The sequence below is a fragment of the Ruegeria sp. AB9 genome (assembly GCF_056542585.1).
On record NZ_JBQGAA010000012.1, the window covers coordinates 1 to 57,671 of the forward strand.

53 protein-coding genes and 1 pseudogene (1 of these 54 running past the window's edge) are annotated in these 57,671 nt (G+C 56.7%); 24 read left to right on the top strand and 30 right to left on the bottom strand.

Annotated elements, in window-relative coordinates:
- The 6 genes and pseudogenes from ACR0K5_RS19065 to ACR0K5_RS19090 form a co-directional block, all read right to left on the bottom strand.
- Window positions 1-157, bottom strand: a pseudogene (locus ACR0K5_RS19065) (citryl-CoA lyase); the annotation flags it as partial.
- On the bottom strand, window positions 154-2,037 hold the full coding sequence (locus tag ACR0K5_RS19070; protein ID WP_480534102.1) for a bifunctional sugar phosphate isomerase/epimerase/4-hydroxyphenylpyruvate dioxygenase family protein: 1,884 nt from the start codon (window positions 2,035-2,037) through the stop codon (window positions 154-156). The gene ACR0K5_RS19070 and the pseudogene ACR0K5_RS19065, both read right to left, overlap by 4 nt.
- Window positions 2,037-3,332, bottom strand: coding sequence for a TRAP transporter large permease (locus ACR0K5_RS19075; protein WP_480534100.1), 1,296 nt, complete (start codon window positions 3,330-3,332; stop codon window positions 2,037-2,039). Before ACR0K5_RS19075 ends, ACR0K5_RS19070 begins: the two co-directional genes overlap by 1 nt.
- The gene (locus ACR0K5_RS19080; RefSeq protein ID WP_480534098.1) at window positions 3,329-3,889 is read right to left on the bottom strand and encodes a TRAP transporter small permease; all 561 of its coding nucleotides are present in this window, start codon (window positions 3,887-3,889) and stop codon (window positions 3,329-3,331) included. Before ACR0K5_RS19080 ends, ACR0K5_RS19075 begins: the two co-directional genes overlap by 4 nt.
- A gap of 31 nt (window positions 3,890-3,920) precedes the next feature.
- Window positions 3,921-4,931, bottom strand: coding sequence for a TRAP transporter substrate-binding protein DctP (gene dctP / locus ACR0K5_RS19085; protein WP_480534096.1), 1,011 nt, complete (start codon window positions 4,929-4,931; stop codon window positions 3,921-3,923).
- Between the two features lie 98 nt (window positions 4,932-5,029).
- Window positions 5,030-6,112 carry a Gfo/Idh/MocA family protein gene (locus ACR0K5_RS19090; RefSeq protein ID WP_480534094.1) on the bottom strand — a complete coding sequence of 361 codons (1,083 nt, stop codon included), beginning with the start codon at window positions 6,110-6,112 and terminating at the stop codon, window positions 5,030-5,032.
- Window positions 6,113-6,279: 167 nt separating this feature from the next.
- On the opposite strand from ACR0K5_RS19090, the gene ACR0K5_RS19095 reads away from it, so the two are divergent.
- The 5 genes from ACR0K5_RS19095 (at window position 6,280) to repC (ending at window position 12,307) form a co-directional block, all read left to right on the top strand.
- Window positions 6,280-6,933 (top strand): GntR family transcriptional regulator, encoded by a 654-nt coding sequence (locus ACR0K5_RS19095; RefSeq protein ID WP_480534127.1) that lies wholly within the window; start codon window positions 6,280-6,282, stop codon window positions 6,931-6,933.
- A 108-nt stretch (window positions 6,934-7,041) separates the two neighbouring features.
- A complete protein-coding gene (locus tag ACR0K5_RS19100) occupies window positions 7,042-7,725 on the top strand; it encodes an IS6 family transposase (protein ID WP_480534092.1) in 684 nt (227 codons plus the stop codon).
- A gap of 1,120 nt (window positions 7,726-8,845) precedes the next feature.
- A complete protein-coding gene (repA, locus tag ACR0K5_RS19105; RefSeq protein WP_480534090.1) occupies window positions 8,846-10,045 on the top strand; it encodes a plasmid partitioning protein RepA in 1,200 nt (399 codons plus the stop codon).
- Window positions 10,045-11,013 (top strand): plasmid partitioning protein RepB, encoded by a 969-nt coding sequence (gene repB, locus ACR0K5_RS19110; RefSeq protein WP_480534088.1) that lies wholly within the window; start codon window positions 10,045-10,047, stop codon window positions 11,011-11,013. The genes repA and repB overlap by 1 nt, the downstream gene beginning before the upstream one ends.
- A 238-nt stretch (window positions 11,014-11,251) precedes the next feature.
- Complete coding sequence (gene repC / locus ACR0K5_RS19115) at window positions 11,252-12,307, top strand: plasmid replication protein RepC (RefSeq protein ID WP_480534086.1); 1,056 nt, start codon at window positions 11,252-11,254, stop codon at window positions 12,305-12,307.
- 273 nt (window positions 12,308-12,580) lie between these two features.
- On the opposite strand, the gene ACR0K5_RS19120 is transcribed toward repC, so the two are convergent.
- Entirely contained in the window at window positions 12,581-13,783 is a 1,203-nt protein-coding gene (locus ACR0K5_RS19120; protein WP_480534125.1) for a Fic family protein, read from the bottom strand.
- A 471-nt stretch (window positions 13,784-14,254) separates the two neighbouring features.
- Between ACR0K5_RS19120 and ACR0K5_RS19125 the strand changes: the two genes are divergently transcribed.
- From ACR0K5_RS19125 to ACR0K5_RS19170, 10 genes are all read left to right on the top strand, one after another.
- Window positions 14,255-15,187: an ArdC family protein gene (locus ACR0K5_RS19125; protein ID WP_480534084.1), complete on the top strand. Its 933-nt coding sequence runs from the start codon at window positions 14,255-14,257 to the stop codon at window positions 15,185-15,187.
- A 70-nt stretch (window positions 15,188-15,257) separates the two neighbouring features.
- Entirely contained in the window at window positions 15,258-15,647 is a 390-nt protein-coding gene (locus tag ACR0K5_RS19130; protein ID WP_480534082.1) for a DUF3768 domain-containing protein, read from the top strand.
- A 156-nt stretch (window positions 15,648-15,803) separates the two neighbouring features.
- Window positions 15,804-17,777, top strand: coding sequence for a ParB/RepB/Spo0J family partition protein (locus ACR0K5_RS19135; RefSeq protein ID WP_480534080.1), 1,974 nt, complete (start codon window positions 15,804-15,806; stop codon window positions 17,775-17,777).
- A 75-nt stretch (window positions 17,778-17,852) separates the two neighbouring features.
- Window positions 17,853-18,446, top strand: coding sequence for a regulator (locus tag ACR0K5_RS19140; RefSeq protein ID WP_480534078.1), 594 nt, complete (start codon window positions 17,853-17,855; stop codon window positions 18,444-18,446).
- Entirely contained in the window at window positions 18,446-19,102 is a 657-nt protein-coding gene (locus tag ACR0K5_RS19145; RefSeq protein ID WP_480534076.1) for a DUF6927 domain-containing protein, read from the top strand. Before ACR0K5_RS19140 ends, ACR0K5_RS19145 begins: the two co-directional genes overlap by 1 nt.
- A gap of 105 nt (window positions 19,103-19,207) precedes the next feature.
- The gene (locus ACR0K5_RS19150; protein ID WP_480534074.1) at window positions 19,208-23,476 is read left to right on the top strand and encodes a strawberry notch-like NTP hydrolase domain-containing protein; all 4,269 of its coding nucleotides are present in this window, start codon (window positions 19,208-19,210) and stop codon (window positions 23,474-23,476) included.
- Between the two features lie 14 nt (window positions 23,477-23,490).
- On the top strand, window positions 23,491-23,796 hold the full coding sequence (locus ACR0K5_RS19155; protein WP_480534072.1) for a hypothetical protein: 306 nt from the start codon (window positions 23,491-23,493) through the stop codon (window positions 23,794-23,796).
- 122 nt (window positions 23,797-23,918) lie between these two features.
- The gene (locus ACR0K5_RS19160; protein ID WP_480534070.1) at window positions 23,919-24,647 is read left to right on the top strand and encodes a DUF736 family protein; all 729 of its coding nucleotides are present in this window, start codon (window positions 23,919-23,921) and stop codon (window positions 24,645-24,647) included.
- A gap of 298 nt (window positions 24,648-24,945) precedes the next feature.
- Entirely contained in the window at window positions 24,946-25,959 is a 1,014-nt protein-coding gene (locus ACR0K5_RS19165; RefSeq protein WP_480534068.1) for an AAA family ATPase, read from the top strand.
- Window positions 25,928-28,540: a S8 family serine peptidase gene (locus ACR0K5_RS19170; protein WP_480534066.1), complete on the top strand. Its 2,613-nt coding sequence runs from the start codon at window positions 25,928-25,930 to the stop codon at window positions 28,538-28,540. Before ACR0K5_RS19165 ends, ACR0K5_RS19170 begins: the two co-directional genes overlap by 32 nt.
- Before the next feature lie 111 nt (window positions 28,541-28,651).
- Here ACR0K5_RS19170 and ACR0K5_RS19175 read toward each other — a convergent pair whose 3' ends face one another.
- Window positions 28,652-28,927, bottom strand: a complete 276-nt coding sequence (locus tag ACR0K5_RS19175; protein WP_480631228.1) for a hypothetical protein — start codon at window positions 28,925-28,927, stop codon at window positions 28,652-28,654.
- A 262-nt stretch (window positions 28,928-29,189) separates the two neighbouring features.
- Here ACR0K5_RS19175 and ACR0K5_RS19180 point away from each other — a divergent pair, with 262 nt between their 5' ends.
- The 4 genes from ACR0K5_RS19180 (at window position 29,190) to ACR0K5_RS19195 (ending at window position 31,983) form a co-directional block, all read left to right on the top strand.
- Window positions 29,190-30,119 (top strand): DUF2493 domain-containing protein, encoded by a 930-nt coding sequence (locus ACR0K5_RS19180; protein WP_480534064.1) that lies wholly within the window; start codon window positions 29,190-29,192, stop codon window positions 30,117-30,119.
- Window positions 30,120-30,339: 220 nt separating this feature from the next.
- Window positions 30,340-30,828, top strand: coding sequence for a hypothetical protein (locus tag ACR0K5_RS19185; RefSeq protein ID WP_480631229.1), 489 nt, complete (start codon window positions 30,340-30,342; stop codon window positions 30,826-30,828).
- Window positions 30,825-31,415, top strand: a complete 591-nt coding sequence (locus tag ACR0K5_RS19190) for an SH3 domain-containing protein (RefSeq protein WP_480534060.1) — start codon at window positions 30,825-30,827, stop codon at window positions 31,413-31,415. The genes ACR0K5_RS19185 and ACR0K5_RS19190 overlap by 4 nt, the downstream gene beginning before the upstream one ends.
- A 361-nt stretch (window positions 31,416-31,776) precedes the next feature.
- Entirely contained in the window at window positions 31,777-31,983 is a 207-nt protein-coding gene (locus ACR0K5_RS19195; RefSeq protein ID WP_480534058.1) for a hypothetical protein, read from the top strand.
- Between the two features lie 386 nt (window positions 31,984-32,369).
- Here the strand turns inward: ACR0K5_RS19195 and ACR0K5_RS19200 are convergent, their stop codons facing one another.
- Complete coding sequence (locus ACR0K5_RS19200; protein ID WP_480534056.1) at window positions 32,370-32,768, bottom strand: hypothetical protein; 399 nt, start codon at window positions 32,766-32,768, stop codon at window positions 32,370-32,372.
- On the bottom strand, window positions 32,755-33,480 hold the full coding sequence (locus ACR0K5_RS19205; protein ID WP_480631230.1) for a division plane positioning ATPase MipZ: 726 nt from the start codon (window positions 33,478-33,480) through the stop codon (window positions 32,755-32,757). The genes ACR0K5_RS19200 and ACR0K5_RS19205 overlap by 14 nt, the downstream gene beginning before the upstream one ends.
- On the opposite strand from ACR0K5_RS19205, the gene ACR0K5_RS19210 reads away from it, so the two are divergent.
- The 4 genes from ACR0K5_RS19210 (at window position 33,473) to ACR0K5_RS19225 (ending at window position 38,207) form a co-directional block, all read left to right on the top strand.
- On the top strand, window positions 33,473-33,793 hold the full coding sequence (locus ACR0K5_RS19210) for a hypothetical protein (protein ID WP_480631231.1): 321 nt from the start codon (window positions 33,473-33,475) through the stop codon (window positions 33,791-33,793). The two genes, ACR0K5_RS19205 and ACR0K5_RS19210, sit on opposite strands and share 8 nt — an antisense overlap.
- A gap of 228 nt (window positions 33,794-34,021) precedes the next feature.
- The gene (locus ACR0K5_RS19215) at window positions 34,022-34,468 is read left to right on the top strand and encodes a MobC domain-containing protein (RefSeq protein WP_480534052.1); all 447 of its coding nucleotides are present in this window, start codon (window positions 34,022-34,024) and stop codon (window positions 34,466-34,468) included.
- Complete coding sequence (locus ACR0K5_RS19220; protein WP_480534050.1) at window positions 34,465-37,233, top strand: relaxase/mobilization nuclease domain-containing protein; 2,769 nt, start codon at window positions 34,465-34,467, stop codon at window positions 37,231-37,233. The genes ACR0K5_RS19215 and ACR0K5_RS19220 overlap by 4 nt, the downstream gene beginning before the upstream one ends.
- On the top strand, window positions 37,230-38,207 hold the full coding sequence (locus ACR0K5_RS19225) for an ATPase, T2SS/T4P/T4SS family (protein WP_480534048.1): 978 nt from the start codon (window positions 37,230-37,232) through the stop codon (window positions 38,205-38,207). Before ACR0K5_RS19220 ends, ACR0K5_RS19225 begins: the two co-directional genes overlap by 4 nt.
- Window positions 38,208-38,530: 323 nt before the next feature.
- On the opposite strand, the gene ACR0K5_RS19230 is transcribed toward ACR0K5_RS19225, so the two are convergent.
- The 18 genes from ACR0K5_RS19230 to ACR0K5_RS19315 form a co-directional block, all read right to left on the bottom strand.
- On the bottom strand, window positions 38,531-40,000 hold the full coding sequence (locus tag ACR0K5_RS19230; RefSeq protein WP_480534046.1) for an SMODS domain-containing nucleotidyltransferase: 1,470 nt from the start codon (window positions 39,998-40,000) through the stop codon (window positions 38,531-38,533).
- A 12-nt stretch (window positions 40,001-40,012) separates the two neighbouring features.
- The gene (locus ACR0K5_RS19235; RefSeq protein ID WP_480534044.1) at window positions 40,013-40,846 is read right to left on the bottom strand and encodes a hypothetical protein; all 834 of its coding nucleotides are present in this window, start codon (window positions 40,844-40,846) and stop codon (window positions 40,013-40,015) included.
- Window positions 40,847-41,423: 577 nt separating this feature from the next.
- Complete coding sequence (locus ACR0K5_RS19240; protein ID WP_480534042.1) at window positions 41,424-43,598, bottom strand: type IV secretory system conjugative DNA transfer family protein; 2,175 nt, start codon at window positions 43,596-43,598, stop codon at window positions 41,424-41,426.
- 99 nt (window positions 43,599-43,697) lie between these two features.
- Window positions 43,698-44,987 (bottom strand): TrbI/VirB10 family protein, encoded by a 1,290-nt coding sequence (locus ACR0K5_RS19245; RefSeq protein ID WP_480534040.1) that lies wholly within the window; start codon window positions 44,985-44,987, stop codon window positions 43,698-43,700.
- Window positions 44,987-45,811, bottom strand: coding sequence for a TrbG/VirB9 family P-type conjugative transfer protein (locus ACR0K5_RS19250; RefSeq protein ID WP_480534038.1), 825 nt, complete (start codon window positions 45,809-45,811; stop codon window positions 44,987-44,989). Before ACR0K5_RS19250 ends, ACR0K5_RS19245 begins: the two co-directional genes overlap by 1 nt.
- The gene (locus ACR0K5_RS19255; protein ID WP_480534036.1) at window positions 45,811-46,548 is read right to left on the bottom strand and encodes a VirB8 family type IV secretion system protein; all 738 of its coding nucleotides are present in this window, start codon (window positions 46,546-46,548) and stop codon (window positions 45,811-45,813) included. Before ACR0K5_RS19255 ends, ACR0K5_RS19250 begins: the two co-directional genes overlap by 1 nt.
- A 159-nt stretch (window positions 46,549-46,707) precedes the next feature.
- Window positions 46,708-47,787, bottom strand: coding sequence for a type IV secretion system protein (locus tag ACR0K5_RS19260; RefSeq protein WP_480534034.1), 1,080 nt, complete (start codon window positions 47,785-47,787; stop codon window positions 46,708-46,710).
- On the bottom strand, window positions 47,784-48,170 hold the full coding sequence (locus ACR0K5_RS19265; RefSeq protein ID WP_480534032.1) for a hypothetical protein: 387 nt from the start codon (window positions 48,168-48,170) through the stop codon (window positions 47,784-47,786). The genes ACR0K5_RS19260 and ACR0K5_RS19265 overlap by 4 nt, the downstream gene beginning before the upstream one ends.
- Window positions 48,170-48,928 carry a type IV secretion system protein gene (locus ACR0K5_RS19270; RefSeq protein ID WP_480534030.1) on the bottom strand — a complete coding sequence of 253 codons (759 nt, stop codon included), beginning with the start codon at window positions 48,926-48,928 and terminating at the stop codon, window positions 48,170-48,172. Before ACR0K5_RS19270 ends, ACR0K5_RS19265 begins: the two co-directional genes overlap by 1 nt.
- Window positions 48,929-48,952: 24 nt before the next feature.
- Window positions 48,953-49,132, bottom strand: coding sequence for a hypothetical protein (locus ACR0K5_RS19275; RefSeq protein WP_480534028.1), 180 nt, complete (start codon window positions 49,130-49,132; stop codon window positions 48,953-48,955).
- A complete protein-coding gene (locus ACR0K5_RS19280) occupies window positions 49,129-51,570 on the bottom strand; it encodes a VirB4 family type IV secretion/conjugal transfer ATPase (RefSeq protein ID WP_480534026.1) in 2,442 nt (813 codons plus the stop codon). Before ACR0K5_RS19280 ends, ACR0K5_RS19275 begins: the two co-directional genes overlap by 4 nt.
- A gap of 6 nt (window positions 51,571-51,576) precedes the next feature.
- Entirely contained in the window at window positions 51,577-51,867 is a 291-nt protein-coding gene (locus tag ACR0K5_RS19285) for a VirB3 family type IV secretion system protein (protein WP_480534024.1), read from the bottom strand.
- Window positions 51,867-52,169, bottom strand: a complete 303-nt coding sequence (locus tag ACR0K5_RS19290) for a TrbC/VirB2 family protein (RefSeq protein ID WP_480534022.1) — start codon at window positions 52,167-52,169, stop codon at window positions 51,867-51,869. The genes ACR0K5_RS19285 and ACR0K5_RS19290 overlap by 1 nt, the downstream gene beginning before the upstream one ends.
- A 26-nt stretch (window positions 52,170-52,195) precedes the next feature.
- Complete coding sequence (locus ACR0K5_RS19295) at window positions 52,196-52,834, bottom strand: lytic transglycosylase domain-containing protein (RefSeq protein ID WP_480631232.1); 639 nt, start codon at window positions 52,832-52,834, stop codon at window positions 52,196-52,198.
- Window positions 52,827-54,176, bottom strand: a complete 1,350-nt coding sequence (locus ACR0K5_RS19300) for a DUF1173 family protein (RefSeq protein ID WP_480534020.1) — start codon at window positions 54,174-54,176, stop codon at window positions 52,827-52,829. The genes ACR0K5_RS19295 and ACR0K5_RS19300 overlap by 8 nt, the downstream gene beginning before the upstream one ends.
- Complete coding sequence (locus ACR0K5_RS19305; RefSeq protein WP_480534018.1) at window positions 54,173-54,667, bottom strand: hypothetical protein; 495 nt, start codon at window positions 54,665-54,667, stop codon at window positions 54,173-54,175. The genes ACR0K5_RS19300 and ACR0K5_RS19305 overlap by 4 nt, the downstream gene beginning before the upstream one ends.
- 150 nt (window positions 54,668-54,817) lie before the next feature.
- A complete protein-coding gene (locus tag ACR0K5_RS19310; RefSeq protein WP_480534016.1) occupies window positions 54,818-55,231 on the bottom strand; it encodes a thermonuclease family protein in 414 nt (137 codons plus the stop codon).
- Between the two features lie 117 nt (window positions 55,232-55,348).
- Window positions 55,349-55,699, bottom strand: a complete 351-nt coding sequence (locus ACR0K5_RS19315) for a hypothetical protein (RefSeq protein ID WP_480534014.1) — start codon at window positions 55,697-55,699, stop codon at window positions 55,349-55,351.
- 178 nt (window positions 55,700-55,877) lie between these two features.
- Between ACR0K5_RS19315 and ACR0K5_RS19320 the strand changes: the two genes are divergently transcribed.
- Entirely contained in the window at window positions 55,878-56,639 is a 762-nt protein-coding gene (locus ACR0K5_RS19320; RefSeq protein WP_480534012.1) for a hypothetical protein, read from the top strand.
- A 45-nt stretch (window positions 56,640-56,684) separates the two neighbouring features.
- Here ACR0K5_RS19320 and ACR0K5_RS19325 read toward each other — a convergent pair whose 3' ends face one another.
- Both ACR0K5_RS19325 and ACR0K5_RS19330 read right to left on the bottom strand, forming a co-directional pair.
- A complete protein-coding gene (locus tag ACR0K5_RS19325; RefSeq protein ID WP_480534010.1) occupies window positions 56,685-57,668 on the bottom strand; it encodes an alpha/beta hydrolase in 984 nt (327 codons plus the stop codon).
- Window positions 57,661-57,671: the end of an RcgA family putative transporter gene (locus ACR0K5_RS19330; RefSeq protein ID WP_480534008.1), read on the bottom strand. Its footprint extends 1,624 nt past the window's final position; only the last 11 of its 1,635 coding nucleotides appear in the window; the start codon falls outside the window, past its right edge; it ends in the stop codon at window positions 57,661-57,663. The genes ACR0K5_RS19325 and ACR0K5_RS19330 overlap by 8 nt, the downstream gene beginning before the upstream one ends.

A 57,671-nucleotide genomic window follows, 5' to 3' on the forward strand; every position in this document is an offset into this window, starting at 1 on the left:
GCAGATCGCCCCGCACCATCAGCCAGATCATCTGCGGGAAAGATACGTTCCCGATCAGATCCTCAATGGGATGGCCACGAAACGCGATCTGTCCGGGTTTCATGTCGACGATGGAGGTACGCCACCAGTGGCGGATCGCATCCGTGTCTTCGTTCATAAAGCCTGTCTTTCCTGTAGATGGTGCATTTGCGCGGCGAGGCGAATGGGTGCGTTGCGCGCACCGTATCCTTGGTATCCGCCCTTCCGCTGGACGATTTCGAAAAAGAACCCGCGAAAAATCGGGGCACTGTAGATCTGAAAATACTCCGCGCCGCCGACACGGTCGTAAAGAATGTGCCCGGAGCGAAGCTGGTCGATCAGATCGGATTCCAGCGGGAAGGTTACAGCCAGATTATCATAGTAATTGCCCGGCATCTCCAACCGCTGGAACCCCGCAGCGCGCAAATGTGCAGAGGTCTCGAAAATATCGTCAGTCAGAAACGCGATATGCTGCACGCCCGCACCAATCTGGTCGGCCAGAAACGCTCCGGCGAAAGTGCGCCGTTCACCTGCCCCGTTGAGGTTGAGCCGAACTTCGCCTTCGGGACTGGCCAGCGCCTGGCTGAGGATGATACCCGAAGGGTCCGCCACATCGACAACTGGCGCCTTCTCCATCTCGAATGTTGAGGTGTAGTAGGTCAGCCAGCTTTGCATTTCCTGATAGCGCATGGTCTGGGCTATATGGTCGATCCGTCGCAGACCCGCAGGCGGGATCGCCTCGGTCTTGGGCACGGCATCGAACTCTATGTCCCAGACCCGGTGCAGATCGGATTTTTCGTCTATGAAGTGCACAACGCTTCCTCCGACCCCCTTGATCGCTGGAATGTCTAATTCACCGGTTCCGACCGGCTGCGAAAATTCGGGCGCGCCTAGACGGGTGGCGCGTTCGACTGTCTGGGCCGCATCACTGACGCGGAGGCCCATGTCGCAGACCGAGGGCCCGTGTTCGGCAAAGGCATCTGCAGCAAAGCCTGTTACCTCAGCGTTGATGACCAGATTGATCGCACCTTGACGCCACAACTCGACCGATTTCGAAACGTGCTGACGCTCCTTGCGAAAGCAAAGGCTGCCAAGCATATCGGTCAGTGTAGCGTGGGAACCGGCGTCGGTCGCGAATTCCACAAATTCGATCCCTTTGGGATAGACCGGAGGTGGCAGGTTGGGCAGAGGCGGTACTAGTGACGGCTCGCTTTGTGCAGCTCCGTCCAAGAGCGAAACCAGTGCCCGGAACCCATCGCGAGCATAGGTTTTGCGGCTGCCCTGTGCAGTATCGCTGACCCGGGCCAGCGACCAAGGCCCGTCATATCCCGACCGGGCGATCACCCGCACAAACCCATCTAGGTTCAGGCCGCCTTGCCCCGGCAACCGGCCGAAATGGCTTTTTAGGCGCGAAATGTCAAAATTCAGTATCGGCGCGTCGGATAGTTGAACATGAAATAACCGCTGCCCGGGAATATCGCGTAAACGTGCGGGCCGGGAACCGTCCGCCAGCGAGAAGAAAGAGTTGAGCGCCAGCCCCAGATGCGGAGAATCGACGGCTTCCACCAACCGCAAAGCCTCTGCCTCGCTTTTGACATGCTGCGCCCAAGGCAGCGCGAGCAACGCGGCTCGGCAGCCTGCCTGTCCGACCCTTTCGGCGAGCGCGGTAAGATCGGCGCAAGTTGCGCCTACATCACCGCTGGCAGACGGGTGTGTCGACGTGCCGACCAAAAGTGTCTTAGCACCTAGCGCGCTCATCAGGTCTAGCTTTTGATCCAGCCGAGCGAAGGCAAGTTCGCGGGCGGAGCCGATAAGCCCTTCGAAATCGTGAAATGGTTGGAAAACCTCGACAGCTAGACCGAGAGCTTTGGCCCGCCTGCCAATTTCGGTGACATTGGCGGCTGAACCGGTGAGGTCAGGCTCGTATAGCTCAATCCCACTAAAACCGGTCCTGGCGATCTCTTCAAGTTTTTGAAAGAGATCGCCAGGAACTGATGTCGTGGCGACGCAAAGCCGCATTAGCCCTGATACCCTAGGAGTCTCGGCAGCCAGAGGATAATGTCGGGCATTAGCATCATCGCAATTAGCGCTATAATCAGCACCGCCAAGAAGGCCCAGACCTCGGAAATGATCTCGCGCAGCGGAATATCTGTCACGGCATTGATCACGAATAGCAGGATGCCATAGGGTGGCGTGATCAATCCGATCATCGAGTTCACGACGACCAATACACCGAAGTGCACAAGGTCGATACCCAACGCTTCACAGGTAGGGATGAAGAGCGGAACGATCACGAGGATAATTGTGGTCGCATCCAGCACACACCCCAGAACCAGGATCAGGATATTCACGAGGACCAAGAACAGAAGCGGATGAACATCGGCCCCTTCCAGCAGGGCCGAGATCGACTGTGGAATCTGTTCCTGTATCACGATGAAATTCAGGATAAACGCGCCGCCAATAACAATTCCGACTGAGGCCGATGAACGCGCGCTTTCGACGAAGACTTGATACAGCTTGCCCAGCGAGATTGCTCGGTAGAACATCGCCGCCAACGATAACGCATAGAAAGCGGCCACGGCAGCGGCTTCCGTCGGGGTCGTGACCCCACCGTAAATCCCGTAAAGCAGGATCGCCGGCATCAGCAGAGCCGGAAACGCGTTGGCCGTTTTCGCTGGCAGTAATCTTAGCGGCACCGGCTCTTCCAGAGCGAAGTTGCGCTTTTTCGCCAGATAAGTGTTCATTGCCATCAGAACCGCACCCATGATCAGCCCCGGCAGGATCCCGGCCAGGAATAGAGAGCCGATCGACGCCTTGGAGACCAGCGCATAAAGAACCATCGGAATCGAAGGCGGAATGATTGGTCCAATTGTGGCAGAGGCTGCGGTGATCGCGGCGGCGTATCCGCGTGGATAGCGACCGTCCTTGGTCATCATTTCGATGATGATCTTGCCAATCCCCGCCGCATCAGCGACCGCCGACCCGGACATGCCGGAAAAGATTAGCGATGCAACCACGTTGACGTGCCCAAGACCGCCTTTGAACCGTCCGACGGCCGCCACGCAAAAGTTCAATAGGCGGTCGGTGATCGAGCCCGCATTCATGATGTTGGCGGCAACGATAAACAAAGGCACGGCAAGCAGGATCGTACTTTTGTAAAAGCCCTGCAGGATTTTTTCACCTGCCAGCGCGACGTCCAGTCCGGCGACAGCAAGATAGGCGACCGAGGCAAGCAGGATGGAGTAACCAATCGGCGTGCCTATTCCCGCAAGCAGGAACAGGGTTACCAGCAAAGAGAGAAGTTCGATGCTCATTTCTCTTTTCCTTCAGCGGAGTTACCTTCTTCCTCGTGCATCGCTTCAACCACGATTTCGAGTTCAGTCTTGGGCGGACCGTTTTTCGAAATGTCGAAGAACATCCAGGCATAGCGCGCGGCCACGGCCACGATGAAAACGGCATAGATCGAAAAGACATCTCGCATCGGGATCTTGTTGCCGGTAAACGGGTTTTTCACGGTTGTAGTCTTCCGGATCTTCATCCAGTCGATGTAGTCCCAGGTCGGCAACAGTGTATAAAGCATACCGATCACCATCGCGGCGGCCGTAATTAACGCGAAAATCGTTCGTGTGCGGCGGCTCACTGACAGATAGATGATGTCAAAGCGGACATGGTCTGCCTCGCGTACCGTGAAGGCGCAGGCAAAAAAGATCACCCAGACCCACAGAATTCCGATCAGTTCCAGCGTCCAGCCAGCCGGCGTGAAGAAATAGCGTAGAACGATCTGCAGAAGGAAAATTCCGAAGATTGCCGCCAGCATTCCGGCGGCAATCGCTTCTGTTATTCGGGAGAACCCCTTGATTAGCACTTTCATAACATCCTCCCTGTTTTAGTCGGTCTTTGGATCAGTTACCGAGGGCGTTGATCTGTTCCAGAGCACCTTCTGGCCAGGAAGCAGCAAATTCGCTTTCAAGGTACATAGACTGAACCTGGTCGCGGAAAGCGGCGAGATCAGGCTCATAGACGGCCAGACCCTGCTCTTCTAGAAAAGCGACCAGTTCCTCCTCTTTCTTGAGCTGGCCCTGACGACCTGATTCCGCGGCCGCATCTGCTGCTTCCTGAACCTTTGCCTGCTGCTCAGGCGTCATGCTGTCCCACACGCCTTTTCCGATCGCGATGTAGTTTAGGTCCACCAGATGTGAGGTCAGGACGATTTGTCCCGTGACTTCATAAAACTTGGCGTCCACAACGGTTGGAAGCGGGTTGTCCTGCCCATCGACGGCACCAGTCGAAAGCGCGGTGTAGACTTCGGAAAAGGACATCGGCGTGGGAGCGGCACCCAGGGCCTTGCCCAGGAATTGCCATGCGTCGGTGCCCGGCATACGCAGGTTCACTCCGGCCAGATCGGCAGGGGTATTTACAGTCAGTTCATCCTTGGTTTGGCGCAGATTCACTTGACGACGGCCCAAATACATGACCGATAACAGCTTGACGCCCAGATCGTTCTCGACGACTTCCTTGAACGGTTCCATCAGCGGGTCATTGAAGACCGCAACCTGGTGTGCGGCGTCCTGGTGGACGTAACCGGCGGTGAATATCGAGAACTCGGGGAAAAACTGAGCCAGTTCTTGCGCCGAGGTGATCGACATTTCAAGGTTACCGCGGCTGATCGCATCAAGTTCGGTACCCTGTGCAAAGATGGTGCCGTTGTAGCTTGGCTGATAGTCCACGAAATCCGCGACCATCGGGGCAAAGACCTCGGCCATGGCGACCGAGCGCTGGTCAGTCTCGGAACCGGATGTCGCCATCCGCAGGGTAATCTTGTCGTCGGCAAAGGCTGGCGCCACCCCACTTGCAGCAAGACCGACTGCAGTCAGAGTAGCAAGCGCCGTGCGCCGGGCGAATTTGGTGATCATGATTATCCTCCCTCTGATAAGTCCGTGGATATGGCCTTAAGTGTACCGCAGATTTTTTTACTTTAGCAAGATAAAATACAAAATACCCGATATTTTGATCAATCAATGATCTCCAGCGGCGAAGTCTCCGCCGTTTCGGCGCAATTTACAGCAACTTCAATGCCCGTTTCGGCCGAAGAAGCGATCGCCTCGACAACTTCAAGTGATCGCAGTCCCTGCAATCCTGACACCAACGGCTCCTCACGGCCGCGAATAACATCCGCGAAGTGGTTCATCTGAGTGACCAGTGGATCTTCGGATTCACATGTTAACGATGTTGCCGAAATCGGCGCCCACCAATCCGGTTCTGCCTCATGCCGCCATAACCTGAGGTCGGGTAATGACAATCCACCCCTGGACCCTCCGATCAGGTAACAGCTTTCGTTCGCAGCCGGATAGGCCGGATTTTCTCTGGACGTCAGCTCCCAGCTCCAGGGTGACACGATGCTGTCAGAAACCGAGATCGTCGCCACCGCGCCGCTTTCGAATGTCAAGATGGCTGAGGCGAGATCCTCGTTTTCGAACCCGCGCGCCGATGGAACCGAAATCGCCCGAACCAAGCTGACATCGCCACAAAAATGGCGCAGAAGATCAACATCGTGCACAAGGTTGACAGAAATCGGTCCGGCGCCTTTTTTCGTCCGCCACGGGGCTGTTTCGAAATAGTAGTCCGGCTTGTAGAACCAACAGGTCGCCTGCACCGCACGTATATCGCCGATTGCACCCGCAACAATTGCTGCTTTGGCAGCCTTGACCATACCGTTGTGACGCCGGTGATGCCCCACCAGTAATGGCAGACCCGCTTTAGCGGCGGCTTTTGTCAGAATGTCTGCTTCCGCGGCTGTCACGGCGATCGGCTTTTCGATCAGGACAGGAGAGCCGTTTGCATAGCAGTTCAGGGCCTGCTCAGTGTGCATAGGCGTCGGCGTTGCCAGAACAATACCGTCTGGTTTGGCGGCCGCGAAAAGTTCGTCCAGCGAGGCAAACACGTCTACTCCCAACTCCATCGCGGCTCGGCGGCATTTTTCGTCCGGATCAACGATGGCTGAAAGCCTCAGGCCCGGAGACCGCCGCAAGACCTCGGCATGTCGGCGGCCGATCAACCCAAAACCAACGACGGCGATGTTTGTGATGTCTGACATAAGCTGATTCTTTCGATTTCCGGGTTATGATCACAACCTTAACAATCTTCATGTGATGTTTTCAATATCATATGATGTTAATACGAATTGATGAATTTCGACACCGTTGCGAACTAACATACATATGTTATTCTGCATGATGAATTTGGAGAAATCTGGTGAAACACATGGCAAAACAGCCGTCTACCATAGGTGCCAGCACCTATCAGCGCATTAAGCGGGATATTATCTTCGGAGAGCTGAAACCCGGCTCCAAACTGAAGCTGGATGCATTGAAGATACGCTATTCAGCAAGTCTTTCGACACTGCGTGAAACCCTTAACCGACTTGCCAGCGACGGATTTGTCGAAGCGCCAGAGCAGCGGGGTTTCCTGGTTACGCCGGTTTCTCGGGAGGATCTGACCGAGATATCAGAGCTGCGTGTCTTGCTGGAATGCCACGCACTGGAACTGTCTATCAAGAACGGTGACACGGATTGGGAAGGGAACCTCGTCGCAGCGCATCATAAGCTACATTTGATGGAGCAGCGGCTTCTCAAAGGGGATGACTCCGAAAAAGAGACTTGGAAACGGTATGATTGGGAATTTCACCAAGCAATGATTGCAGCCTGCAATTCAAGGAACCTCCTGTCCGTACATTCGATAATTTATGACAAATACCTTCGGTATCAGATGCTTGTACTAACCTATCGGGGAGCGGAAGCGGTTGAAGAGCACAAGCTTATGTTTCAGGCGGCTCTAGACCGGGACCATGAACGCGCGGCGGAGATCCTAAAGGGGCATATTGAGAAGGGTCTTGAGCACACACTCGCAGCACTTTAACAGGATATGAATGTGTAGACGGATGTGTCGCAAACTATGAAGCCCAATTGACGAACATGCGTGATCTGACGTTTGTTCCCATCGAATAGTTTTCGAACAGGTTTCAACATGATCTCATTGACAGGCTGCCATTTCCCCAAGGATGCGGTTTTGTACGCTGTATATTTCTATTTGCGGTACACGGTTTCCTATCGTGACTTGGAAGAGATCATGGCCGAGCGCGGCGTGGATGTGGACCACGCCACTCTCAACAGGTGGGTTGTGAAGTACTCACCGATGATCGCAGCGAGAGCACAATCGAAAAAACGCCCAACTCTGAGTTATTGGCGCATGGACGAGACATATGTTCGTGTTCGCGGCAGGTGGATGTACCTCTATCGGGCTGTCGACAAAGCTGGGAACACCCTTGATTTCATGCTGTCTGAGCGGAGAAACCGACCAGCAGCATCCAGGTTCTTCGCCAAAGCCCTGTCTTCCAATGGAATTCCAAACAAGATCGTCATTGACAAAAGTGGGGCCAACGCGGCGGGCATTCGAGAAGTAAACAAAATCCTCAATCGGTTTGGCTGCCCAGCCAAGATCCAAACAGTGAGGTCCAAGTATTTGAATAACATTATTGAGCAGGACCATCGGTTCATAAAGCGTCGCGGCCGGCACATGTGCGGGTTCAAATCGTTCAGATCCGCCTCTGCCACTCTGGACGGCATCGAGGTCGCCAACATGATCCGCAAGCGGCAATTCCCCAGCACAAATGCATCTGGTTTTCGGCTATTCGCCGAGATCGCAGGATAAGTGTGTCCAGTACATATCTGACCCTGGCCGCTCCAAGAGCTTGCGACACATCCGCAACCATTCCCGGATATTTCTGTATTGCTGACTCCCTACCCTCCATACGCGCAAAACAGGACGCTTTTGCGCGCTACATCCGGCATTGCTACGAATTATTATTATACTTGATAAGTATCCCTTATCGCATCTGATTGATTTTGCACGGAAACTGGCCCAAAATAGCAGCCATTATCGGTTTTCTTAAACCACTGGATTCGCGACGGCTTTGGTCCAAAACCCGTAGACCCCTGCCCTGCTCCGACAACAAACCTTTGTCGATGCAGCCCCGTAATCTGCAATTTTGTAAACACGTACCGGCACACATTCCGTCTGCGTCTGCGCTGCAAGGACTAGCGCAGCACGAGGCCAACCAAGGAAAATGAAGAAAACAAGAAAGTGTCGTCCACAGGTTTGGGAAATTCGACAGTCCCTGCGCGTTATCTGCCCTGTCCCTCCCCTGCCCTCTCGGTCGAAGATCAGGAGGCGCTGACTGATCTCTATGTGCACGGCATACCGGTCAACGCGCCGCGCGGTTTGGCACCCGTTCACAAGGACGAATCTGTTACCACCCCTGTCGGAAATTTTTGGTTTGTAACTGACCGGCCTGGCTTCGCCGACAGGTAGGTGCCCTGCCCTATCGGTCTCGACAATAAATAGTCGCTTGTCCAGACTTGCCTGGTATTAGACACCGCTGGTACGAACGAAGCAAATTCACGATTAAAGAATGGCGATGGATCGATACGCCTCCGCACACCGAATCCCGTAGAACCCGGCAGATAGCGACGCCTCGATCATCAAAATACTTCAGTACTAGCTAGGGTTCACATCTCAGCCAAACAAAACTCCAAGATAGCGGACATACGCAATTCTTGGTATTATTTCGTTTTACTTCAATGATTTAAATCAAATCCCACATGTCAAACCCTATTGGTGCTGTGGATAACTTTTACACTACATTTAGATTTTTCTTGCCGGACACACATGTTCATGGCATTCCCTTACTGACGGCAAAAAGCGTCAGACACGCTGTATACCGTCAGAACAACCAAGAGCCTTAACAAAGGCCATGAGTAGGCGGCAGTACATGGATGAACGTAACGTTGGATACACGCAAGGTATAGGATCTTCTGACATCGGAGGATTTGCCGACAATCTGGCTGAATCCCTGGATCGCCAGATGAAGATTGCCTTCGAACCTGAGGAACGAAAGGCCCTACGACGCTTCAGTTCTACTGAAGTTGCGGGTCTTCTGCGCGTTAGCACTTCAAACCTACGCAACCGGCATAAAGACGGCAGCTTCCCTGAAGTGCACACTGACAATCGAGGTCACAGGTTCTACTCGGCTCAAGAAGTTGATGAATTGCGTGACATCTTGGTACGCACAGGAAAGAACGCTGAAGCCTATCGCCCTGGGCGACGCGAGGGCGACCGCCTTCAAGTCATCTCGGTCGTAAATTTCAAAGGCGGTTCCTCAAAAACGACAGCGACAATCCATCTTGCGCAAAGGTATGCTTTACGCGGCTACCGAGTGTTGGTCTTAGATCTCGATCCGCAAGCAAGTTTGACGACGTTCTTTGGCTTCCGACCTGAACTCGAGTTCGCAGAAGGCGGCACAATCTATGATGCCCTGAGATATGAGGAGCAAGTCCCTCTATCGTCTGTTATTCAAAAGACATATTTCCACAAGCTCGACATGGTCCCAGCCGGGTTGATGCTCTCCGAGTACGAGACCGAAACAGCAAACGCCCTCACACGGAGGACGCAGCCCATTTTTGCGGAGCGGCTCGCGCGTGCTTTGGAAGAGGTCGAAACAGAGTACGACGTCGTCCTGATCGATTGCCCGCCACAACTGGGTTTTCTAACCCTGACCGCTTTGGCAGCCTCTACGGGGCTCTTGGTAACGGTTGTACCCGGTATGTTAGACATCGCTTCCATGAGCCAGTTTCTTAAGCTTGCTTCAGAAACAGTGAAAGCCGTTGAAGAAGCCATTGGTCGGCGCGTTACCTGGGATTTCGTTAAGTTCCTGATCACGAGGTACGAACCTTCCGACGGTCCACAGACACAAATGGCGGGCTACTTAAGATCAATTCTGGCCGGCCAGGTCATGACAGAGCCGATGTTGAAATCGACAGCGATCTCGGACGCAGGTATGACCCAACAAACCGTTTACGAAGTTGACCCAAGCCAGTTCATCAGAAAAACAATTGATCGCGCCCTGACAAGCGTAAACGGAGTCGCTGATGAGTTGGAGCAGACGATCCAAATGGCTTGGGGGCGCCGCTGATGGCACGGAAGATCTTCAATCAGGCTCCAAAGGACGAGAAAGCAAGCGCGTCCCCCTCCCCCGTCCAGCCAAAAGCGGCAAAGCTGCCTGGGTCTGTTGGCGGATTGCGCGACTCTTTGCGCGAGATTACGGCAAACTCGATCCGGGATATTGACCCCGCTCAGATCGACATGGATGGTCTGCGTGATCGGCTAGTGCTGGAAGACGCCAGCATCGATGAATTGGCACAGAGCATTCGCAAACATGGCCAGCAAGTGCCGGTTATGGTGCGCCCATCGGCTGAGCCGGACAGGTATCGTATCATTTATGGCCGTCGTAGGCTTGCCGCAATCCGCAAGGTCGGTGGAACGGTCAAGGCAATCGTTCGGACTTTGGATGACGACGCCTCGTTGATCGCGCAGGGCCAAGAGAACAATCTCAGAATTGATCCATCTTTCATTGAGAAATCATTGTTTATCAAAGAGATGCAAGAATCTGGGTATAAGCCCGGCGTCATTCAGGATGCTCTGGGCTTAACCCGGCAAGGCGTATCCAACCACCGGGTAGTAATAGAACAACTGCCTGATGGGTTAGTTCATCTCATCGGGCCAGCCCATGGGATCGGGCGTCGGCAGTGGGGTGATCTAGCTGCATTATCGGAGAAAATAGATTTGGTGGACATCGCCAAGAAGGTAATCGCCGCCCTGCCCGACGACACTCCGAGCCCCGAGAAATTCCAGGCGGTCTACACCGCTTGCTCGAGCAAAGCCCGTGGAGAAAAAAGGCCAATCAGTCGCGGTCAGACATCGGTGATCAAAGATACGAACGGCGGTTCTTTGGGCACTCTAACGGTCGATGACAAAACTATCGCCATCAAGGTCCTCAAAAAGGACAACCCTGAATTCGGCCAGTGGCTCGAAGAGCGCGCAGACGTCACACTTTTGCAACTCTTCGAGCAATGGCGGAATGAAAGCGGCTCGGGATCCTAACCCCAGCCAAAAGGCAAAACACGAGCAGAGGAGAAAAGCGAAGACCGAAAAGAAAAGAGCCCCCCAAAGTTTCCCCTGGAGAGCCCTCATCATCTGATTAGCACCTATGATGTAGCAATCTCCAGCAAACCGGTCAAGAGTCACCGATTCGGTGGACCAACTTTTATTGCCTTTTCCCTTAAGAAGTCCGGGGAAGAGACGGGGAAGGTGTGGGCCAAATGGTCATCGTTAACAAACCATGGCATTCACAAAACTATCGATCGGAAGCGCTGAACTCGATGCGCAATCCAATTCAACATCATCATCTGAAACCGACGTCTGGACCATTTTCAGAGCTCTGAGAGACGCGCGCAGCGTGTTCGGTCTACGGCCCGGCCACATGCAAACACTCCAAGCGATGCTGAGTTTTTTGAAGCCAGGTCATGGCGAAACGGTCTTTGCATCCAATACCTCTATCTGCCAGCGAGTTGGCGGAATTGACGAGCGGACGCTACGTAGGCATATCACCCGCTTCATTGAACTTGGTTTCATCAGGCGTAATGACAGCTCGAACTGCAAACGCTACCGTGTTCGCTCGTCCGACGGTGAATGCGTCAGCTTTGGTTTGTCTCTTACCCCCCTACTGCAACGCGCAAGCGAACTCATCGCCATCGCCCAGGAGATGGAGCACATCCGGCGGGATCAAGTTTTTATCCGAAAACTGATCCTGACAAAACTCGCCCATTTGGAAGAAATCGATCCTACAAATTCGTTTATCCAAGACACACGCAGGGCTCTGAGAAGGAAGCTGAGCCTCACCGAATATCGTGCCCTGCTCGCAGACACGGATGCGGAATGTCAGTGCTTGTCCACTCCTGATGACTCGCCTGAAACGATGAAACTGCCCGCCAATGACGGACAAACTGTCCGGCACCAATCTAAGTCTGAAAAAGAAAAAAAAGATTTAGAAAGCAAATCCCCCAATACGAATCTCAGCCCTGAAAAACTGATATCAGTCTGCGATCAAGCCGTATCGTTCTCCACTGACCAGCTTAAAAACTGGTCTGACATTGAGAACCATGCTCGAACGCTCGCCCCAATGATGGGCATTCACCCAGAGACATTCGAAAAAGCAAAGAATACAGTCGGGACCCAGAAAGCTTCCTGCGCAATCTTCTTCATGCTCCAGCTCGGCCAACGCATCAGAGATTTTGGAGCCTACTTTCACAGTATAACTCTGGGTCAGCGACAGAGCCAGTTTGATCCAGCAGCCTTGGTCGAACGTCTCTCAGCTACCAGTAAGCGGACTGCCTGATGTCCACCGCGGTGGACACTTGGTGGGAAGCGAAAGATATCGGGACAACGAGGGCTAAAAATCTTCAAGTCGCATAGGCCAGCACAACTGCACATCATGTACCCCTATCTATGGAAAACGAACCCAAACGATGTTCTCATTGTTTTTTCCCACTTTCTCAGGCAGCGCATCTAGACGTCCACCGCGGTGGACATTGAAATACATGTGCAACCCACTGCCTTGAATATCCAATCAATGATCCTGTCAAATTAGTACCTACGTTACCTGTCATCATCATTCAGGCAGATCACCATCGCCGAACAAGTTAGGGAAAAGACGTTCCCGGTAATCCAATGGGAAAGCTAACCGTACGGGTGTCTTGGGAGAAGATGAGGTTAGGTACCCCGCGGCGGTCAACTTGCTGAGTGTGTTGCGTGCGGTACGTTCCGAGGTCTTGAGCACGACTTGGGCATCGCCCCGTTCCAATGCCCCATGCCTCAAGACGGCTGCAATCAGATCAGGTGCACGCTTGTCATCGATCGTATCCTGAACGAGGCGGCGATAGCGCTTATCCAGTCCGCCGAGATCGAACAGCTTTGCAGAGAATGTGATCTGATCGAGAGTCACTTTCAGGAACCACTCGCTGAAGCTTTTCATGGCCGACTCTGACAGGTTGCCACGCCCATCACGATCTCCACGCCGCGGACTGTCGGCAAGATCCATCATCCTCTTGTATTCGCCTCGGTCAATCAATCCACGCGCAAGTCCACGCGAGACGGACCAGAGGCCTTGACCACCGATCCCTGCGTTCAGAGCCATGGCATGCGACATCAATCTACTGACGCGCCCATTTCCATCCGGGAATGGGTGGATGTAGTTCAGCCGGTGATGCGCGGAGGCAATCGCAATAATCCGCCCGCTGGAGGATCGATCTGCGATCTGAAACCGTTTGTCGAAATGATCCATGAACGATGCAACACGTGATGACGAAGGTGGCAGGTGCCGCCCTACCGCAACTTCCAGGTCTCCTTCCTGACGCATGCGCCCCGGAAAGATCGGCTCTTGCGTTCCGTCGGGATGTTCGATCACCCGAAACTCATCGGGCATCTCTTCGTAGAAGCTCTTATGAACCCAGGTCAGGAACTCAATGGATGTAGGCCGGGGCAGGGTGCCCTCGCGATGCATCTCGTCAATGGTGCGCTGAACAATGACATGCGCGCGCGCCTCTAGTGCGAGGGGCCGGGTCTCTTCTTCCAGCTCTGCGCCGGCAAGTGCACGCTCGATGTCGCGCGGTCGTGTATTGTGCCCTTCTATGAGGTTCGAGTAGTAACAATTCATCACCCTAACCAGATCGGCAAGTTCCGCTGCACTATCCGGGTGCAGCCCCTGTCCAAGTTGTGTGGCTTCTCTCTGGATATCGACCGAGAGGTCTGCCAATTCAGAGGGAATATACTCTTCGAAGAAGCAAGGTTCTATCCTGGCTGGGGTTTCGAGCATTTTTGCCGATCCTTCGTGGTCGTAAAGCAATTGAAAAATATACATATTTACAAATATCTGGCAAGTAATTGCCGATATTTGTTGCCGATCTCGAATGCCGATCCGAAATTGCCCTACTAAATCAAAGACATCCGCATATGTGCTGGACCCCAACAGTCCCGTCTGGTGCCAATGGGTCCGCGGAAAGTGAAAGTGTCCTTTGGGGTTTGTGACTAATGGAAGAAGGGCCTTGGGGTGCTTCTGACGGGTTCGGGCCGGGTTCCGGTCCGTCATTTCTGCTGAAGGATCTCTCATGCAATCATGTGTCTTACGCATGCTGCGTGCAACAGCTGCCTTGTTGCGGCGGTCATGGCCCTGACCACCTTTTGCGATCTTACCAAATATCTCGGCAACAGGATCGTCAACGATCTCAGATCACGCCCTTCCTCCTGGTCACGAACTTCCCAACCAACATTCGAAAGGAAGCCAGCCATGGCCCGATCCCGTACGCCTAAATTCGATGCCTCAGAGGCCATCACAAACGAAATCATCCGCATCCTTGAGCGCGGTGTCTTGCCATGGCGCAAACCCTGGACAGCTGGTGGCGGCACGCGACCGCTACGCGTTGGCGGAGAGCCTTACCAAGGTATCAACAATTTCCTGCTGACCATGCGGACGCTCATGGCCGGCCACAGTTCTCCCTTCTGGATGACGATCCCGCAGGCCAACGCGCTGAATGCCAAGGTCCGCAAGGGCGAAAAGTCTTCCGTGGTGGTTTACTATGGTCAGTGCCGGACAAGAGGGGAGGGAGGTGACGACGCCGACGATGGTGATGTTGAAGGGACTCGAGCCTTTCGCTTCCAGAAACCATACCGTGTCTTCAACGCTTGCCAGATCGAAGGGCTTCCGCACAGTTTTCACCCTGAACCAAATGCAGAGCCGGATCACCCACCTGCAAAACCCATCCCGCACATCCAGCAGTTTTTTGATGCCATCGACATCACCACAGTATTCTCAGGCACCGAGGCCTACTATCTGGCGCCGGTAGACAAGGTCTATATGCCATCCATCACGCGGTTTCAGGATACGAGACGTTTCTATGGGGTCTGGGCCCATGAACTGGCCCATGCGACCAAGGCACCCCATCGGTTGAACCGGGATTATGGCCTTACCCAATTTGGCAACACCTCTTATGCCCGCGAAGAGATCGTGGCGGAACTGACGTCTTGCTTCCTGGGGCAGGAGCTTGGTTTCTCTGCGCACACGCTCGAGATGAATGCCTCCTACCTTTACAGTTGGTTGTGCGTCTTACGCTCGGACAAGAACGCGATCTTCAAGCATGCAGCCGATGCGCAGCGCGCTTGCGACTATCTGATCGCAAGATCTGAGGCGGGTAGGGCAGGGGAAACCGATCAGGCCGCTTGAGTTGAGATACTCAGGCAAAGGGAAAGAGGGCTTTGGGACGGGTGTTTCAAATCTTCCAAAGGAGAACCCCATGACCGACACCGCGCTGCTTGTGACAGACCGTCCGAACCCTCATGTGATTGCCGCGCAGAACGATGCCTTCCGCAAATTGGCCTGTCTTGGACTCCCACCTGAACGGCCCATTCCGGGTCGGATGCATGTAACCCGATCGCTGATCGAGGCCGGAGATGGCTTCATGACCGAAGCGATAAAAGCCACAGGCGAGTTCGACACGTTCGAGCCCGAGAACGATCCTGACGGATGGCACGACTTTGGTGCTGTCGAGATCCGCGGTGAAACCGTGTTCTGGAAAATTGATCTGTATGAGGCCAACTCCGACTTCCGCTACGGCGCGGAGGCACCGGACAATCCTGCAACCAGCATACGTGTGCTGACCGTCATGATGGCATGCGACTGGTAGGGCAGGGGATGTACCCAAGATCACCACGTCCAAATCTTCGGGCCCGCTGACCCCTCAAAGGGAGAGCGGGCCTATTGTTTTGTGCCCCCCGGATCCGGGGGTTGGTCGCGCATTTGATCGCGCGGTCCGCACAAAATCCATTGAGGAGGACATCCCATGACTGCAAGTTTCAAACCCGTATCCGTTGCAATCGGCGACCTGGTCACTCACCCTGCCAATGTGCGGTGCAATTCCCCCGAATGCTATGCATCCGAGAATATCGCCCATCTCAAGGCCAGCATCGCCGTATTGGGCATTCTCCAGCCTCTTCTGGTACAGAAGATCGACGGTAAGTTTGGCGTTCTCGCCGGTGGCCGTCGCCATGCCGCTTTGCGGGAACTGGCCGCCGACAAAAGCGTGAAGGGCTTTACAAACAAGACCAAGATCGACTGCCGTCTGGTCCCCGACGACTGTGATGTCACGACAGCCCTGTCCCTTGCGGAAAACATCACTCAGGAGCCGATGAACGCCATTGATGAGTTCGAGGCCTTTGCACGCATGATGGAAGTCGATGGGCAGACGCCGGAGACTATCGCAAAGACCTTTGGCACAACCGTCACTGCGGTCAAAGGCCGGTTGCGCTATGGGCTCATTCATCCAGACATCCGTGCCGCGGCTCGCGCCAAGACAATCACACTCGATACGATGAAAGCCTTCGCCGAACATCCGAGCCATGAGGTGCAGCACGAGGTCTTCGAGGCGCTCACGAAGGACGGTGGCTACCTGCAGGCCTATACAGTGCGGCAGGCCCTGAAATCCCGTGGTGTCCAGGTCAGCGACGATATCGGGGCCTTCGTGCGTGAGGATTATGAGGCACGTGGTGGTGCCATCGCGGCGGATCTTTTGGAAGAGCATTCGGTGCTCGAGGATGCGGCGCTCGTCGAGACGATCCTGCTGGAAAAGCTCACCACCGCCGCGGAAGAGGCCCGTCAGAAGATGGGATTTGCCTGGGCCGATGCGGTCGCGCGCTATGATTATTCGGAAATGGCCGACTATGGCCGGGTATATCCCGGACCCATTGAGCCTGATGAAAAAGCGCAGGCGCGCATCGACGATATCGCCGCCGAACTCGAAAAACTGCAGCTCGAGATGGAAGATGAGGGGCTCGATGATGACGCCTACAACTCGCTCTACGAACGTGTGGATGCCCTGGAGGATGAAGCGCGCGATTTGCAGGAGGCCTATAGCGCCGAAGACCTTGCGCGCGCCGGTGTGATCGCGTCGTGGTCCAACGGTCAGGCGACGCTCCATGTCGGTCTCGTGCGCCCCGAGGATAAACCTGAGGTGCCAGACAACCCCACTGGTGCATCTGCTGGCAAAGCGGAGGCGGATGCCGGCGAGATCACCTATCCGGCCTCGCTCGCCGAAGATCTCAAGACCGAGCGGGCGATGGCCCTTGGTGCCGCCATGGCGATGCATCCGGAAGCGACGCTCGATCTGACGCTCTTCAAGCTGGTGAGTGACGTTCTGTGCGCTGGCATGAGTGTCACGACCGCCATCAAGATTGATGCGCGCAAGGAGTATCGCAACCATGCCAAGATGGACGAGATCGATAGCACCTCGCTCGAGCAGGTGTCGGAGACGCATGAAACGCTCGATCTGTCCTGGCTCGATGAGGCCCGGTCGCCTGCCGATCAGTTTGAAGCGTTCCGCGCGCTTGAACAAGGCGAGAAGGCCAAACTCGTTGCCTATGCCACTGCGACCACCACCCAGTCCTGCTTTGCGCGGGACCGGCAGCGCGACAGCCTGATGCATGATTTCGAGGTCGAGATCATGCCCGACATTCGCGCGCATTGGACGCCAAACGCGGCGCTGTTCAACCGCTTCAAGAAGGCCTGGCTCCTGAAGATCCTCGGCGAGGATCTCGGCCTTACCCAAGAAGCGGTCACGTTGGCTACCTCGAGCAAGAAAGAGATCGTCGCCTTTTGCGACAAGCTTTTTGCCGAGCCCTTCGCCACGCTCACGGACGCTCAGCGTGCGGCGGTGGCCGCGTGGTGCCCGCCGATGATGCAGACGGCAGGGGAGACACTTGAGGATGCATCCGAGACCCCGGTGCAGAACACCGAAGACGAAGCCGCGGAAGCGGCCTGAACGATCCATCGACCCGCGCGAGGCGTAGTCCTGCGCGGGTCAGTTCTCTCCCACATCCAATGGAAGGACAGTCCCATGGCTATTCTCAAATTCTCCGCACCATCGGTTGCGGCGCAGATCGATCATGCGCGCGCCTGCAATACGTTCCTGCCCAATTGGAACGGGCCGGTGGACAGGCCCGCCCTGATCCTGATCGTCGGCAATGGCGTACATCTGCGGTCAAACGGTATCGACGGCACGACCACCCGCATCGTCACAACCAAACGGGCCGATCCCTCATTTGCTTTCGCCGAAGGCCTGAATCCGTTTCGTGATCTCGATTGGATGGTGCAGCGCCAGGCTGCGTTCCGGGATCTGACCGGCCAATTCTACACCGATATCCTGGACGATGTGCAGGTGCTCCTCGACCGGGGACTCGGGGCGATCCGGCTCGCCACAGACGGTCACAGCATCCGCATTTTTTTGCGCAGTTCGTCTGACTATCTCATCGGCGGGATGTATGAGGTGCCCTCCGGTCTTGGCGGGACGTTTCGGGTCGTTCTCAAGGACGCCTGTGACAGCTTCGCAATCGTTCAGAATTCCGGCAATTGCGAGGATTTCGACGAGATGTTGCCCTACCGTGTGCCGCTTGATGCGCTCATGGAAATTGATGACCGGAGGGCGGCGTAGTGGGATGGCTGTTTTATACCGACCGCCGCGTCAAATCCTATGCGGATGAGAAGGCGGAGATCGCACGGCTCTGCACATTTGAGACCGACATCCGAAGAACCGAACTGGTCAAAGCCTGCAAGGTCGGCTCGACCTGGTATGCGGCCGCCAAAGTCACGAACCTTGATGGCTCACCCGTCGAAGACAGGACCTATGTGCCCGGTTCTGATGGGTCCATCACCTTCGGGGCTGTCTTCCTCACGCGGTATGATGATGGCTGCTGGGGCTACAAGGACATGGAGGAGAGCGCGGGGCCCGTCGAGTCCCGCGCGCCAATCAACCTGTTGGCGCTACTGTCGGACATCAAAGATCCTGACAGCTACGCCCGTGCCTGGCGTCAGCGGTGTCGGGATTGGGCGGAAATCCCCCATTATGACGAAGGCGACAAAATCAAGCTGGCCGCACCCGTGACGCTGACCGATGGCAGCACCTGCCAATTCATCACTGCGACGCACTACCGGTGCGGGCAGCAAAAACGTCGCTGTTATCGCATCGAGGAAACCGGCGGCCTCGTGCGTCTGTCAAAGGTCTCACTCGCGGGCTCGGAGCTCCTTAGCTCGGCAAAAGGGGCAGCGAGCCCAGTCCTCGCCGAGTTCCTGGCGGGGCAGGAGGAGTGACGAGCAAACTGATACATTATCAGTCGAGCCCTCTTCGCACTCACAAAGTGTAGAGGGGGCTTTTTGTCCTTTGGAATTCAGACCCTGACCCAAAGGACAGACCCCATGGCTGTATCCAGCCCAACACAGACCGCTCACACCATTTCCGAAGCTGATCTCGTTATTGCGCTGCAGCAGATCGGTGCGGAGATCGATCACCAAGCCTTACGCAGTTCATCATTGGCGCGCATCATGCGCGCGTGTTTCGGCGGCAGCGATGCCAGCGGTGCCTGGGATTGGCGCATGGCCTATGACGTGATGCAGGCCGCCGCAGTGCAGGCACTCCTGAACGGTGATAGCGCGCCGGATGAACTATCCTCTGCAAAACTCCTCGCCTTGCGGCTCCTGACGGAGACACGACGTTCGGAGCAGCAGATCCGGCTGCAACAGTTCTCCACGCCGCTGCCCTATGCGGCCCTGGCGGTGCGGGCCGCTGGCATTCGCAAGGATGAGATGGTGCTGGAGCCGTCCGCCGGAACAGGCGCATTGGCCATGTTTGTTGTCCGCGCCGGGGCCAAGGTGATGCTGAATGAGATCGATCCCTTTCGGCAACAGCTCCTGCGGGCTGTCTTCGAATTTGATGTGACGGGCCATGACGGCGAGCATATCGACGATCTCCTGCAGACATCCGTCCAACCCGATGTTGTCGTGATGAACCCGCCTTTTGCCTCTTCGGTCGATCGCTCGAAGGACCGGCACATCGCAGCCAAACATCTTGTCGCTGCGGCCAAGCGCCTCGCACCGGGCGGGCGGCTGGTGGCAATCATGCCGGCGGGGTTCGGACCCGATCGCGACGCGGCGCATTGGTCACGGGTGCGCGGGATTCTGACACCGCGCCTCGCGCTATCCGTCCCCGGGCATGTCTACCGCAAGCTTGGTACCTCCGTGGAAACCCAACTGATGATCTTCGACAAAGTGCAGGAGGACGACGATCTGATCCGCGCCAGCGTGCGAGACCTGGATGAGGCCCTGGGTCATGTCGATGTTGTTGCCGCGACCCGCTGCGAGGCACGCCTCGTGCAGGCAGCGGCGATGCCGTACCCGTCAAAGAGCAGACCTGCGCCCGTCACGCGCAAGAGACCGGTTGCGATTGCCGCTTCCAAGCCCCGCAGCAACGCGGCCGTGCCGCTGACCTTCACCAGCCTTGAGATCCCGCGCGACAATAGGCCGGTTTCGGACATCTATGCGCGCTATCGGCCGCAGCGGATCGATATCGCCGGGGCACAGGACCATCCCACACCGCTGGTCGAAAGCATCGCCATGGCCTCCGTTGCGCCGCCAGCCCCATCAAGCGCAATCACTGAGGGTTTGCGCTTGCCTGCCCGGCTGATCGAAGAGGGCCACCTTTCCGAGGCGCAGCTCGAGACCATCATCATGGCAAATGATGCCCATGCCCGGAACCTGCCCGGCCGGTTCACGATCGATGAGGACCAGGCCCGGATGTCCCGCTGTGACGATGATCCCGAGGCACTTGCCTATCGCCTCGGATACTTCCTCGGCGATGGCACCGGCTGCGGCAAGGGCCGCGAATGTGCCGGACTGATCCTGGTGAACTGGCTCGCCGGACGGCGCAAGGCCGTCTGGGTCTCCAAATCGGCGACCCTCATCGAGGACGCTATCCGCGACTGGACCGATCTCGGGGGCTCGCCCGCAGACATTCAGCCGCTCTCCAAATGGAAACCGGACCAGCCCGTTCCAATGGGCGACGGCATCCTCTTTGTCACCTATGCCACGCTGCGCTCGGCGGGCAAATGTGGCACCACCCGGTTGAGCCAGCTGCTCAAGTGGATGGGCGAAGAGTTTGATGGGGTGCTGGCCTTCGACGAGGCTCACGCCATGCAGAACGCCGCAGGGTCGAGCGAGGGCAGGGGAGTCAAACCCTCCCAGCAGGGGCTTGCGGGCCTCCGTCTGCAACTGGCAACGCCGCGCGCCCGTGTCTTCTATGTCTCCGCCACGGGGGCCACCAGCGTGTATAACCTCGCCTATGCCGCGCGGTTGGGTCTCTGGGGGCAGGGGCCTGAATATCCGTTCCCGAGCCGCGAAAGCTTCGTCTCTGCGATGGAGGCGGGCGGCGTCGCGGCCATGGAGGTGGTAGCCCGCGATCTTAAGACGCTCGGGCTCTATACGGCGCGCGCCCTCAGTTTCGACGGCGTGGAATATGATGTGCTGGAACACGCGCTCACCCCGGCGCAGACCGAGATCTACGATGCCTATGCCTGTGCCTTCCGCACCATCCATCACAATCTCGAAGCCGCGCTGACGGCAACGGGTGTCAATGACGCCTCCGGCAAAACCAATGCCTCCGCCGCGCGCGCCTCTGCCAAATCCCGGTTCGAAAGCACCAAGCAGCGATTTTTCAATCACCTCCTGATGGGCATGAAAGCTCTGACGATCATCCGCGCCATCGAACAGGATCTGACAGATGGATATGCCTGCGTCGTTCAGGTGGTCTCAACCGGCGAAAGCCTGCTGAAACGTCGGCTTGAGGCAATGGACCCGGAAGACGAGCTGGTCGAAGGAGCCCTGACTCCTCGCGACTACGTGCTGAGCTATCTCGAACAGGCCTTCCCGATCCATGCACAAAAGCTCGTCGAGATCGACGGCAATATGGTGGCAGAACCATTACGCGACGACAATGGTGCATTGATTGTTTCGCGCGAAGCGTTGGCCCTGCGGGATGCGGCGATGATGGATCTGATGACACTGGCACCGATCCCTTCTGCGCTCGATCAGATCCTCTGGGCCTTCGGTGACGAGGCGGTGTCCGAAGTGACCGGGCGCTCCATCCGACCATTGAAGGCGGAGGATGGTCACCTCTTCATCGAGAAACGCGCCTCCAGCAGCAATTCCTCCGAGACCCGTGCGTTCATGGACGGCGAGAAAGATATCCTGATCTTCTCCGATGCGGGCGGGACAGGGCGGTCCTATCACGCGGCACAGACAGTGAAAAACCAGAAGCGACGACGCCACTACCTGCTGGAACCCGGCTGGCGCGCCGATGCGGCAATCCAGGGTTTGGGACGCACCCACCGGTCTGCGCAGGTCAGCGCGCCGTTCTTCCGGGTCTGCACCTCGGATGTGCATGGTGAAAAGCGCTTCACCTCCACGATCAGCAAACGCCTCGATCAGTTGGGCGCACTCACCAAGGGCCAGCGTGAGACCGGTTCACAAGGTATGTTCCGTGAGGAAGACAATCTGGAAAGCCCGATCGCACGGGGCGCGCTGCGCGGCTATTATGCCGATCTCGCCGCCGGGCGTGCGGGGGCGATGAGCCATGAGGCATTCACCGATTGGACCGCCTTGCGGCTGACCGATGCGGAGGGGGTATTGCTCGAAGATCTGCCCCCAATCCAACGCTTCCTCAACCGGGTGCTGGCGCTACCCATCCATCTGCAGAACGCGCTCTTTGCGGAATTCATGGGTCGTATTGCCGACCAGACCGAACGCGCGCGCGCTGCAGGCACGCTTGATGTCGGGGTGGAGACCCTGCGCGGCGAGAAGATCGAACAGGTCTCGACCGAAGATCTCTGGACCTGCCCGAAATCTGGCGCGGTGACGCAGATCATCGGGCTCGAGGTGACGAACCCGGTTCATGTGCTGTCAGCTGAAGAGGCCATCGCCCGAAATTCGGACAAACGGTCGATGGTCAATCGTGCCTCCGGGCGCGCGGGCCTGATCTCGGCGCGGCCCATGCAGATGTATGACGAGGATATCGTGACGCTGATGCGCAAGGCCGTGCGGCCGAACGGGTCCAGCTATCTCGAGGAGACCCGTTTTGAGGCGTCCGCCTGGGAGGAGATCGGCAGCTTCGAGTTCATCCACCTTTGGGAGGGAGAGGCCGCCGCCCTGCCGAAAACCTCCACCACCAGGCTCTACCTGTTGACCGGGCTGTTGCTGCCGATCTGGAAAGATATCCCGACCACAAACGAGCGTATCTATCGTGTTACGCCTGATGGTGGCACAAGCATGATTGGTCGCACGTTGAGCGAGGAAGGGGCGGCGGCACTGCGCGCGCGGTTCCTCGTTCCGGATCCGAAAACGCCGCAAGAGATGCTGAGCGCAGCCCTCGGTACCACGACACCTGTCGATCTGGGCCGAGGCCTGACCCTGACGCGCCGCCGTGTCGCCGGCGAGATGCGCCTCGAATTGAATGGTGCCGACAGGGGCATGATTGACGGCCTGAAGGCGTTCGGGTGTTTCACGGAGATAATCGCTTTCCAGCTGCGGGTGTTCCTGCCGCACGGGGACGGTGTCGATTCAGTTGGCATTCTGTCCAGAATTGTCTGCGCAGGCAAAGATGCCACCCAGGATACGGCATCTTTGGCGGCAGAATAGGGAAGGAGGCAAGCATGACACGTGATGAGATCAAATTCGCCGTGGATGCGGGCCAAACCGTGCATTGGGCCAATACCGGCTACATTGTCCACAAGGACCGGCTCGGTCAGTACCTGATCACCTATTTGCCGAACGGAAGCTGCATCGGCCTGACCGACCGGAGCGGGCAACGGTTGAACGGAAAAGAGACGGAGTTCTTCCTCGTCGGATCGGAGAATGTTGACGACGAATACCCGGATCGCCAATCAAGACCAGACGGGCAGGGGAGGGGCACAGCACCTAGAGACGCGGTGGCGCATCCACTCGGACGACGTTTCTGACCCGTAGGCGGGGCTGAAAGGAAAGCGAGCTTTCTGTTTTGTGATCCCATGAGGGGTCGAAAAGCAATCCCGGTTGCCCTGATCAGAGGTCAGGCACCGGCACAAACTGAAGGAAATGACCCATGTTTGCAGGAACCCTGACCAAAACAGCTGAAACCACGGCAACCGCATATTTCGGCATGATCCACAGCAACCGGTTCGACATCGCCATCCAGCTGGAAACCCGCAACAAAATGTCCGAGCGTAGCCCGGATTTCGACGTAACCGCTGTCAACAAGTCGGGTCGCAAGGTGCGCATCGGTACCGCCTGGAACGAGACCGGCAATACCAGCGGCAATCACTATATCTCGATGCAGATCGATGTTGGCTTCGGCCCGTTCCGGGTCAATGCCGTGCAGACGAAAGAGGCGCGCGACGCGAAGAGCGGCGTGTTTGAAATCATCCCGCTTGTTTCAACGGGTACGATGAAATCCGGATCGATCTCCGGCGAATTGACGGCCATGGACGCGGACAACGCCTTCGCGGGCTACATCGCAAACATGATGTTCGACCTCGACTTCACGTTGATCGAGAATGACTTCAAGTCCGAGGACTCGCATCCCGACTATCGGATCGAGATCAGCTCACCGCGCGGCAAGCCAATCCGCGTGGGATCGGCCTGGATGGCCAAGAGTGCTCGCACCGGCAACAACTACCTGTCGCTGCTGGTCAACACGCCCGACGGCGATCTGCGCGTCAATGCCGTTCAGAACGAAGAGCAGCGTGGCGGTCAGACCTTCTCGATCATCCCGTTTGTCGACAGCGGCGAGCAGGATCGGACTGCAAGCGACGTACTGTCGCTGGTTGCTTGACTGAGGAGAAAACCGCAAATTCAGCAGCGCGAGGGGAACCGTGGGTACACGGTTCCCCTTTTTGCCGTGTTGGTTTGGTTGAGAGGGCGACGCGACGAATGGTGAGCTCAAAACGATTGCCAAGCGTCCCTTGGCTGGCGTTGGAATGTACCCAATCGTGCCGTTGGGCTGATTACTGAAGCTTCAATCTGAGGCGCAAACTGAATAATCGGCGTCGAATCCGGGAAATCGGGTGACATTTCCTCTAATCCGTTTATGATTCAATCAATCAGGAGCAGATCATCAAAAGTGAGTAGACGTGGCCCGCAGTGATCTTGTTGTCGATTTGGTCAAGGCCGGTGTAACTGGCGATCAAGCGTCTGTGCGCATGACTGCCGAAGCTATCGCCGCCGACGAGCGGGCGAAGAAGCATACAGGGGTTGCCGACAGAATAGCGCGTGCTTTGACAACCGCGCCTAAGTCGACGGTAAGTGATCGGATGACGTCCAAAGGGGCTCGGCTGCGTGATGGCAGCGGTGCAATCCAACGGCGCGAACCAAATCGTCCCCTCGATAGTTTGTTTCTTGAGAAAGCAACCCGAAACGCCAGTCTGGAATTGGTTGAAGAGCAACTCCGCGCTGACGTCTTGCGTGCGCACGGTCTGGAGCCTCGACACCGAATGCTGCTGACCGGTCCTCCGGGTAACGGAAAAACATCCTTGGCAGAAGGCCTGGCCTATGAATTGGCTTTGCCATTGTTCGTGGTCAGATACGACGCGATCATCACAAGCTACCTCGGAGACACCGCAACACGCCTCAGGCGCATGTTTGAATTTGTCAGAACTGAACCATGCGTGCTTTTTTTTGATGAATTCGATGCGATCGGGAAGGAAAGAGGTGACACCCATGAAACCGGCGAAATCAAACGCGTGGTTACAACACTATTGATGCAACTCGATGACCTTCCGTCCTATTGCGTCCTGGTAGGGGCGACCAATCATCCGGAATTGCTTGATCGCGCAACATGGCGCAGATTTGAAATCAAGCTTGATCTCTCTCGGCCAAGTGATGAACACATGACCGAGTACTTTGCTGCGCGTATGAAGGAATTCTCCGACAATTTCGGGTATACTGCAAAGCGGCTGCGAAATGCTGTTGCACCCATCAATTTTTCAGAAGCAGAAGATTTTTTTATGGATATTCATCGTCGCCTCGCTCTCGCACAGGGCAATGTCACCTTCCGCACACTTGTTAAAGATCGCGTCAACGCATGGACGGCGCAACACGGAAGGATAATTGGTGATGACAGATCGGCCGATTCTACGTCTTCCTGACCCCCGCCCAGATGTCCGACTGCCAGGGACCGCCGATAGACGGCGACGCCCTCAAGGATTGGGGCGCCAAGGGCAATCGGCGCGATTTGGCGATGAGTTCACCCGGCTGGATGAAGCATTTCGCGGTGAAAATGCCGAAATTCTGCTTCGGCAAGATCCCTCAGGGATTGCGCCTGAGCGCGCGCTCGTCTTTGAAACAGTCGTACCTATCTCGCGTTTTCAGAACGCCGCAACAAATGCCGGATTTGAACTCCTGATCGAAGATCCCCTTGGCGATGACTATGATATCCCCGAGGAGATGGTGGACGAATATGCAGGGGCAGCTTCTCCGACGCTCTATGCCACTATGCCCTCAACGGCCGACCTTCAACGGCTCTTAACGTTGTGGAGATCTTATCAGGCCCAGGAGCCGGCGGAGCATGGTTTGGCACCTTGGTGGAACCTCTTCGCTATGCTTTCGGATATCCGCGTGTGGGGGCCTCAAGACAGATTGACGCCTGAAGTCCGTACCGAACTGGTGTATCGGCTAAATCAGGCGGGCGACGAACCGATCCGGCTCGAACTTGAAATCTGGCCGACGGCAAATGCCGCGTTGCGGCGCCGGTGGCTTCAGGACACACGTGCCAAGATCGTAGCGTTGGGCGGTCGCATTCTTGCGACATCTGGCATCGATGAGATTGATTTTGTTTATCAGGCGGTGCTTGCTGAGCTACCCCCTGACTCCGTTCGCGAAATGCTCGCCAACCCGATGGCCCCTGATGGTATTGCCAGTCTCGATGGCTTGCAGTTCATTCTGCCTCAAATGGTCGCCCAATCGTTACCTGACAGCAGCGACGCACTTGAACCACTTGATGGCGCTCTTCCACCCATTCAGGAAGATGCGCCGATCCGCGCCGTTTTGCTTGACGGAACCCCAATCGCAGCCCACCCCGCTCTAAACAACGGGGTTGTCATCGAAGATGTTCATGATCTGGTGCGGCTGTCGCAAGTGGAGCACCGGCGTCACGCAACGTCCATGGCGTCTCTCATTCTGAGGGGAGATCTTGAAGCGGACGGTGAACCAGTTCCAGATGCCCGCCTACTTTCAATTCCTATCCTGATTGACGATGCCCAAGGTGCGTCGTCACCCAACGACCGGCTCTTTGTCGATCTGGTTCATGTGGCGCTCGCGCGTGCATTTCTTGGAGAAGATGCGCTTGCGCCAGATGCACACCTGGTGAATTTCTCAGTCGGTATCTTTCGGGGGCATTTTGCGGGCCGGATTGGATCACTTGCCCGATTGCTGGATTGGTGGTCCGAACGCCATGGCATTCTCTTTATGGTCGCGGCGGGCAATGTTGGCGACGACCTTACAGTTGCAGGTACAAGCTACACAGCCTTCGAAGACGCAGGCCAAGCCGAACAACGAACCATGGTCGAGGCGGCCCAGAAATCTTCACGGCCATTTCGCACATTGCTCGCCCCCGCAGAGGCGATGAATGTTCTTACCGTCGGAGGCGCTTCCCAAGATTTAAGTCCTCCTAGGATGCCTCCACCTGCCGGCTCTATTGTTCTAAACGACGCCGATAACCCTTACCCGGCACTTTCCTCTGCTGTGGGGCTTGGTGCGTTCCGTTCAATTAAGCCAGACATTATTGCTCCTGCTGGTGAACATGAACTTCGCGCGTCTGCAAACGGCCAAGGCGGGGTCCGCTTACGGGTCGTGGACCGATCTCAAAGATCGGGTCTTTATGCGGCAACCGTTCAACAAGGCGCGGCAAACACTTATCGCACGCGAGGCACAAGTTGTGCGAATGCCCTTGCATCTCGGGCTGCGCTCTTTTCAGCGGCTGCGCTGACCGACGATGACGGTCCATTTGGCAATCAGATGGTTGCGCCCCGCGATAAGGCGCTCTTGGTCAAGGCCCTCAGTGTGCATGCCGCAATCTGGCCACCTGCCGCCATCGAAAAATTTGCGACCGAGTATGCACCAAACCCCAGACGCCATGCACAAGCGCGGGAGGAAGTTTGCCGCTATTATGGACATGGCCTCCTCGACAGCGTGAAGATGCGAGAGGCTCCAAGGAATGGCGCAACCCTGGTAGGGCTCGGAACATTGCGTAAAGATCGTGCCGCGATTTTTGATGTTCCACTTCCGCCGTCCTTAAGCGGCGAACGCATTGGTCGCTCGATGACCGTGACTGTTGCCTGGTTTACACCGGTCCGGGTGACACGCGCGCGCTACCGTTTGGCCGCATTGGATGCGATCCCGCATGGATATGATCTTTTCGGAGAACTCATCGAGGACGAAGGATGGGCGCTCGCTATGAAAAACGAACAGCTTGATGCCAACCTTATCAAACGCGGAACTGTTTGGTCACGAAGACTGATTCACAGAAATCCAGTGGTCCCGAACTTTCATACTGATATGCGGCTTCCCATAAGGGTACAGTGTCGCGATAGCTCGGGTGGTGGGTTAAGTCCAGATGACGACATCCGGTTTGCCCTCGCGATCTCTTTGGAAGTTGAAGCAGAAACCGCCTTTGACATTCACAATGAGCTTGAAGCTGCTTTGCGTGTTGGTGTTCGGTCGGAAGGTTAATCTCCAGCAACCGTGGTTAATGATCAGCTCCCGCGAATTCTGCTAAATACACTCAGCATGCGCGAACCAGTCTTCGTCTGCGAGTGCAAACGCCATACTGTCGACCAGAGTCTAGCCTTCCGGCCTCTCCTGCTCGGCTGCGCGTGTCGCAGGTGAGAACAGGCCGCTGGCCTGTCGCGCATTCGGCCATTCGGCCTCACCGCGGCGTTGCGACCAGGCCCCCGGTTTGCCCGCCTCGCGAGCACGTCGCTTCCCGGCCGCTCCGCCGGATTGCGCTCTGGTCTGTTTTGCGGGGCGCAAAACGATCCCGACGCTGCATCCGTCTCCCGCGTCCGGTCGCGCCGTTTGCCTGCTCGTGTCGGGCAAACCTGCCGTCACATCACACACATGAGTGCGGAAGCATATCCTCCGGATGGCCCCCAAATCAGCCCGCGTCAAGGATCGCAAAACTTTTCGGCGAGGGCGGCGCGGGTGGAAAGCGTGGTCCCGTGCGCGATGGCGGCGTGTGGTCGGAGCCCGGGCCCGGAAAACTTTTGCGCCCGGCACGCCGGCGGCTGCGCCGCCCCTGACCCGGACAGATTCGGAAACCAGGCATTCGGCCATGCCACCACACTCACGTGGTGGTCCCCGAACATCTGGAGATAGCAAAATGGCTTACGATCAAGCGAATACATACGAAACCATCGAACTCTTTGGCCTGACCGAAAAGGACGCACAGCTGCCCACACCCGACGATCACATCCTGAAGGACAGCATCGTCCGCGAGACCTTCGAGACCCTGCTCGGTCAGATGCGCGGGACGGGTCTCGAGGCGGAAATCGAACCGCTGGCGCACGGGCTGGCAACGATCCTGCAGCGCCGCAAGGTTGTTCTGGGAAAGGAACTCGACCGCACCGCCGACAAGATCGGCGCGCTGGCAAAATGTCACGACGGATCGGAGATCGCGGAAACCGCGCTCGAAGAGGCGCAGGCCCGCTTCCTGCAGCTGCGGGAGATCGTCGGTAGCATTGAGACGATGAGCGAGGCGGCGGCCGAGTGCTACGAGGTCGAAACCGGTCACGCCTTCATCCCGGCGGCAGGATCGCGCGCCAGCGTCCGGGCGCAGGAGACGGGAGCCGTCTTTGAGGCCAGGCAGCTGCTCGAGCAGCATGACCGGGAGACCGCCGCCAGATCGAAGGTCGAAGGAGTTCCTCTGATCGTCTCCGGCGCGACCGACTGGACCGACATCGATGTCATCTTCAACACGCTCGACAAGGTTCGGGATCGTATCAAGCAGACCCGTAATCAGGATATCTTCATCTGTCACAAGGGCGGCAAGCACGGGGCCGAAATGATCGCGGCCCGTTGGGCCCGCGCGCGTGGCGTCGCCCAGGCCCGCTTCGATCCGCGCTGGTCCGCGCATGGGCGGGCGGCCCCCTTCAAATGCAACGATGAGATGCTGGACGACAAGTTCGCTGCAACCGGTGTTGTCCTCTTCGGTGGCAACGGGGTCGCTTTGAATCTCGGTCAGAAGGCTGAAGCCCAGGGTCTGACGGTCATGCGTGTCGCTGGCCCGGCGAAGAAAGATACGAGCGCGTGAATGAATGAGGGTCGCCTTCGGGCGGCCCTTTTTTCGTTTTCAGAGGGTGCGAACGTATGTCAGTTGCGCCAGGATGACCTCCAGCGGTCTTGGTGATTGAAGCCAGCCACTCTGGTTTCGGGAAAGACCGGATGGTAACTCGAAACTATTTCAGTTTACTGTGGCCGCGCTGCAAAAGCCATGTGTTGCGCAGCCTGACACCCGCACAGGTTTTTCATTGATGCCCTTTTCCCCGGAACGCACCAAAGAGATTCAGGCACGCATTGATGCACGTTTGCGGTCGGGTCAGGCGAACGATTGGGAAATGTCGTTTCTTACAAACATGGCGGAACGTTTTCAGAAACATGGGACGGAGACCCGCCTGAGCAAGGCTCAATATGTCAGCCTGCACAAGGTCTTGAAACTGGAGCGGCAGAACCTGACGCAGACAAGCCCGACAACTGATGCACGCGTTTCTAAACCAGCACTAAAGCGCCGCTCTCGATCTTACCAGACGAGACCGCGTCCGGTTTCCAAGACCCGCGCGATCACCGCACCTCGGCGTGCCGTGCGCAAGGCGCAGCGCCAGATCATGGTGCCCATGCTTATCGCTATTGCGTTCTTCGCAGTGGTTGGATCCTTGTTTGGACCCTCAAATTCACGATCCACACCCCACAATCCTCAGCGATACCCTTATCGCAGACAACAAACGCGGCTTATGTTTATGTGACGGGAACACGCGTCAACCAGCGCACCGGGCCGTCTACTTCAGATCCTGTGATGGGCGTCTTGACCGAAGGCAAGCGTGTCGAGAAACTCCATGGTCAGGGGCAGTGGACCCAAATCCGATCAGACTTGGGAACGGGCTGGATGTCGTCCGGCTTTTTGTCTTCGGTCGCTCCTGCTGCCGTGCGGTCAGCGTCGCGAACCCGATCCCTTCGCGCCAGCGACATACGGATCGTTGATGGTGATACGATCGATGTGCGCGGCATGACAGCGAATGTCCGTCTCGTCGGGTTTAATACGCCCGAGACATGGAAACCATCCTGCACGGCTGAGCGTCAACTCGGGGAACGCGCCACGGCACGTCTTGGTCAATTGGTGCGAAATGCGGCGTCCATTGAATTTAAGCGTGTGGCCTGTGCCTGCCGGCCCGGCACGGAGGGCACGGATCAGTGCAACTTCGGGCGGCTCTGCGGTGCGTTGTTTGTCAACGGTCAGGATGTTGGGCGCAGGCTCATTGCGGAAGGCTTAGCCGTGCCGTATCGATGCGGCCGAACCAGTTGTCCTCCACGCCCGGAACCCTGGTGCCGGTAACAGCGATAGCCACCCGACACCGACGATGGGTCTGTGCTCACGGCTAATATCGGGCCTACCATCTGTTGGGCGCGGCGTATCATTCTTACTGCTGCGTTGAAGCAGAACGGCCCAAGCCATCTCCTATCTCGATCCACGGGGTCGAAGGCGACTGCAAAGTGGCGGCGCGAATTTGGGTCACACCTTTTTGCTTATGCATGTGGATCGCACGGGGGCGGCCCGGTCGTTCCCTCCGCTGCGCTCCGGCAAGCACAAATACGGTTTCCACGCGCGTTGCGCGCAGACCCTCCGCATTTGCACTTGCGACCGGTCCTTCTGCCCCCGTGCCGTGAGATCCCCATCGCAAAAAGGAGAAACCCAAATGACCAACCACTACATCGCCACCGTCCCCGTCAAGTTCACCGATAACGATGGCCAGGAACGCACCCGCTTCCAACGCGTCGGCGCCATGTTCCGCAACACCCGCAACGGGGACGGCTCGGAGTTCTTCAGCCTCAAGCTCGACTTCCCGGTCGCAGTCTCGGAGCTGGTGATGTTCCCGCCGAGTTCCAAAGAGCCTCAGGAGTAAATCCTCTGACGAGGATGGGCCGCCGAGAGGCGGCCCTTTCCCCGTTCCGAGAACAAGTCCGCCAACCAGCCTCAAGGGGGCCATCCAAAAAATCTTCGGGCGTTGCCCGCCGGTTTTTCGGCAGAGATTTGGACAGGCCAAATCTGGCCTCCCTTGACCCTGTCAGTCGGACCTGTTTGCAGGGTATTTCGCCCTCCCCCTCGCGTCCGTCCGAACACATGTGTGTTCGGACGGAGCTGCGGGCGGGGCGTTTCTTATTGAGTAGAAACGCTGGGTAGGAAGGGTTGGAGGACTCCTTTCGGGCAGTTGCGTGCCTTCGGCGCTCAGCAGGGAGCGAATACAGACCGCTTTGAGTGAAACACACGCCGGTTGACTGGCAGAACCATCTAACTTTCACTTACGTGATTTCGGATCATGAGCGCAATCGCTTCATCATTCTCGATCAGCACTGTTCTGAACAAGCGCCCAATGTTCACACCCGCCCGCAAAGGTTCCGGGATTTCGCGCAAGGCATCCATCAGTGCTTGCTCGACGTCACTGCCGACCGGTGGGGAGACCTGAAACCTGATCTGCGCGCGCTCTTTGCCCGCTGCCGGGTTAGTGCTCCTTCTCTTGTCAGGTTGCGACTTTGTTGCAGACGTCTCTACGCTGGGCTCCGACGTTGCATCGGTTGGAGGCGGTACCGCTGGTTCATCAACTGCCTGCTTCTTCATCTCGGTCACGGTTGGGGCAGCGTTTGAGGCTGGTCTACCCAGCAGGTTTTCAATGCCGTCACGCCGGGACATGGGCGACCTCGCTCTTTTCAATCGCGCTCAACACGAAGGCGGCATTGTCCAACGCCTTCCGACAGCGCCCCACCATCCTGCGTCCGTTCGCTCGGGTCGCTGGGGCTTCGGCGTTCTCTGCGGCATCGTTGGCGTAATCCATCAGACGGCCGATCGTGGTGCCGGTGCGATGCGCGTCATCCATGACAGCTGACTCCGCAATGCCGCCCACGCAGGTAAACCGCTTTGCAAGCGCCTGCTTGCCACGTTGAATGCCAGCAGATTGCGCCACCGACTGCCGTGTGAACACGACGCGAAACTTTTCCTCTGGTTTCATTTGACTGCCAACCTGTTGCAGCGCCAGTTCGCAGGACTTGTAGGTCGCCTGAATAGGTTCGAACTCGGCAGACGATCCATCGGAGGGGCAGAGCACCAGATCCGCCACGGCCATGACTGCCGCTGCCGTCATGCTCGGCTCGCCTTTCGTGTCGATTAACAGGTAGTCATATCCCCCGGCGTCTTCCGCCGCCAGAATTCTGGCATAGGCCTGTCGGGCATTTTCTGCATCATCTTCGGCGAAGTGGCCCGCCTCGATCAGCAGTTCTTCGGCAGGCACGGGCGGCAACCCGATCTCTGTATCCAACCACCCGGCCAATGTGGCCTGCGGGTCCAGATCGAGGATACGCACCCGTTTTCCCTGATGGTGTAATGCGGAGGCGAAGGCGATGAGCATGGAGGATTTTCCGGCCCCGCCCTTGGAGTTCACAGCGGCAAAGATTTTCAATTTGGTCTCCGGGTTTGCGCCCGTAGGTCACGCCGCGCAGCGACGCGCCACAATCGGGCTCGCGATGTCAAACTATCGCGCGATCCCGCACCCGCGCTGGTTGAATGCTATTGCTGATTTGAGCAATTCGCAACACTTGCATGTTGCAGATCAGTATGAGGCTTCTGACCTGCAACCTGCAACCTGCAACCTGCAACCTGCAACCTGCAACCTGCAACCTGCAACCTGCAACCACCGTGGGCTGAGCGCTGTTGCCCGTTGATTGCGGCTTGTGAACTGCCCGTTGAGCGGAAGTTTCAGCAGGTTGTGAACCGACGTTTCCCTAGCACCAGCCCGACTACACCTACGCTTTCTTAGCGGGATAATATAGATTGTAGTACCGACAATCTATTTGACTTGCAGTCGGCCGAAATCTCAACTTAAAATTGATCTTGTACATGCGCGGCCTGCGGGGGCCTCGCCCGATTTCTGATCGAGGAGAGCTGCCCCGATGCCATCAGGCACTTCCAAATCTGTTGTTAAGTCGATGCGCTTTGACGAAGACGAATGGGCGTTCCTCGAACAGCGCAGGAAGGCGATGCAGCTGCGCAGCGTGACCGGCTTGGTGCGTGTTTGCCTGCGTGTCGCTTTCGGTATTCCCACTCAGGAAGAGTTTCGCACGCAGCAGTTCAAAGCGCATCTGGTCCTCTTGGTCGGCATCGCCAACGATCTCACCCAGATGACCCAGGCCGCAAATACCGGGGAGCTTCGACTCGACACGCGTATGGAAGATCAGCTTGCTGAGGTTAAACAAGAAGTGCGCGCGCTGCGCCAGCTGATTGAGGAATACTCGGATGCGGCCCACGAACGGTCGTTCACGCGCGCATTGGAAATCGAGCGACGGGCTGAAGATCAGCGCGCGCGGCGGGTGTCGCCCAAGGCAAAGGTTAGAGGATGACCAGCCTGATCGCCGCATATGACCCGGCCTGGGAGGCGCTGTTTGGGGAGTTTCAACTCATTCCCGACCTGAAACCCCGTCCCGGTCAAAACCCGTTGCGCGCGTGGCACCGCCCAGCACGGCGACAAGGTTCTGTCAGCGGTCCGGCTGGCATGATTGCCAACGCGCTATTGACCGAGCAGGCCGTGGTCAAAATCGTCCGGGGCGGCGGTGTCACAACGTCAGGGCGTCTGGGAGGGCAGCTCTCCTACATCACGCGCAAAGGCACCGTTGAGATGGAGCGCGGCGACACCGGTGAGCTCTCCCAAGGGATTGAGGCGTTGCGCGACGTGCAGGCGGACTGGGCAAAAGACTGGGTCCAAATGGATGCGCGCACGACCAACTATACTTATCACGTGATCCTGTCCTACCCAAAGCACACAGACCGCGAAGCCGCCAAACAGGCAGCGCGCCGTTTTGGCGAGTGCCTGACCAATGGCGCGTATGGTGACCGGTACAAACACGTGATGGCGCATCATGATGACACTGGCCATCCGCACACACATCTGGTGATAAGCCGGGCAGGGGCTGCGGGCAAGACACTTCATCTGAGCCGATATGGGATCACAACGCAGGATCTGCGTGAGCTGCAGGCGGACACCGCGCGCGAGGTTGGTATTGTCCTGAACGCCACCAGCCGGTTCAGCCGCAACCTACGCCCCGGCCGGGAGAGCAGCGCCCGGGTTCATGCGCGGCGCGAGGGTCGGCAACTGCTGGAACGGACGAAACCCGACCGGCGCAGTGGATTTCCATTCCTTAGTGCCGGTCGCCAACAGGCGGCCGCTCCTGACAAGCTGCAGGTCCTGAGGGATCAGCGGAACGCGGACTATGTCGCCTTGCGTGAAACCCTCCGGTCGCATCAGGCCGGGCTTAGCCAGGGCATCTTCACTACCTCATATCCGGGGCGGGCCGAGACCCTGGGCAATCTTGGAACGGCTGTTCTCGGCGCAGCCAAAATCCTGTTGCGGGGCGGGGTTCTCAATACTGAGGAAGTCGACATGAACGAACAGGTCGCCAATCATATGGATCCGGCACAGGCCGGTGGCATCGACCGTGAAATCAAAGCCATTGGCAGCGATATCCGGGTCTTCATTGAGGGCATGACGGAAAAAGCTGATGCCATGGAGGACGAGGAAAAACGCAGCCAGACGGAGGCGGCGATTTCCCGTGTCCTGCGGGATTATGAACCGTTGATGGACAACGAGACCCGGGCATTCTTTGGCAAGCGTCTCGACCGGGACGATGAGATCGAGGTCGGGCGCGATGATACCGATCCGACACGCCAGCGTCGGGCGGCTGAACAGGATGCAGCAGATCCGACGCGCACCCAACCCATCGGACAGGAGCGTGCGGACCGACGGGCCGATGCAAATGATCCGCGCAGCGCTGCCGCCAATGCGGTGCTGAAGGATGCCGACAGGCAGGTGGCCGAGCGCTTCGAAGCCATGGGCATCAACGGTGATCTGGTGTTGTCGCGCATCCGCAATGGCGCTGACGTGGACCGTCAGACCCGCGAGAATTGGTTTGAACGCGATGTTAAGACCTTGGCGAACGCCCATTCGCTCAGTGAGAACCAGGCGCGGATCGACATGAGGGCCGCGTATAAAGATGCCGCAGAAATCTACCGCGATGCTCGTGGCGAGATCCGCGACATCAACCGCGCCTTTGCAGAGGGCAGGGGAGACGACTTCCTGAACGAGAAGATCAAGACCGGCGTTCAGGATGAAATCCAGACGATGAAAGGGCAGGGTTTTGATCGGGCCGCGATCGGTGGACGTTTGCTTGAGATAGAGGACCGGGTGCAAGAGCGTGTGACAGGCCGCGCGCCGGATCGTGACGATGGTGGCGCCCGCCCGGGCTCGAAACGGCAAGGCCAGACCACAGAGACCCATGCCACCGGATCATCGCCGCGGCGTCCCGATTTGGACGCGGGAGTGAGGGGCCAAATCATCGGGACCGGTGACGCGCTCTTTAAAGAAGACGAGAAAGACAGCATGTCGCCTTATGTCGATCTGAAGGTGGACGGCCGCGACAAACCTTTCCGCGTCTGGGGCGTCGATCTGCCCGACCTGATGCAGCGCGAAAATCTCAACATCGGTGACACGGCAACGCTTGCCCATGACGGGTACAAGAGGGTGACGGTCAGCAAGATCGACAAAGAGACCGGCGAAGCGAAGACCATCGAGGCAAACCGCCGCGCCTGGAAAGCAACCGACATCGAGCGCGCACCGCGCGGCAACGATCGGTTACAGGAACAGCCCATGTTGTCCGATGTGACGACTGCAACAGCAGGCGAAAAGGCCCAGCAGGATCGCGCGGTACGGCAGGAGGTCTCCGTTGAAACCGGCGTCACGGGTGTCATCGTGGATGCCAAAGAGGCTCTGGTGCGTCCTGATGATCCAAACAGCCAATCGTTCTATGTGGATATGAAGGTCGAGGGCAAAGACGAGCCGGAACGGATCTGGGGAACCGCCCTGCAAGACCAGATGGCGCGGAACAATATTTCAGTTGGTGACACGGCCACCTTCGTCAAAGCGGGCAAAGAAGAAGTCACCCGCTCACGCCGGAACCCGGAGACCGACGAGCCGGAGCGCGTCAATGTCACCCGCACGGCCTGGGATGTGAAGAACGTCGATCGACAGATTGACCGTGATCCGGCGGTGCAAGAGCAGCGGCGTCGGGAGCGGGAAGAACGCGCCAAGGGCGACCGGAGCGTGAGCCGATGAGCCGCCATCTGGAAAGCACGTTGAATCGGGTGTTCGGAGGCCAATTGCTCTCCGATCCTCTCCTGTCTGAAATCGTCCTGAATCCGGACGGTAGAATCTGGATCGAGCGCAGTGGTGAACCTGCCATGCACCAGCTGGACGAGCCGATGGGTGAGGATGATGCAGAGGCGCTTGCACATGACCTGGCCGGCGGAAATCCGATTTCTGAAAAAACGCCGCTGGCCGGGTCGCAGTTTGAAATCGACGGGTCATTGTGGCGGGCGCAGGTGGCGGTCAAACCTGCCGTTGAGGCTGGCGTTGCCTTTGCCCTGCGCCGGGCCGTGGCAAAGCAACTGTCGCTCGACGATCTGATGCAAGGCCTGCCGAATCTGGACGCCAACATGGCCGATCTGAAATCTGGCGTTGATCCCGCTGATGAGGCTGTTTTCGATGCCTATGAGAACAAAGGATTTGGTGATTTCCTGCGCGCGGCCGTCAGGGCCAAATGGAACATCCTTTTGTCGGGTGGCACGTCATCGGGCAAAACGACTTGGTTGCGCGCCTGTCTTGGCGAAGTCGACCATTCAGAGCGGATCATAACCATCGAGGACGTGCTTGAGATCCGACCCAGCCAGCCCAATGTGGTGTCTTTGGTTGTCAACAAGAACGCATCGAGCAGCGATCTTTTGAAAGCCTGTCTGCGATTCCGACCGGAGCGGATCATCATGGGGGAGCTACGCGGGGCGGAGGCTTATGATTTCCTGTCCGCGATCAACTCTGGACATCCGGGCGGCATTTCCACGCTACACGCAGCATCACCGGAATCTGCGTTTTCTCGTTTGGCGTTGATGGTCATGCAGGCAGATACCGGGCTGACCTATTCTGAGATCCTCGAATACTGCCGCTCGATGATCGATGTGATTGTGCAGTTCCGGAAGTCCGGCGATCAGAGGCGACCAGTTGCCGTCAGGGTGCTCAGGGAGAAAGCGGTATAGGTTTTGGAACGTTCAATGGCTAGGTGGCCGAAGTTGGTTTTTACGGCCGCGCAGATCGTGCGCAGGCTCAAGCGGACGTTCATGAATCTCGCGGAGAATGGCGGGATCCCAGCCCTTAGCCGTCGTTGTTGCCGAGTTAGGAATCAGCCAATGCTATAGGCAACTGGCAGCCAAAAGCAGACATGGAGGTTCGGCACCTAGAGCGACAAAACGGAGGTTCGCTGCCGCCGCGATAGTCTTGGGCAAATTCTATTAGAGCGGATGTCCAATCAACTGATTTGTATTCAATAGGTCCGCGGTTCACCCGTGTTTGCCCCTAGCGATTACTCAATCACTACATAGAATGGCTCGCTGCGACTGACCTGAATGTTGTCGCGCTTACGAATTACGAAAGCTTCAACGAAGTGCACCCCACGATACTCGAGGCCTTCCCATCGTACACCTCCGCCATGCGAATACTCGAAAGTCCCGCGAAGTACGCCATTGCTCGACGCTTCATCACCTGTGTTGGTCACGCGCCACCGAACTTCATAGGTGTTTCTGTCTAATGGTAAGCCTGAAATAGTTGCTGGCACAAATTGAAGCCAGCGATCTTTGGGCACAATATTCCCACTTTCAACGTTTCGAATAAACGGCCCTCCTCGCGAAGAGTGCAGCTTCGCTGATACTTTCACAGAGAGCAGATGATTACCCACAGCCCTCCAAGTAGGCTGTTCTAGATAGGGCAAGTTTATATGGGACGATGGTATGGCCCTTTTTCCGAACTCTTTCACGAGATCAACAAGATCGCCGACAAACCCATAGACGGTTGAGATGGGCGCGTTCAGGTTTCTTCGAACATGATCAACCGCATTCGCGGTAACTGACTTAGCCTGAACTTCGCCTTCACTTTTGCCGAAGTCGTCGCCGAATACGCGCCGCCACTTTGCAATACTTGTGTTTCTGTCCGGCTCGTTGAACGCATCGTCAATCCACTCACGGTATTTTTGAACCTTGTTGCGAAAGTTTGAGTATTGATCTTCGCTCCAACATACGGAGAAATCTTCGCTGCTAAATGGGCTACTAACTTGCGGTTTCAGTGGGCGAACTTGAAGCCATGTGTCCAATCTCTCGAACATTGTTCTGAGCGCGCTCGGAGTGTCGGCAAAATCTGCGCTTCCTTTGTCGCCTTGTTGAATCTGGCCCGCGAGCAGAGTGGTCAAGCACACCGATGAACAAGTGAAAGTGGTTTTAATATCGCGGAGGTATTTTACTAGTCGCGTTACTTTCCTGAAGCTGTTGTTCCCGGAAAGTGAGTTTTTGTCCTTGAGCCACGTCGTAAACTGCTTGGGTTGCGTTTCCTCGAATTCGTCGATTTTTCGGTTGCAAACTTCTAAGGTATCGAACCCCCATCGGTTGCGAACGCAAGGTGCAATGTCGATGCGCTTATCACCAGCGTACTCAAGTGTTACGCAATAGTCGTATCTGCGGGTTTTTTCTCGGTACAAGCTGCTCGATCGAAAGACCGAATAAAGTTCGTCGACGTAGTCGCCAGCAGTCCATCCCTCAACAGGATCTACAATTGCGAGAACATCAGCGTCAAATTCTTTTTTGGGAAGAGGCTTGATGATCGTATGATGCGCCCAAGAACCTTGTGGATACCACTCTAGGTTCTCGGGTTCCCAATCGGAAGACTCCACAAACGAGTTCAGAGCTTCAGATGTGCTATCGAGACTATCTAACCGCGTGAGGTTTAAATTTACTGTATCTTCAAGGAATTCTTTAAATAGTCGTAGATTTTTCAATTGGTTCAAACTCTCTTCATTTTAGCCTTTTAGATACGCAGCCCATTGCGCATTAAGTTTGGATACTTGTGCCCCATAAACGAAAGGCACGACTTCTGGCGCGCTTTGTATGGCACTGGTGTAGTCTTCCAGTATGAGTAAAGCGTCCGCAGTGTTTACTGAATCTTTGCCAGCTTTTTTAGCAATCTCAATGCGACTCAGGATTTCACTGGTTTCGTTTGCGCATCGCCTGTGAGAGATCAAAGAACCTAAGACATCAGCTGATAGGACGAATACCGTTGCAGCGAAGAAAACACGAACCATCGTCATAAGGATATCGTTGTTCGCCGAAGGCACAAAAAACAGCGCGATTGCCAAAAACAAGACGGCATAGAAGGCCACAAGCCAAACCCACGCGTTTGCGCTCAATTTATGCAATTTTGAACTGTAGAATGCCGACTCTTCCAAGCAATCAAGCAACCTCAAAGGTCCCGGTTCAGCTTGCGTAGCGTAATAGTCCGCTTTCTGCGAGTTTTTAGCTTTATCTGCATCGACCGAAAACTTATCGATTAAGCGGCGTTTTTCCCCCGCTGATAAGTCTTCTCCGAGGCCGTTAACGATCAAAGCGGCGCGCCTAGCATTGTGTGCTGCGCTTTGCTTTTGGCAATAGCGATTGTTTGCAACCCACCACAAAACCAAAAGAGCAGCGTTAAGGCATGCAAGATAGTAGAGTGTCGAGGCGTCGTTTGTTACGATCGAAGCCATGGCTGGGAGTGTAACGACAAACCCGAGAACAAAAGACGCAATGCGCCACTTGCTAGATTCCTCATACCCTGCAATCAAATAACCAATCAACGCTGTTCCATCTAAACTCATTGTTCTAGCCTCAAATTGCTTTGACAGTCGTAGATGGATTCAACTTGGCAAGTTTGGATGAAACGGGCTCGCTCGATTTTGCGCCGCGATGGTTTCTTCCTGCCATATTTTGGCAACCCTGGACTGCTAGCGACCACATCTAGATAGTTGACGTACTTGGGGCGTCAAGAACAAAGAGCGAAAATTTTCACCTTTTTGCTGAAACACGCATTGGACATACATCTTAAGGGGTGTGCCAGATTGGGTGACGTTGCACTCTAACAGGAAGCTAACATAGGACGAATAGTTGGCCGTTCGATCGACAGCACCGCGCGGGTTGCGGTCTCAAAGCTTGGCGGCGTGCAGATCTCTCGTTGCTGTGGATCGATCGCGGCGGTGCTTCCCAAGACGTCGCCGACATCATACTCAGATGCACTGTACCTGAAAACTGCAAGTTCTGTTTTCTGCGCAAAAACGACATTAGAAATTACTTGTGCCGCTACTGCAGCGAGCGGCAGCTCTGTGGCCGACTATCCTTTGCCTTGTCCAACAAATTGCAGGCGCAGCGAAAGTCTATTTTTTTTGCCTTCTAACCAGTCTATGTCCCACGCAGCGAATAGCCACTGATCTTCACGTTTTCACCGCTGAACAGTGGCATTAGTCTTTTGATCAACTCGTCCGGTGAGAGCCGATGTGCCAGGTCGGCAAGTTCGGCCTCGCCGCCCGGGCTAATTGGTGCCAAGTTCAGGAGATTGCCAAGGTTGTCGGCAAAGCTTGGGGCTGTCACCGTTTCCATTGCTTGCTTTAGCTGGCGGTCTTCGGCCGTTTCTTCTTCACCGGCCGTCTCGCGCGGATCTTCGAAGTACCCGTATCCAGCCAAACCTTGATCAAGATATCCGTCAAATTCGGGTGGATCGTATGAGTTTGGTCCGGTGACAGCCGCACGCTGCGACAAAGGCGGTTTGGCGACAGGCCCAGGTTCTTCGGCCTCAGCCGATTTTGCCGACCCGGCACTTTTCAGGAATTCATCAAACCGCGTCACAACGCCATCCTTGACCGTGGGCACATCCGGCCAGGGCTTGCCCACTTGACTTTCACTCAGGGCTTTAAACCGATGGTCTTTATAATAGGACACCCTGTTTGTCCGGATCGGGAACATGCCCTTGCCGGTGATAATCACTTCTTCCTTGCCCAACCGGCCGATTTCTTCAGGGGTCAGTAACGCCCGGCTTTTCTCCGACCAGCTCTCAGAGCGGCCGGGTTCTTTCGACCAGTTGCGCCCCGATACGGATTTCTGCGTCACCGTCTTGTTGCCAAGCGCCTTGGAGAGCTTTTGCTTGGTTTCCTCGGAATTGGGCGTCAGCCAGACATGCAGATGCGAGCTTTCGGTCAGAATCTCTTCGCCCGCCTGCCCATAGTGTTCTCTGAGCGATGCCGGCGATTGCACAATCAGGCAGAGACGACCGCCATAGCCGGGCAGGGTGGTTACGGCATCGAGTACACCCTGCATTTTCCCCAGCGAATGAAACTCATCGATCAGAAACAGGACGGGCAGGAAATCCTCACCGGAGGCCATGAGCCGTCGACGCAGCGCGTTGATCGCGCACTGGATGAACAGACGCACCAAAGGCCGCGACACCTGTTTATGCGCCTCTGGGATCGAGATGTAGCAGGTTTGAGGTTCCCAACGCATCGATTCAAAGTCGAAGTCATTGGCCTTTGTCGCGCGAACGATCGCAGGGTTGCGCCATGCGTTCAGACCCCCACCCATCAGGACCGACAGATAGATGCCCAGCTGCTTGTTGTCCTGGCCCGCCATGCGCAGCATTACCCCTTTTGAGACCGGATCAGGCGCGCGTGGCGCAAGGGCGGCGAACATGCCCTTGTAATCCGGTATCTCATCATCGCCGCCCACTTCCGGCGTCAGCACCTGAAGAACCCGGCCGAGCGACGGTTCTGGCTCATTGCAGACGAGGGCCGCTGCGGCCTCAAAGATTTCCCGCGCATCTTCCATCAATGACGCCTCAGCGCCGGTTGCGCTCTTGGGGGCCAACAGCGCGGCGCAGATTTCCGAAATCCGCACGAGCCGGTCTTCCAGATCATCCATCGCCGCAATCTCAACCAGCGGGTTGAAACTGTGCGACCGGCCGACAAGGGAGCCGTCGGGATTGTTCGGAAACTGAACGTCGAAGGGCGACAGCACGCGCACCTTGTCGCCTTTTTCCAATCGCCGCCGCGACGTGGTTTCGAAAAGCTCGCCTTTGACATCATAGACGATGAGAGAGCCGGGATAGTCGAGCAGGGTGGGGACAACGATACCAACACCCTTACCGGATCGAGGCGGACCCGAGACCAGCACCGTGCCTTGGTCATCGGTATGGGCACGCAGGTGAGGGGCCTTTTTCTCTGGCTTCCCCAGCTTGCCCAGAACAAGCCCCCAATCGCTGATCAGACGCGCCGCGCGGATCTCTTTCGCCGTGGCCCAGCGAGCATCCCCATGCGCATCAGTCGCGGTCACGCCAAACACCATGCCACCGAAGAGATAGGCAAGGCCGGCACCAGTCATGAGGCCCAGCGTGATACCGCCCCAAAGTACCAGGTCCCAATCCTTCTGGTGAAGGCTGTTGCGCTGGCTGAGCAAGAGCCAAGGCCGCCATGTTTCAATATCGCCATTCACCTTCCAAGCGACCAGGAGTGCGGCCCAGAGCGGGATGCTGATGACGCCAGCTGCGATCGTGTAAGGCAGGTGGGTCTTTGCCTGTATGGTGCTCATGGCATTCTCCTTCAGGACAAGAGTGTTAAAGGGTGGAAAGCTCAAATACGCTGCGGGGCACAACCATGTTGCGCCCCGCCTGGAATGATGCTCAAGGCGTCACATATAGAGGTCTCGCGAAACGAACACGTTGATGTTCTCGCCCTGATTCACCCAGATTGTCGGCGGGATCGACAGGTATTCCTCAAAGGCATCCTGGCCGGAGTTCGCAAACCCATCTGTGCCGGTCGACAAATCGTTGTCGCTCAGAGTGCGATTTCCAAAGCTGGAAATCCCCGAGAAGATCGAGATAAAGAATGCCGCTTCAAACTTGAGGCCGAAGTGGTGCTGCACATTGCCCGTCAGACCGGCGCGGCCCAGACCATCGACGCCACGCGATCCGATCATGACAGAGCGTTTGTCAGTCGTGATCACCCGGTTCCAGGCCACCAGAACCCGGCGCTGACCAAGGGAGATATCAGACGAGTATTCCCCAATCAGCGTTGAGCCTTTGGGGATCAGGATGGTGGTTGCATCCGCTGACCACACATCCCGGCTAATGGTGGCTTTCAATTCACCGGGAAGATCGGACGATATTGCGGTATCCAGAACGCCCGGAATCACGGTGCCTTGGGTGATCAGACGATGCACGTCCTGCAACTGGGTCGCCCGCGCTGTCTGGACCGTACGAGACGCAGCGGCATCGAGGAAGTCATTGCCCGTTTTTTTGTTCGCATTGCCGCCATCACCGGCCCCAGCGGCGCTGCGCCCAAGGCTATTGGTCAAAGGCTGGGTCAACCGATCTTCTTCAGCCGCAACTGCATCCTGTACCGCATCGCCTTGCTGTGCCTGTTCAGACGCTTGGCCCGGTTCCGTGATCGGCCGGTTGGCCTGAATCCGCGCGAGCAGTTCCCGTTGCCGGCGCTCATCCGCAAGCCGATCTTCTTCCAGCTTCTTCAGGAACGCTTCAAGGGCCTGTTCTTGTCGCGCGGTGCGTTTTTCGAGCGCTTCGAGGGCCGCTGCGTCCAGATCCAAGGCGAGCGCTTGCGGGGCAGGCTCAGTCACAGATTCTTCTTCCTGCGCCGCTTTGATTAACTCGCGCAGTTCGGCCAGCTCAGCCTCAAGCAAGGCAACACGGGGATCTTGTTGTGGTTCGACCGGCGCCAGTGGTTGCGTCGGAACAGTGCCAAAGAGTTCACCGCCCTGTTGGCGGGGATCTGGTGTTTGATTGACCTTAGGAATGATACCGGCACGGCGACCAGCCTCATCACCGCCCAGATTGATCCAAAGGAACAACCCGAGAAACGCGATAAGACCGACAACGCCTCCGATCATGGGCCAGTTGATGCCGCGCTCCGGTTCCTCTAATCCTTCGATGCGATCATTTAGTAGCTTGTTTTGGTCAGACATCAGCGGTTCTCCCCACCTTGACCTGCATTGCGCTGTGACGTTGATGACGAAACCCTGCGCGGCTTGTTCGGGTCGCGGTTCTGGTCGATTTCATAGAGAGGGATGTTGAACACGCAGACCACATAAGGTCCGTCGCGAAGGACAAGGCGCGGATAAACTCCGGTCACAACAATGGTGCCGTCCGCCAGATCCGTTGAGTTGACCAGGCGTTCGCGCCCTTTTGCGTCCATGGCAAAGACAGCGGGTCGCACGCTTTGCTGCTTCAGGCGCAGATAGGTCTTGCGCCCGTCGTCAAAAGCGACTTCCGGACGTAGCAACCTGTCGCCGCCCGCACTGTATTGCAGATTGGCGGGCCGCCCGGTTGTGTTGAATGCGGCTTGGATGTTTCCGGCCTGTCGCGGTTTGAAGCCCTTTTTCTGATCCGGGTAGCTGAACCGATAGAGGAACCCGATATTATCAGGTGGACCGGCTTCATGCGCCTGAAGGAGGAATACATAGCTGCGCAGGTTGGTTTGCAGAATGAGGTTGCTCGCCTGCGAGGTGGCATGTTTGGCCTTCAGGACAAAGCCGTTGCCAGCGGTCAGGGGAATAAAGTCCCAGGTCTTGGGATCGCCCCGGACCTCATCGACCATCTGTTCACCATCCTGGAGGTGAATGCTGAGAGCATAGCCCCGTGAAACATCGATCTTGTACACCTCGTCAGGGTGATAGACGAGGGTGCGCACGCGCGCGTCCATGCGGGTTCCCCGTCCTTTTTGTTCAGCTGTGACAGAGGCCGCGCCAAGCGCCAGCATCACAGCCACAGTGCAAATTAAACGCAGCATTATCGCGCCTCCTCATCCAGTCGGTAATTGGCGACACAAAAGCCGGTTGGGTTGTTCCAACGCTCTTCCAGTGTCATGTTTCCGGTGCGGTCGAACTCGTAGCCCATCGTCACCACAAAGTTCCGCGTTGTGACCGGGGCACCCTGTTGCCGGCGCGCGCTTTTCGTGATGCGCAGTGTGGCCGAGTTTCCGTTGTTCAGCGTGACAGACCGAATGCGGACATCGACGCGGCCATAGCTGCCGTAGATGTTCATGGGGCTGTTGGGATTGTCTTCGTCATAGAGCGCGGCCAGATCCTCTGCGGCCCCGCCACAAGTTCGCCCATATACATCGGTCAGCCGTTCCCGCTGATCGTGCGCGTCATAGGTTTCCCGGTCGCGGGCATACTGGAACAACAGCGCCTGCGTGACATACTCGTCATCGTCCAGTGTCAGATCACCCAGACGGGATTCCACGTTGACCAGTCCGGTATGCTTGTCGACCGTCATTGTGATGGGCACGACCTGTTTCAGCGGAGCCAGACCCATGACGGCCGCAACGCCCATGACGCCAATCAGAGCGCCGATCCCGCCGACGACATATGCAATCCGCGCCCTGCGCCGCATCGAGAGATACATTTCATCTTCCCAGCGGTCGTGGCCTTCGTGAATGGTGGATGTATCAAGCAGGGGAGAGCCCTGATACTGCCCGTCAGGATTGAGTGGATCGGGCCTCAAATCTGCTGCTGCATGTTGCATCTGGTGACTCCTCGTCTGTTGCGGGGCCAGCCCGCCAGTGTTTTCAATTGGTTACGACACTTTCTGGGATCATTGAGAATTGGTTGGCTGAGTTCGCGTTCGACCCGCAGGGGAGAGGCAGCGAGGGAAGCCTCAATCAAACCAGAAAGTGCAAATTGATCAGCTTCTGCGCCGTCGGGCGTCTTCGGCCATGCGTTCAGCCCCGCGCCTTACAGAATCCCGAATGCGTTGGTTGTTTGCCTCTGTTGCGGATGGTTTGTCGGCTTCATTCACCGCACTTGCACGCTGATTGGAGACGTCGCCCAGGTTGTTGCCGCCAGAGTTTACTCCAGTCAGCTGGCCGCCAAGAAGCCTCGCACCGGTTGCACCTGCGCCTTTGATCTGAGACTCACCCAGGCTAAGCGCTGCGCCGCCGATCCGCTGTGCGATCATCGGGCAAATCAGCAGTAGGCCCGCTGTGATCCCGCTGATGCCTGCGAGCTTGAACATTTCCAACGGGATATCCGAGCCTGATGCCACTCCAATTGCGACCGCATCTGAAACGCCTTCCGTTGCAGCCAAGGCGATACCCATCACTCCAAAAAGCAAGACCTGAAACAGAACCAACATGGTAATGCCGCGCACCCAACCATTGAAGATTTCCGCCGAACTGCGGAGATAAGCCCAGACGGCCAGAACTGGGAAAATCGCAAGCAGGATGGCCAGTAGGACTTTGGAGGCGACAAGCAGAGCCAGTGCGATTACGATCATTATTAGGATTGCACCTGCTGCCAACAGTGCAAATAGGAGCACTCCGAGCGCATCGCCCGTAATGTAGTCCGCCACGCCATAAGATCCGATTGCCGTTACGATGTTTCTGAAAGACGTGTCAGCCACATCAGCAAATGCAGTGGCGACTCCACCGGCGTTGCCACCTCCGCCAAACTGACTGATGACTGTGTTGCCGACTTCAACAGGGAACTGGGTGATGAAGGGAAATATGTATTGGGTCCAGAGCGCTCCGCCCGATACCGCCAGATAGAAAAGTGTGAACCGAAACACGAACATTATGAAGCCGTCGAGGGAGAAGCTGCCTCGATACGCCGCCGTGACCGCCCAGACTGCCAGTGCTCCGCCGGCGAGAAGGGTCAAAAATTCAGCGCTTGGGGCGGCCAGTGCTTGGAACACTTGCTGCGACCCGCCATTGATAATGTTGTCAAAGCTCTGATCAGTGCCAACAAGGAAATCTCTGATGCTCATGACCCATCATTCCTCTTTCTGAATTTGCGAATGCAGTCATTGACGGCACGGTCGGCAGCGTAGAATGCGTCTGAAGCAAGCCCGTATTGTTCTGAGATTTCATCCACGGTCATTCCCAGCAGATCGTCATCAATCCCCACTGGAGCAGAAATGCGAAGATCTTTTTCTGGCATGGGTTCGTCAGAAGCAAAGGCCAACTCACACTTCTCTGCATAGGCGAACCTTACAGCTGCCGTTTCTCGGGTGAGGGTCGCGCGTTTAGCAGCAGCCAGGCGCGAGTTTTCGCGTTTCTCATCAGCCGTCAAAGCCAACACCGGTTGACCCGTTGCCAGCGATGTGGCGACGGTTGCTGCGATGAGGAGGGTGGTTGTGGGAAAGCGCATCAGTTTGATCCTTCAGGTCTGTACGCCTGACGGGCCACGATATCCTGCCCGCGCAGACGCTGGTTTACGATTGCGGCGTCCAGCTGACCTTGTGCAGAGAGGGTCTGCAACAATGTGGCGAGCATCATGCCATTCTCAATCGCTATGCGGGTATTCAGATCGATGCTAGCTTTCAGATCATCGGTCGCGGAAATCTGCTCACGATAGCCGTCATAGCGCTCCATCGCTTCACCGGCCCCGGCAAAGCCTTCCTCAGCAATTGCGAGCCCAGCCATGCTCGATCCAGAAACCAGATCATGTGACCGCGTGGCCGGATCTTCCGCTGAACGCCCCAACGCCTGCTGCCCGCTCAGCGGCTGGAAATCGACCTTCAGTGCTTCCATATGGTTGCTCAGGCGGCGGTTCACCGAATTGCCAGTCATCGAGAGCGTGGAAAGGGACGAGGATAGCTTGCGTGGTGTGATATCGCCGTTGAACAAGTTGCTGATTGTTTCGCGGGCACCGGTGATCGCATTGTGCGTTGCCCGGGCCTGGCGCAATTGCTCCTGAAGTTCCTGCAACTGCAGCAGCGCATTGTCGAGCATCTGCGTGTCTAGGCCAATCATGTCGCCCATAGAATTCAGCATCGCGAGCTGTTCCGCATGTTCTGTGACACTGTAGGTTGGGACACCTTGTGCGCTGACTGTGCCGGACGTCCCGACAAATCCGGCCAGTGCAATTGCAACAACCGCGGCGGTGCTTTTGAGAGTGGTCTTCATTGTCTTGTCCTTTCAGGGGAGGGGTCAGAGTTTGCCGGCGTTGAGTGGAAGGTTGGTGGTGAGGCCGGTTTGGGGAACCGGCTCTGCGTCTGCGATGTTGCAATTGGCCTTCAGTTCGCGGGGCGGATCGAGAGCATCTCCGGTAATGGTGCAGGCTCCGAGAAGCGGCAGGCTAAAGGTAACGAAAACAAACTTGCGGATCATTGGGAGGTCTCCTCAAGGGGCTTGGTGGTCATGAAGGCGTCGAGCCAGCCATCCTCGCCGTACTCGGCGCGCAGCTGGTCCATCTCGGCAACGCTGTCGCCTGTGGCGGACAACACGCGGTAGAATTGCTCGGGAAGCTCAAGCCGCGTCGAGACTACGGCTGATCCGTCTCCGTCATTGATCAACACCAGACGGGATTTGGGTGGCATGGAAGAAACAGCGCTGAACTCAGCCTCCGTCAGCCGGAACGCATCCACATAAGTTTTGCGGTCGGCCTTGGGGTTGGCAAAGAAGATGCGGTTTTCCGTCGACTGGATCAGCGTGTCCGAGATTGAGGATTTGGCCGCATCCGACGTTTCCTGTGTCATGAACACCAAAATGCCATCCAGCTTTCGGATGGTTTTGATCCAGTCCTGGATACGGGGGCCAAACCGGGGGTCATCAAATAACGCCCAAGCTTCATCAACACTGATGATCAGCGGTTTGCCTTCGGCCAGTTTGCGCTCGATCCGGTAGAACAGGTAATCCAGCAGAGGCAAACGAATATCCGACGCCTTGAGCAGCGCCGTCATGTCAAAAGCGGTCACGGCTTGATCGAGGCTGAAACTGTCCTCTGCATTATCAAACAGCCAGGCGCGACTACCGGTCCCATACCACTTGCTCAGCGCATCGAGCACCTGAACAGGCGCGTCAACATCGTCAACAGAGCGCAGCGTGTCGGCAAAATCCGAAAATGTGCGCAGGGCCGGATCACCAGACGCAAGGCGGCGCAGGCCAGTGGCAATCCGCCGTTCCTGTTCCGGGGTGAGTTTTTCCGCGCCGGTCAGGCGTTGAATGAAGCCCTCAAGCCATTCGATCCCAACCTCATCCGTGGCGACAGCAAACGGATTGAAGCCGAGATTCATGCCGGATTTCAGATGAAGGTATATGCCGCCTATGGCTCGAATGAAGGTTTCCGACCCCCGGTCTTTGTCAAAGGCGATCAGGTGCGGGTGTTCGGGTAGGCGGTAGCAGCTGGACATCAGGAAGTTGGCCAGCAGGGTTTTGCCTTCACCCGTTGCCCCAAAGATGGCCGTGGTTCCTGGTCCTTTGGATTTGTCAGAGCCTTCGCGGTGGAAGGAGAACCAATAGGGCGTACCGCCCAGCGTCCGGAACGCGGCAACAGGCCCGCCCCAACGCAGTCTTTCGCGTGATCCTGTCGGCCAGGAATGCAGGTTGGCAAAGTCAGCAAAGTTCTTGGCGGACACAAAGCGCTTTTTGGCTCGCGCCTGATAGGCAAAGTTGCCGGGCAGCTGCGCCCACCAGGCCGCCTCCAACCCGATGTCTTCGCGCCGGGTGCGCAGATCCGCGCCAGTCAGACAGGAATTCACCCGCGTGGCCGCATCTTCCAACTCTTCGCGGGTGTCACCGAGAACAGAAACAGTGAAGTGATGCCGCCCGATGGACATGGCACGGGAGGCAACCGCGTCGCGCGCCTCGTTCAAATCCTTTTGTAGCGTTTCCGCTTCATCGCCTGCATCTGCCATGCCTCGTTTGGCGTCACGGATCTTTGTCCCGCCTGATACACGGTCCATCGGCGCATAACATTGGGTGGCAATGAACTCGCAGCGTTCCCCCAGAAGCTCGTCGAACATGTAGTATTTCGACCGTTCCGGATAGGCGTTGACCGCAAAGACGGCCGCAAAGCGATCCTTGTCCCCGCCCGGCGACAGGCTGTGAACATGGTCTTTGCGGAAGGTGATACGCCCGTTGGGCACAGCATCCGCCAGATGGGTCCAGACCGACGGGGCCTTTTGCCAAATCCCGCTTTGCAGCATCGAGAGGTATGACAGCGTGCGCCTGCGATCGGATGCAGATCCGGACAAGCGGCGCGCGCCAAACACCGACAGATCGCGCCTCGCCTGTTCTGCGGCAACATGCAGGGCTTTGCGGTTCTTGGTGCGGGCGGCGCTGATGGCTGGATCTGTTGTTGCTGAGCGCAGAGACCGCAGCCCGGCATCGAGCAGGCGCTTGCCGCTGGTGTAAGGTCTGCGAACGATCGTCAGGAAGTGGCGCAACTCATAGGTCTCGTCTTGGTCCAGCTGGGCGCGATAGTGGCGGTCCAGATCTTCGGCAAAGCCGGGGCCTTTCACGGGGGGCAGCGTGTCGGCCAGGTTAACTCTGCTGCGGATGATATGGCTGTAGAACGCTGTCCGGTTGTCTTCAAAGCTGGAGGACAGCCGGGCGAGCGTATCATTGGCAGCCTTGATCGCCGTCCGATCAGCAGTTTCGTGGATGAACCCCTTGAGTTCCAACACCGCGACCAGATCACCGTTGCGCGTCGTGAACGTGCCGTCCTGCAAGAAACGCACGAAGGGGATATGCGTGGTCGCTGGCACCTCTCGCGCAGCGCGGCGCGCAGACGGCATGGCCTTTTGAATCTCGGGGTGCAAATGCATTTCGGGTCAGTCTCCGGCGTAAGAATTGCCGCCCCAGAAGGGCTTGTTTTTTGTGAACAGTTTGCAGTCAGCCATGGTGGCGATATGATCCGGCAGGTGCGGATCGACGCTCACAATCCAGCGGGCGGCGGCATAAGACGGGGCGATGGCGAGCAATCCCCAGAAACCCAAAAAGCCCTGCGTCATGATGAACGTCATAAGGGGGATGCTGAGCGCCACAATGTGGAACGTCATCGGCATCCCGGCCCGTTCGGAGGGCCGGGTAATCGCCTGAAATATTCGATTATCGTCGCTCATCAGGTCGCAAAGCCCTGAATGGCTTCGGCAATGCCAAACGCACCATAGAAGATGCCCAGCACGACGAGGATCACAAAGAAATGGCCCCAAGTGACCGGCACACGCGGGCTGGCGGCCGAGATACCGGCAAGCGCGATTGCAGCCCCGCCGAGCAGAATACCATTGGCACCGGTCACAAAGGTCCGGATCTGGGTCAGGATGGACACCGGGGCGTCAAACAATGACTGAGCCAAGGCCGGGCTGCTGAACGCCACGAGGGCCAGCGCGGCCAGCACGGCGACGTTTTGAGGGTTACGGTTCATATAGATAGTCTCCTGGGATGGGGTGTTCAGGCGTCGGGTGGGAACCCGGCCCTTTCGAGAACGGTTGCGACGTAGTGGGTGGTTTCCGAGTAGGGCGGGACGCCCTCATATCGTTCGACGGCTTTGGGTCCGGCGTTGTATGCGGCCAGCGCCAGTCGCCATGTGCCGAATTTCAGGAACATGGCTTTGAGATACCGCGCGCCGCCATCGAGGTTTTGCACCGGATCGTGCGGATTGACACCAAGCGCGGCGGCGGTGGGCGGCATCAGTTGTGCTAACCCCAGCGCTCCTTTCGGGCTGACTGCATTGGCGTTCCAGCGGCTTTCCTGATGAACCAGCGCATGAAACAGCGGCACCGGAACACCGTGGCGTTTGGCGGCGCGCTCTGCTTCATCGGCCCATTCGCCCTTGGCAAGCGAAGTTGCGTTCCTTGAGACGACCTGTTCAAAATTGCCGCCATCCTCATAGTGCAAGCAAACCATTGCACCTGCCCGGAATGCGGGTTCCAGGCAGGTGCGGGTGGGGGCGGTCGCACAAAGCAATCGCCCTCCACTTAACAGCGGGCCACCGCGACCCGCACAAATTGCGGCCTCGTCATTCTGCGCGAATGCCGGGGCTGCAACCGTTGTCAGAAAAACAAGAGATACGAGTGCGGCTTTAGCCATGGTCGCTTGCTCCCTTGGGAAGAATGGGGCTATCCCAAATCGTGTCGCGTTCATCTCCCGATACGCGGCGCTCATTTGCCGGTGATGGCCTCACACTCTGACCAGTAGCGCCCCCCTCCGATGTGCGTGAGTGATGGCTGGAGGGGGACGCGCCACGATCCGGGAACGGGCGCATCGGCCCATCATCGAACCAGCACCAACTCGGATACCGGCCTTCTTCAGAGGCGCTGGTGAGCAGCGCCAATGCCCGGGCGTCGTCGGGATTGTCGGCAACAAAGACGGCAATCGGATCGGGCGTATCCAGCAGCACAGCCGATGCGATCGGTGCGTCCACTGGCAGGTTGAACCGCATCTGTTTCTGGAAGGCGCGGCTCTGTTTGGTCAGCGCATTCAGCACTTCCAGTTCGCGCAGGCCTTCAAACGGGATCCAAGTGTCCGTCACTAGCATCATGCCGATTTCATGCAGAACCGGATAACCCGCCTTGGCGATGGAAAAGCTGGCGATCAGGATTGCATGGCCGGACCCCATCGCTTCAAGAAGCAGCAGCTGTTCCCCGAACACTTTGTCGAATTTCTTGGACAGGTCCTTATCGGCAAAAAACGCGCAACCGGGGGCGTGTTTGAAGATGAACCGCGCCCCGTGAGGGGTGATTTCTTTGTCCTTGTATTCCGCGACGACCAAGCCGAACGGGGTTGCGCCGCGACCAGCTGGCCGCAGGTTTGCAAAAAGCCGGTTTCGTCTGGCCGCAATCCCAGCCTTTTTCTCAGGCTTGAAGTATTCCGGCACATAGAGAATGCGGGCCAGCTCCTGACCCTTGACGATCTTCGCCGCCGCAGCCCGGCGCAAAGCATGGTGGATCACGCCCCAATGCCGCTTGCCTCCCATTCTGGGATACCACTTGCCCAGATCGGCCTCATGCCAGAGGTAGTGCAGGACACTGGTGATCGTCAGCTTGCATGGGGCAATCTTGGCCTCGGTTGGCTTCCGACCAGTTGCCTCTGGCGCATTGCGTGATTTGCTGTTCTTCCTCAGCGGAAAGCCTAGTTTGAGTATGGTGGTTCCGTCATCGGGATGTTCGGAGATGGCCGTCACCCGGATCTGCGCCAGTCCCGACAATTCGTCTGGCGGCAAGAATGACGAACAATTTACCGCGTGGTCCGGGCCGGTGCCGGGCATGCGTTTGACAATGAACCTGCCGCCAATGGCGGCGACATACATGAGAGCTGCCGGTTTGCGGCAGCGGCATTCAACGCGCGTACCTGACCTATGTGCAGTTCTCAGCGCGCGTTGTCCGTTTTCGCTATCGACCATCAGCGGAATGCCGTTGAGAAACAAGGTCATTTTGGCGCTCCGGGATTGCTCTGGAGCTTGTTGACAATTCCGTGATTGAGTTTGCGTTCGTATTGGTTTGAAAGGATTACGCTCGGTAGCCTTCCAAACACCGTACCTGGTGGATTGCAGGTCGCGGTTGCGCGGTGGGAATTCCGTCTGGATTTTACCGCGCGCTCTCTTCGGTGCAGCACCACATGCATCGAAGAGAGATCATCTCGGAGATTGCTGGGTATGGGTTCAGAAAGTGACGAGATATCGAAAGTTGGAGTTGCCGGTTTCGCGCCATTCAAAAACAGGTCAGCATATTTTACATAAAACGGATTACACGGGGCGAAGCCGTCCACCGTTTTTGCCGACATTGACATCCTGCAATCTTCGGAACCCACTAGAGGTTTCAAAGCTGGCCGAAGCGCGTGCTGGTCTACGGAAGTCAATGTGATTGACTCTGCCGCCGTGCTGTCCTTTTTAGGGACAGCATCAAGGTTTGCTGTTTTCTTCATCGTTACGGTTTTCTCTTGATGCGCGAGAATTGCCCCGGATGGCTTTGGGGCGTCTCTGGCCCTGTCAGTTGTTGGCGCAACCGACAGGGCCGTTATCTGCTCGATTTAGTTCTCTTCCTCCTGCAGTATTCTTGTTTCCGGTCTTTTAGTTTACGGGCACCAGGATAGGCGTTTGCCGCCCCAATATTCGCGTGCGAGACCCTCAGAAATCAGAGTCGTGCCAACATCCCACCCATCCACACGGCCGACCGCCAGGAAGCGGCCATGCCGGTCGACATCCTCTTCAATTTCAAGGTCGATGTACCCAGCCGTTTGGATGAGTTCCGTGAGCCGGTTCGTGGCTTTCAAACCTAACGCTTTTTCGGCGTCACATTGGGGTCGGTAAGTTTCGGGGGTATCGAAACCCACAAGCCGGTAGCTGTCACCGCCGTGATCAATGGTGTCGCCGTCTATGACGAGCACGTCACCGCCTGAGACCTTCAATGTCGATTTCCGATACCCGACCAGATCCACTAGGATAGCCGCGCCGAGTAGAATAGCGGTGAGAGAAAGTAGCTTTTTCAACCGGCTTGCCCTCCCACAGGAATAGCAAAGCCAGAGCGGTGCGAGACTTGGTCCGAACCTCCGATTAATGGTAAATGCCTACTACGCTTCTCGGACCCACTCGAAAGCGACGCGCCCTCAGTCGTCTTCTTCCTTGTCGAAGTCCAGGTTGATCTGCCCCCGCACACCATCTGTCGTAATGGTGAGATCATTGTGGAGAGTAATGTCGCTGCCTTGTCTGAAGCGGCTGTGAAAATTGAATAGGCCCGGAAACAGTGACAGCCTTCGAGGAACAACTCCTTGGGACGTCGCCCTCTCAGAGATGAGGACGTTGTCCTTACCGTCATAGCGGTAAATACAAATGTATTGCGGACGTCCATTTTGCCCCAGCTCGACTAGGTCATACCGAAACTCATAGTCCTTACCTGATGCATCAAGGTCTCGTGCTTCACCTTGGGTGATCAATGGAAAGTTCTTTCTGTGCGGCATGGTCGTCCCCCTATAGGACGACTTCTTGCATTCTTTCGAATTCTCCGAAAGTTCTGATCTGGTAATTTCATTACTGCAAAATTTAAAATTTGCAAAACAGAAAATATAGTGATTTAACTTTTTTGCAGAAATCAGCGCAAACAATCCACGAAATCATTGCTGCCGAAAGGACAACAACATGTTTCGACTGAAGCTACTTGGATGCACATCAGCTATTGTTCTTGGAAGCACCGCTCCAGCTTACGCCTACCCAATCGACTGTGCGATTTTCTTATGCCTTGCTGGAGGGTGGCCGGATTCACCAGATTGCAACGTCGCGCGGGCCGAGTTCATCCGGCGCATCACCCCCCTTCCGGTCGAACCGCCGCTTCAACTCTGGCGATGCCCAATGGGCGTTAATTCTGGTTCTGCCGACATGTCACCCATGCAGCGTCTCGATGCCATCAAATCATCAAGTGCCAACCCGCTTCCTGAATTACCCGAGACGTATGGCAAGACTCCTCAAGTGATAGATGTCACTTACTCTCAAGAGTCTTGGTCATCGCTCGATGTATCCGATACCTTGGAAGTGGTGCCGCTTGGAACAAGCGAAAAACCAATGGCAACATTCGGCGCCGGTTCCCCTGCCCTCTCTGAGCCCACGTTGGCAAACGTGAATCTATCAGCTCCTGATTTCGATGTAGTCCGATCCATACGGGTGTGGCACGTCCGTCACTACAGCTACAAAGTGCGGGAACGCGAAGGGCCTTGCGAAACCCGCTTGGATATGGATGTCGGATCGTACGACGAAAACGCCAGTTTCAGTTGGTCCGATCGCGCACCTGGTCTGCGTCCTGCATGGCTACCTCTCCGACGACAATGTCCGAGCTACTACCGAGGTGTTGGTGTGGAATGGTCGGACATTTTTGGCCGCTACGACTATGTGCTCGTGCCATACTAGCGAACACACACAGTAGCTATCTAAGCGCGGCCAGAACACTCAAATCTACGAGGACGACGCTATCGGCATGTCTTTGTGCGTTGAGCCGAAAAGCTCGCAAATTTGAGCCAACACGTTTTCGCGAACACTTGGCACCTCATACAAGACGTCGTGTCTTGCGTTTTGCATCAGCTCCAATTTCCCATTGGGCCATCGTGCCATTCTGTCCTTGATTGCGGGGATCGCGACGATTTCGTCCTCAGCGCCGCAAAACGTGACACACGGGATGTCAGGAGATTTCAGCTTGGAAAGTGCTCGAGTTTCTTTGAGCGCCTGAAACAACCAAGACATACTTGGCCCGCCGATCTGTTGGTCAGGTAGAGATTCCGAAACGTTCCGATAATACTGGTACATATCAGGGTCATGTGTCAGTCGGTTGTCGTCGAAATCCGTTGTCAGCACATAGCTTTCGCCACGGGTACCGGGGGCATAGGTGGCGCCTTTTCCAAGAGCTTGAAACGCGCCTGATAGAGGCCATGCTCCGAGCCGTTGCAATGTCGGCAAGTTAATGGCCCACAGGGGGGCCGTGAACGCGCATGCTGAAACAGGAAGACCTTCGATTATCGCACGCAGACCGACGCATGCGCCCAGAGAGTGCCCGACGAGGTACCAAGGCTGCGGCAAGATGAGTGACTTGGCCGCATCGACCGCAGCAGCAACATCCTTCTGGTAGTCAGAGAACCTGACGACATGGCCCATCATCGGATCTTCAGTGAGCCTGTCGGAAAGTCCCTGGCCGCGCCAATCAACTGCGAAGGCAGTGTAGCCAGCGCGATGCAGATACTCCACGGTTCGTCCGTATTTTTCGATGTTTTCCGTTCTCCCCTGAAACAGGAAGACAGTGCCCTTGGAGGATTTTTCGGTTGGCCAATGAGCCACCCTGAGACGAATACTGTCACCTGCATGCACCCAATAGGCGCGCACGTCGGGTGGGCCTTCTGCAACATCGGGATGAATGGGGGCTATATCCAGAGCGATCGTCTTAAGCATCTA

Bases quoted from the DNA above. Each gene is read 5' to 3' on its own strand.
- ACR0K5_RS19070 (WP_480534102.1), bottom strand. From the start codon at position 2,037: ATGCGGCTTTGCGTCGCCACGACATCAGTTCCTGGCGATCTCTTTCAA.
- ACR0K5_RS19075 (WP_480534100.1), bottom strand. From the start codon at position 3,332: ATGAGCATCGAACTTCTCTCTTTGCTGGTAACCCTGTTCCTGCTTGCG.
- ACR0K5_RS19080 (WP_480534098.1), bottom strand. From the start codon at position 3,889: ATGAAAGTGCTAATCAAGGGGTTCTCCCGAATAACAGAAGCGATTGCC.
- dctP (WP_480534096.1), bottom strand. From the start codon at position 4,931: ATGATCACCAAATTCGCCCGGCGCACGGCGCTTGCTACTCTGACTGCA.
- ACR0K5_RS19090 (WP_480534094.1), bottom strand. From the start codon at position 6,112: ATGTCAGACATCACAAACATCGCCGTCGTTGGTTTTGGGTTGATCGGC.
- ACR0K5_RS19095 (WP_480534127.1), top strand. From the start codon at position 6,280: ATGGCAAAACAGCCGTCTACCATAGGTGCCAGCACCTATCAGCGCATT.
- ACR0K5_RS19100 (WP_480534092.1), top strand. From the start codon at position 7,042: ATGATCTCATTGACAGGCTGCCATTTCCCCAAGGATGCGGTTTTGTAC.
- repA (WP_480534090.1), top strand. From the start codon at position 8,846: ATGGATGAACGTAACGTTGGATACACGCAAGGTATAGGATCTTCTGAC.
- repB (WP_480534088.1), top strand. From the start codon at position 10,045: ATGGCACGGAAGATCTTCAATCAGGCTCCAAAGGACGAGAAAGCAAGC.
- repC (WP_480534086.1), top strand. From the start codon at position 11,252: ATGGCATTCACAAAACTATCGATCGGAAGCGCTGAACTCGATGCGCAA.
- ACR0K5_RS19120 (WP_480534125.1), bottom strand. From the start codon at position 13,783: ATGCTCGAAACCCCAGCCAGGATAGAACCTTGCTTCTTCGAAGAGTAT.
- ACR0K5_RS19125 (WP_480534084.1), top strand. From the start codon at position 14,255: ATGGCCCGATCCCGTACGCCTAAATTCGATGCCTCAGAGGCCATCACA.
- ACR0K5_RS19130 (WP_480534082.1), top strand. From the start codon at position 15,258: ATGACCGACACCGCGCTGCTTGTGACAGACCGTCCGAACCCTCATGTG.
- ACR0K5_RS19135 (WP_480534080.1), top strand. From the start codon at position 15,804: ATGACTGCAAGTTTCAAACCCGTATCCGTTGCAATCGGCGACCTGGTC.
- ACR0K5_RS19140 (WP_480534078.1), top strand. From the start codon at position 17,853: ATGGCTATTCTCAAATTCTCCGCACCATCGGTTGCGGCGCAGATCGAT.
- ACR0K5_RS19150 (WP_480534074.1), top strand. From the start codon at position 19,208: ATGGCTGTATCCAGCCCAACACAGACCGCTCACACCATTTCCGAAGCT.
- ACR0K5_RS19155 (WP_480534072.1), top strand. From the start codon at position 23,491: ATGACACGTGATGAGATCAAATTCGCCGTGGATGCGGGCCAAACCGTG.
- ACR0K5_RS19160 (WP_480534070.1), top strand. From the start codon at position 23,919: ATGTTTGCAGGAACCCTGACCAAAACAGCTGAAACCACGGCAACCGCA.
- ACR0K5_RS19170 (WP_480534066.1), top strand. From the start codon at position 25,928: ATGACAGATCGGCCGATTCTACGTCTTCCTGACCCCCGCCCAGATGTC.
- ACR0K5_RS19180 (WP_480534064.1), top strand. From the start codon at position 29,190: ATGGCTTACGATCAAGCGAATACATACGAAACCATCGAACTCTTTGGC.
- ACR0K5_RS19185 (WP_480631229.1), top strand. From the start codon at position 30,340: ATGCCCTTTTCCCCGGAACGCACCAAAGAGATTCAGGCACGCATTGAT.
- ACR0K5_RS19195 (WP_480534058.1), top strand. From the start codon at position 31,777: ATGACCAACCACTACATCGCCACCGTCCCCGTCAAGTTCACCGATAAC.
- ACR0K5_RS19200 (WP_480534056.1), bottom strand. From the start codon at position 32,768: ATGTCCCGGCGTGACGGCATTGAAAACCTGCTGGGTAGACCAGCCTCA.
- ACR0K5_RS19210 (WP_480631231.1), top strand. From the start codon at position 33,473: ATGAGCATGGAGGATTTTCCGGCCCCGCCCTTGGAGTTCACAGCGGCA.
- ACR0K5_RS19205 (WP_480631230.1), bottom strand. From the start codon at position 33,480: ATGCTCATCGCCTTCGCCTCCGCATTACACCATCAGGGAAAACGGGTG.
- ACR0K5_RS19215 (WP_480534052.1), top strand. From the start codon at position 34,022: ATGCCATCAGGCACTTCCAAATCTGTTGTTAAGTCGATGCGCTTTGAC.
- ACR0K5_RS19220 (WP_480534050.1), top strand. From the start codon at position 34,465: ATGACCAGCCTGATCGCCGCATATGACCCGGCCTGGGAGGCGCTGTTT.
- ACR0K5_RS19225 (WP_480534048.1), top strand. From the start codon at position 37,230: ATGAGCCGCCATCTGGAAAGCACGTTGAATCGGGTGTTCGGAGGCCAA.
- ACR0K5_RS19235 (WP_480534044.1), bottom strand. From the start codon at position 40,846: ATGAGTTTAGATGGAACAGCGTTGATTGGTTATTTGATTGCAGGGTAT.
- ACR0K5_RS19240 (WP_480534042.1), bottom strand. From the start codon at position 43,598: ATGAGCACCATACAGGCAAAGACCCACCTGCCTTACACGATCGCAGCT.
- ACR0K5_RS19245 (WP_480534040.1), bottom strand. From the start codon at position 44,987: ATGTCTGACCAAAACAAGCTACTAAATGATCGCATCGAAGGATTAGAG.
- ACR0K5_RS19250 (WP_480534038.1), bottom strand. From the start codon at position 45,811: ATGCTGCGTTTAATTTGCACTGTGGCTGTGATGCTGGCGCTTGGCGCG.
- ACR0K5_RS19255 (WP_480534036.1), bottom strand. From the start codon at position 46,548: ATGCAACATGCAGCAGCAGATTTGAGGCCCGATCCACTCAATCCTGAC.
- ACR0K5_RS19260 (WP_480534034.1), bottom strand. From the start codon at position 47,787: ATGAGCATCAGAGATTTCCTTGTTGGCACTGATCAGAGCTTTGACAAC.
- ACR0K5_RS19265 (WP_480534032.1), bottom strand. From the start codon at position 48,170: ATGCGCTTTCCCACAACCACCCTCCTCATCGCAGCAACCGTCGCCACA.
- ACR0K5_RS19270 (WP_480534030.1), bottom strand. From the start codon at position 48,928: ATGAAGACCACTCTCAAAAGCACCGCCGCGGTTGTTGCAATTGCACTG.
- ACR0K5_RS19275 (WP_480534028.1), bottom strand. From the start codon at position 49,132: ATGATCCGCAAGTTTGTTTTCGTTACCTTTAGCCTGCCGCTTCTCGGA.
- ACR0K5_RS19280 (WP_480534026.1), bottom strand. From the start codon at position 51,570: ATGCATTTGCACCCCGAGATTCAAAAGGCCATGCCGTCTGCGCGCCGC.
- ACR0K5_RS19285 (WP_480534024.1), bottom strand. From the start codon at position 51,867: ATGAGCGACGATAATCGAATATTTCAGGCGATTACCCGGCCCTCCGAA.
- ACR0K5_RS19290 (WP_480534022.1), bottom strand. From the start codon at position 52,169: ATGAACCGTAACCCTCAAAACGTCGCCGTGCTGGCCGCGCTGGCCCTC.
- ACR0K5_RS19295 (WP_480631232.1), bottom strand. From the start codon at position 52,834: ATGGCTAAAGCCGCACTCGTATCTCTTGTTTTTCTGACAACGGTTGCA.
- ACR0K5_RS19300 (WP_480534020.1), bottom strand. From the start codon at position 54,176: ATGACCTTGTTTCTCAACGGCATTCCGCTGATGGTCGATAGCGAAAAC.
- ACR0K5_RS19305 (WP_480534018.1), bottom strand. From the start codon at position 54,667: ATGAAGAAAACAGCAAACCTTGATGCTGTCCCTAAAAAGGACAGCACG.
- ACR0K5_RS19315 (WP_480534014.1), bottom strand. From the start codon at position 55,699: ATGCCGCACAGAAAGAACTTTCCATTGATCACCCAAGGTGAAGCACGA.
- ACR0K5_RS19320 (WP_480534012.1), top strand. From the start codon at position 55,878: ATGTTTCGACTGAAGCTACTTGGATGCACATCAGCTATTGTTCTTGGA.
- ACR0K5_RS19325 (WP_480534010.1), bottom strand. From the start codon at position 57,668: ATGCTTAAGACGATCGCTCTGGATATAGCCCCCATTCATCCCGATGTT.